Consider the following 55,697-nt stretch of genomic DNA (forward strand, 5'->3'; position numbering starts at 1 on the left):
ACAATTCAATGGCTGCCGATACAGCACCGCCAGAAGATACGCCAGTAAAAATACCTTCTATTGTTGCCAAGTCTCGTGTAGTTTGTTCTGCTGAAGTTTGTGAAATATCCATAACGGTATCCACCTTAGAACGGTCAAATATTTTTGGCAAGTATGCTTTTGGCCAACGGCGAATGCCAGCAATTTGCGCGCCATCTTCGGGTTGTACGCCAATAATTTGAATGGCTGGATCTTTTGCCTTCAAACTACCTGACACGCCCATAATCGTGCCAGTCGTTCCCATGGCAGAGACAAAATGGGTGATTGACCCTTGTGTATCTTGCCAAATTTCTTGTGCAGTTGTATTGATATGAGCATTTGGATTGTCTGGGTTAGAAAATTGGTCAAGCTGTTTACCCTTGCCTTGCTTTTCCATTTTATCAGCCAAATCTCTAGCGCCTTCCATGCCTTCATCTTTGGTTACTAAGATAAGTTGAGCGCCATAAGCACTCATGGCATCACGCCTTTCTTGTGAAAGATGATCAGGCATAATTAAGATTATTTTATAACCCTTGATGGCTGCTACCATAGCGAGCGCAATACCAGTATTGCCGCTAGTGGCTTCAATTAAAGTGTCACCAGGGGATATTTCATCTCGTTTTTCACTATTCAACACCATGTTAAGTGTAGCTCTATCTTTAACCGAGCCCCCAGGGTTATTGCCTTCTAGTTTGAGTAAGATGGTGTTTGATGAATTAGGGTCGAGCCGCTTAAGTTTAACTAAAGGTGTATTGCCAATGGTTTGCTCAATGGTTTTGAATGTCATCACTTTTTAGTTAAAACTACATGTTGTTTAAAATAACGTCTTTAACTTCACTCATTACTGGGTTAATGTTGATCATTTGATTGGTGTATTGTGAAATTGCTGTATCAGGATCTTTTAAGCCATGACCTGTTAAGGTGCAAACAATTTTAGAGCCTTCAAAAATTTTGCCACTCTTAATGTTATGCATTGCACCTGCTAATGAGGTTGCCGATGCAGGCTCACAAAAAATCCCTTCTTTTTCAGTGAGTAATTTTTGTGCACTTAGAATTTCTTTATCGGTTAATGAATCAAACCAGCCACCTGATTCTTTTTCAACTTTGTGTGCCAAGTCCCAACTTTGGGGATGGCCAATACGAATGGCAGTTGCAATGGTTTCGGGGTTGTCTATCATTACGCCTTTAATAAAAGGCGCGGAACCTGCTGCTTGATAGCCAACCATTTTAGGTGTATTGTTTACTTTACCTTCTTTGTGATATTCTGTATATCCCATCCAATGGGCTGAAATATTCCCTGCATTGCCCACAGGCAAGCAGTGATAATCTGGTGCGCAGCCAAGCTCTTCTATAATTTCAAAGGCAGCAGTTTTTTGACCTTGTAGGCGAAATGGGTTGATTGAATTAACAATGGATACCGGTGCATATTCAGCCACCTCTTTAACCAAACGCATACCATCGTCAAAGTTACCTTTGATTTGGATAATAACTGCGCCATGAATCATTGCTTGCGCTAATTTACCCAGTGCAATTTTTCCTTTAGGAACCAGCACAAACGTTTTAATGCCAGCACGAGCAGCGTAAGCTGCAGCAGATGCTGAGGTGTTGCCTGTAGAGGCGCAAATAATTGCTTTAGAGCCAGATTCTACCGCTTTGCTAACCGCCATGGTCATACCGCGATCTTTAAATGAACCTGTGGGGTTTAGGCCTTCGTATTTGATATAAATATCAACATCTTTGCCTAGCTCTTTAGGAATATTTTCTAGCCGAATGAGTGGCGTATTTCCTTCTCCTAAGCTAATAAGTCGGGTGCTGTCATCCACAGGGAGTCTGTCTTTATAGCGTTCAATTAAGCCTGTATATCTCATTTTTTTTCCTTAATTAAGTGTTTCAACAAAGATAATTTTAACATCTTCTTGAATGTAGTTATGGGTTTGAATTTCTGCCACTGCCTTATTCAGTTCACTAGTTTTGATAAGATTGGTAATGATGGCAATGTGTGCATTATTTTTCTGGTCAATTTGCTTTTGTATAACAGCCTCTACACTAATGTTATGATTGGCCAAGGTTGCTGTAATGTCTGCCAAAACCCCTGACTTGTCAGTGGCTAATAAACGCAAGTAGAAAATGCTTTCAATATCATCAGTTTTGCAATTTGGAATGTTTATTAATGATTGCCAGCCCAAAACATCATGATTTACAGTACCTTTAATAATATCAATCAAATCAGCAATAACACTACTTGCTGTTGCCTCAGCACCTGCACCCGCACCATAATAAAGCGTTTCACCAACTGCATTGCCTTTGACTAATACGCTATTCATAATACCATCAACATTGGATAGTAGATGAGTCTTAGGCACTAAAGTTGGGTGTACATGCATTTGTAATTTTCCATCTAGTTTTTTAGCAATACCTAGGTGTTTAATAACGTAACCCAATTCTGCTGCAAAAGCAATATCTTCACCACTGATTTTGCTAATACCTTGTGTTGAAACTTGATTAAATTGTAATTCACAGCCAAATGCCATTGAGGCAAGAATGGCTAATTTATGCGCCGCATCAATACCTTCGATATCAAAAGTAGGGTCAGCTTCAGCGTAGCCCAGTGCTTGCGCCTCTTTAAGAACATCTTCAAAATCTCTACCTTTGTTGCGCATTTCAGTTAGGATAAAGTTGCTTGTGCCATTAATAATGCCAACAACTAATTCAATTTGATTGGCACTTAAACCTTGCTCTAAAGATTTTAAAATAGGAATGCCACCCGCAACAGCTGCTTCAAACAAAAGATGTGTATTGTTATCTTTTGCCAATGCTAGCAGTTCGTTGCCATGTATGGCAATTAAAGCTTTGTTGGCAGTAACGACATGTTTGCCATTTTTAATGGCTTGTTCAACCAAATCTTTAGCCAAATCTGTGCCACCTATTAATTCTAAAACGACATCAATATCATCATCATTCACAATTTTAAATGGATCTTGAGTTAGTTTAAGATGTTTAGTAGGGCAAATGCGTGTTTGGGTTGTCTCTCTTACAGCTACGTGAGTGACGTTAATACTATCGCCAGATTGACGCGTAATTTGTGCTTGGTTTTTGTTTAACACATTCACCACGCCACCACCGACAGTACCCAGCCCTAAAATTCCAATATTCACAAGTATAATCCCTATTTCAATAAAACTAAAAAGGCATTATACCAATAGGATGTTTCTATATTATAGAGTTATTAAACGGAACGGTGGTTTATTTGTCTAAAACAATCTAAGAATTTTGTGTTGATTGTTAAAAAATACAGACGTTAGAGCTTTTAGCATATCTTCATAAATTGGTTTTTTAAAATCAATCATATTTTCAATAGGGCGCCAATAGTCTACCCATGCCCAATCATCAAATTCTATTTGTGTATGTATGTCTAGCTTAATATTGTTTTCATCTGAGATAAGACGCAACAAAAACCAAACTTGTTTTTGAGCAATACACACAGATTTTTGTTTATGTTTAATATGATAATCAGGCAAATCATAACGTAGCCATTTAAGTGTTTTAGCAAGAACATTTAAATGTTCAGAGGAGAAGTCAATCTCTTCATTAAGCTCTTGAAAAAGTGCATCAAACTCACTCTCACCAAAGTCAATACCACTTTGTGGTAATTGCCAAGAGTCTTGTTTAAAGCATTTGACTAGAAGTATTTGTTGTTTGTTATCAATAATAACAATGCCAGTATTAATCTGATAGCCTTCACTATCAATCATACTACTTTTTCGTCAGTGATTAACTTTCGCCAGAAAATATACCTAGTAACTGTAATAAACTTAAAAATAAGTTATAAATTGAAATAAACAGTGTTACTGTTGCCATGATGTAATTAGTCTCGCCACCATGGATAATATTTGAAGTCTCAAATAAAATCAAGCCACTCATTAATAAAATAAATGCTGCAGATACAGTTAATGATAATACTGGCATAGTAAAGAAATAAGCAGCAATTCCTATTAAAAATGCCACAATAATACCCGCTGTTAAGAAGCCAGATAAAAAACTAAAATCTTTACCCGAAGTGATGGTATAAAAAGACAGCGCTAAAAAGATAAGACCCGTACCTGTCATTGCCATAGCAATCAGTTCAGAGCCATTTGAAAAAGTAGTTGTATAAGCGCCAATAACAGGGCCTAATGTAAGTCCCATAAAGCCTGTTAATGCAAACACTGTTAAAATTCCGTAACTCGAATTCTTAAGTTTATTAGTTAAATATAGCAAGCCAAAATAACCACCAAAAGTGATTAAAAGGCCAAAATGTGGCAAATTTAAGGACATGGCAAGATAAGCCATTAGCCCGCTAAATAATAAGGTTGCAGAAAGTAATTGGTATGTATTTTTTAAAACGCTATTAATGCTAATGCTACGCGTTTGAGTGCTGACGTTTGTGTTCATGATCCATGCTCCGTATTTAAAAGTGTAAAATACAATCATTTTACAGTGAAAATAAACATATGAAACTGGTTTTAGGCTTAGGAAAAACAGGTTTTTCAATCGCTCGTTTTTTATCAGAACAAAGCATTGACTACAAAATTGCTGACAGTCGCACCAATCCACCTTTATTATCTAAATATTCCAGTGCGTTTTTAAAATCACTCCCTACTCTCGGGGCTTGGACATTAGATTTATTAAAAAAAGTTGATGAAATTTTTATCTCTCCTGGTATTGCCCAAAACGAATCCATTGTTATTTGGGCAAAAGAGCAAAACATTCCCATTGTTAGTGATATAGAATTATTCTCAAGATTTGCAAAAGCACCTATTATTGGAATTACTGGCTCTAATGGCAAGTCAACAGTCACACAACTATTGACACAAATGATTGCTAATGCAGGTATACAAGTTGCTATGGGCGGCAATATTGGTACGCCTGCACTGGATTGTTTAAGTGAAAAAACAGAATATTACGTATTAGAATTATCCAGTTATCAGTTAGATTACACCCATCATCTGAATTTAATAGTAGGCATTGTGCTTAACATCACCCCTGACCATCTTGATCGATACCAAAATTTTAAACATTATATCAATTCTAAATTAAGCTTATATCAATACTGTCAACACTTAGTGATTAATTTAGACGAACCACTCACACCCACAAAAGAAAATGCCAAGCGCTTTAGTATTAACATACCCAAGCAAGCAGATGATTTTGGCACAGTCACTTGTCACGACATCTGCTATCTACTTAAAGGCGATGATGTACTAATGAGTATTAACGAAGCGCAATTGATTGGCGAACACAATACAAGAAACATACTTGCAGCCCTTGCCCTAGGCGACCAAATCAAACTGCCAATAACCTCCATGATACAAAGCATTAAAAACTTTAAAGGACTAGAGCACCGACTTGAGTGGGTGGTAAAGAAACAAAACATTGATTATTACAACGATTCAAAAGCCACCAATGCCCTGGCTACCATTACAGCACTGAACGCACTAATCGATAAATATGAAAATATTGTACTTATTGCAGGTGGTATCAAAAAGCAAGAAGACTATACTGTTTTATTTGAATTGATTGATAATAATATACCCAATGTTGTTTTAATCGGACAAAGTGCTAAAGAGTTAGGTAGCAACATCCACACTGCAAAAGTCACCTATGCTAACTCTATAGAAGCGGCGGTCAATATCGCCAACACCTTAATTGACAGTGGTGCAATTTTACTATCTCCAGCTTGTACCAGTTTTGATATGTTTGATAATTTTGAACAGCGTGGGCAGATGTTTAAGAATGCTGTTCTGGTAATATCGTAAAGTTTATTAATACTTTCTAAAACTAGCCTACTTATCTTTTACAACTCCCCCCATTAATTAATAAAACCTTTTCTCTTTATAATAAATTAGTTTGTTTTGACTTTGCTTTGGTTTAGTTGTTTCAATAAATCATTGCTTTTACTTTATTTATTCTAACGTCTATAACGAGCTAAAGTATTTTTATCTTTAATTTTATTGATTGTTTTGATTTATGAGAAATTGGGCTGTAAGTCACTAAAACGCCATTAACAATAAAAAATAATCGGTTTTAAAATAAGTTATCCTCGTATAGTTATAATATAAAAACGATAAACCTCTTGCGCTTATTATCAGTACTTTGTTATTGTTGTCCTGTTCGGATGATAATCAAGAAAGTACTTTTCAGCAGTTGTGTCGTATTCCTGGCATACTCCAATCTGCTGAAAATGCAAAATTGAGTTTTGAAGTGAACGGTAAAGTTAAAAGCGTTTATGCTAACTTGGGTGATTAAGTTAAACGAGGTAATGCACTTGCAGAATTAGATGAGCAAAGCTGTGCTTTAACTAGCAAGGCATCTGCTGGTCAATTGAAGCAAAATCAAGCCGAACTTGGAGAGGCTCAAAATAGTTTTAATCAACAAGCTAAAAAAAGATAAAGAATACTCCATATTTTCCTCAGCTGAGCCAAAGTTATCACTACAGGGTTATGTGACAGAAATTAATACTCAAGCCTCTTCAGCTTTCGCTTTTCTAGTTACCAGAAAAATACACCTAAGTATTGTGTGCTGGTACGAGTGTTGAAGTGGATTTTACGCTCGAAAAGAACAGTCAGAACTTATCAAGGTAACGTTGTATGTGTCCCACCTAGTGCTATTATTGCTGGCGATGGATGGGACACAAGATACTTATGTTTTTATCTTTGATAAAAACAAGCGCATTGTCAAAGAAACGTACGACTAAAACTGCAAGTGCTATTAAGCATGAAATTATTATACCTTCTGGTTTAAAACCAGGGGAAATTATTGCCATTACTGGCAATGCTCATTTGCACGATAATCAAAAAGTTAGACTCAAAGAAGTAACCACAAAAGAATACAATTAATGAAAAATCTTACGCAAATTGTATTTGATTATCGGCGTATTTGTATTTATGATGTTGACCGTGTTATTAGTTTATGGTGCAATTAGTTACTTTTACTTTAGCAGCAAGAGAAGATCCAGAAATTACCATACGTGAAGCTTTGGTTATTACTCACTATTCAGGAATGAGTTCTGAAAGGGTTGAAAACTTGATCACCAAAAAGCTAGAAAAACACATTCGTAGTATTGCTGAAATTAAGGAGATCCGCTCCACTTCTTCTACTGGAAAATCTATTATTCATGTTGAAATACAAGATCGATACTTTGACTTAGCATCCATTTGGCAAACACTTCGTAATAAAGTGTTACAAGCTCAAGCTGAGCTGCTTCAAGGCACCCATCCTTCGCAAGTTAATAATCAGTTTGGGGCCCCCCGGGCCATCATCATGTAGCATTCATAGATAAAGAGTTTAATATGGTTGTTATGAATGATATGTCCAAGCATATTCGTAATGTCTTATACCAAGTTGAAGATATTAAAAAGTTTTCTCATTGAATCTACTGGCAACTTTCCCAGTCTTGAAGATATTGAAAGCACTTTAATATCCATTCCTAATTCAGAAGATGCTGCTCCATTGTCAGATTTGGTGAGCGTATACGGTGTTTCAGTAAGTGTATTACAAATGCTAATTATTGGCTAAGAATGTTGCGGGCGAATATACGCGTCCCATTTCATTAGTTATCTTAATCGCTTTATTACTTTCTTGGATTTTAGCGTTGTGCATTACTCCAAAAAAAGCAAACAATCGAATTCAGATAACAATGAGAGGTCTAATAGCACTCAAATGATGAAGAAAATCTATAACGGTTATGAGAGATTTTTTGCATTGAGTGTTACGCTACCGTGTTTTATTTCTTGGTATGATGCTGACTATGCTGGTTGATTCTGGTTATTTAATGTCTTTCATTTCTCAAGAGTTTTTCCAAAATCGGATAGATCTCAAGTATTGCTTTACGTTCAATTGCCTTTAGATAGTTCAGCACGAAAACCGCTAAACAAATGGAGGCAATTTTCCAGCATTTGGACAATAAGGTGTTATTTCCTCATGTCACTAGTTATATTGGCTATTCTGGCTAAGCGGGTCAAGGTTTGTATTATCGCTAGACCCTTCTGACAATAAAGGGTTTATTGTGCTGAATGTCGATGAGTTGAGTAACGTCAAAAGAATTATTGTAGAAATAAACCAACAAAATGTTCGTTGTGCAGGGTGTAGGTTCTCTTGATATTGCAGAACCATTAGAATCTTATTTTAATGGCTTGCCTATTACAGAGTTCCGTTAAGAAGACAATATCATCTCTATTTTATTTCGAGCTGAAGAGGCTGAACGTTTTAACCATGACCGCCGAAAGAATTAAAGAAGTGGTGGATCATAACCTTCAAAAGATAGCTAAAACGTTACTCATTAACTATTGGCTAGAATACGATGGTGTTATAACTAACTTAATTACAGCACAAAAGGCACTTTCTTCTAATCTTCCTATGGTGCTTGATCTAATTATTATTTTTCTGGTTGCACAGTTTAACTCGTATCTAAAACCACTTATTATTGTGTTGACGATTCCTTTAGCCTTGATTGGCGCTGTTATTGGCTTGTTAGTGAGTAGCTTCTTTTTTCGTATTAAATCTATTGGTAATTTATCATGAAAATCATACCTTTATTAGTTTTATTAATTTGTTCTTTCAGTTTAGCCATGGGCAATAAACTTTATTCTTTGAATGATGCGCTGTATGTAACTTATTCAAATAACCCAACCTCAGGCTGCACGTAGTCAACTTAGATTAACGTATGAAAAACTTAATCAAGCTTATGTGTCAGGAAGTTTGTCTTTAAATACTGCTAATATTAAGAGCTCTTCGGAAATTATTGTTAGAGAAACGCAAGTAGAAGCATCTAAGGTTGCTAAACAAGGTGTTTACATGGAGGCAAAGCAAGGTGAGCGAGCCCGTTCTTGACATGCTTGATGTAAATCAAGAATTATTAGATGCTCAAGTAGCATTAACTATAGCACAAAAAAATGAAGTGGTTATTGTTTATCAATTAGCCAGCATTCTAGGATCGTTAATACTCAAAGCATTGAAGTTTCCAAACAACTATTAATAAGTGCATTTTTTTTGAAGTGAAGTATTTAGGCTGTTGTGAGTCTAAACTTTATTTAGATTTATCTTGTGGATTGATAAATGTGGTCGCCTTTGCAAGGTCTGATTTTTTTAAAAATAGGGCATTTTCTTCACCATTTAGCCAAGTACTTTGGCGTTTGCACAGTTGGCGGGTAGCAATGATGGCTTTTTCTATCATTGCTGTTTTGCCTATTTCACCGTTTAAATATTGCCATGCTTGGCGGTAGCCGACACAGCGGATGACAGATAGATTTTCGTGGAAGTTTGGATTTTGTTTGAGGTGTTTGACTTCATCTAGAAAACCGTGTTTTATCATTGATAAAAAGCGTTGTTCAATTCTTGTGTGTAGCTCGTCTCGTTCGGGCATAAGGATAATTTTTTTAATAGAGTGGTTAATAATGGGTTTTTTGTTGCCTTGTAGTTCGCTGAGTGTTTTGCCACTTATATCAAATACTTCAAGTGCACGTGTGATTCTTTGTGCATCATTTGGGTGGATTCTGTTAGCGGCTTGAGGGTCGATTTTTTTAAGGTCTTGGTGTAGTGCAATTGTGCCTTTACTTTTAAGTAATTGGTTGAATTTTTCTTTGAATTTTGGGTTTGATTCTGGCAATTTAGATAAGCCATATTCTAATGCGTGGAAATAGAATGATGTGCCACCTACCAAAATGGGCAATTCGTTATTGGCAAAAGCGGTTTTGATTTGTCTATTAGCATCGAGAGTGAAGTCAAAGACCGAGTATGAATCTTCCGGGTTGCAAATATCAATTAGGTGGTGAGGGTATTTCTTTAAAGTTGCTTTGTCTGGTTTGGCAGTACCAATATCCATGCCTTTGTAAATAAGGGCGGAATCAACGCTAATGAGCCGAGTTTTGAATTGTTGGCTTAATTGAATGGCTAAATCAGTTTTGCCTGAGGTGGTAGGACCCATTAAGAATATCACGGTTTTGTTGATTTGAATTGGCATAAAAAGCTTTTAATTACTAGGTATTAATAGAACGCAACCTACATTATAATGTCAGCACAAAATTTATTAGACACAAACACATGTTTATAATTGAAAATCAAGTCAGCGGTAGAATCTTCCAAACTGAGGGTAGGGATAATATTCTAAATGATGCATTGACTCATGGGTTAAATTTTCCTTATGGTTGTCAAAAAGGTTTTTGTGGCAAATGCAAGGCGACTATTATTGAGGGTGAAGTTGGTTATAAAGGTGAAATACCTTCTGGCATTACTCCAGAAGAAGTGGAAAAAGGCATGGCTTTATTGTGCCAATGTAGGGCTAAATCTGATGTTGCTTTGGTGGTGGCCGAGTTGGACGGCGTTGCAGATATTGAAGTGAGAACTTTGCCTTGTAAAGTACAAAGCATCAAGCATCTTAATCATGATGTGGCACAAGTGTTTTTAAAAATTCCCGATTCTGAATCGTTACAATATTTGGCAGGGCAGTATATTGATTTAATCCACCCTGATTTTGAGCCCCGTGCTTTTTCCATTGCCAATGCGCCTAGTAATACTAGCTTGATTGAGCTTCACGTGCGTTTAATTGAAGATGGTAAATTTACCAATTTTGTTTTTAATGAGTTGCAAGAGAAGGCACTGCTTAAAATTGAGGGACCAAAGGGGGTTTTTTATTTTAGAGAGAAAAGTGAAAAACCCATTATTTTAGTGGCAGGTGGCACGGGCTTTGGCCCTGTGAAAGCCATGGTTGAACATGCAATTGAAACTAAATCTAAGCAAACTATCCATATTTATTGGGGCGCAAGAGATGAAAAGGATTTGTATACCGATTTGCCTAAGCAATGGGCTAAAAGCCATGAAAATATTAGTTTTATTCCTGTATTATCACAAGCAAATAGTGCCTGGAAAGGAAGAACAGGCTATGTACACGAAAGCGTATTGGTTGATTTTGAGTATTTAGTCGATTATGAAGTTTATGCTTGTGGTCCGCCAGCAATGGTTAAAGCCGTAGCAGATACGTTTGTAAAGCGAGGTATGTTTAAAGAAGACTTCTTTTCTGATGCTTTTGAATTTGCCTTTGAAGGTGGTGCGTTATGAATAATATGCAACAACATTTGACCGAACAGTTACAAACAGCATTAAGTCCAAGTCATCTTGAGGTTATTAATGAATCTCATAATCATTCTGGCCCTGCCAGTGAATCCCATTTTAAATTAATTGTCGTGAGTGATTATTTTAATGATTTAAAATTGATTGAAAGGCATCGCTTTATTAACCAGTTATTTAAAGAAGAGATGAACCACATTCATGCATTGGCAATGCACACTTATACGCCTGATGAGTGGCAGATGAAAAATAGCGCGCCAGATTCGCCTAAATGTGCAGGTGCTTCAAAATCTTAAAGTTTTTTAAACGGTTTTCATATCTTTCATTTTTGCTGTTTACTGCTTGTGAGGGTGCGATAGTTTCAACGATTGTTGTAAAAGTAACACCAAAACCAGTTCAAATTAGTACTAGCAATTTGTTGTTGAAAAAGACCTTTGGTGCTATATTGCTAATCGCTATACGTTAAGCGCATTTAGTCAAAAATAATTGTTTTGGCATATTGCCTGGTTTAAAAAAATCCTGATTACTTAACCCGTGTTACCAAACGTGCACAACCTTATTTGTATTTAATGAAAATAGAAGTAGAATGTGCTGGACTACCCATTAAAATCGCCTTGTTGCCCATTGTTGAATCGGCTTATTATCCATTTTCTTATTCGTATGGCGCAACTCATTAAGCATCCTGAAAGATACGGAGAAATAATCATAACAGTTAGTAATACATCTCAAGTGCAAACCATTAAGCTTGATTCGCAATTTGATTTGGCATTAATTTCTGAATGGACGCAGTTAGATTTAGAGCAATTGTATACTTTAAATCCAGAGCTTAAACGTTGATAATGTCAAGTAAGGGAGATTATAATTTATTATTGCCGATTGATAAAATTGCAACCTTTAAGAAGAATTTAGCCAAACATCCTAAAGAAGCTAAAGTGAAATGGGTGCGTCATCAAATTAATCAAGGCGATGGAGTTTAAGCAAGATCGCCCATCAATTTAACATCACAATAAGTCAGATTAAGAGTGTGAACAATTTGCATGGCAATGTGGTTAAAGTAGGGTAGGTACTTGATTGTGCCAATTTCACAAAAAATACCCAGTATTATTCATTGCCAGAAGCGCAAAGAATGAATGCAAAAAAATAGATATTAAAGTCATTCATACTATTGTTAGTGGCGATAGTTTATGGCCTATCGCTAGGCAGTATAATACTCATCTGGATAAAAACATCGTAAGGTGGAACCATATATTATTAAATCAAGCCACTTCAAGTGGGTAAAAAATTGGTATTATGGCAGTCTAATTCAACCAAACCCAAAGACCCTATCAAAGTTAATCAACGTGGGTATAAATATTGATAGAAAGATTTACCTACTTACGTTAAAAGTGGCGATAATTTGTCAATCATTGCACATAAATTTGGGGCGCATGTTAGTCAGGTTAGGAAATGGAAGCAATTGACAACTAAAAAACCACTACAGCCTAAACAAAAATTAACCATCGTTGTTAACTCTAATATGAAATAAAAATATGAACGCACTACCGATTTATAAAATAATGCTAGCAAGTGTTGCTTTTTCACTCACGAATTGGAAAAAAATACTAGAAGTTTCTATTCTGCCAGTACTAATTTCTATTCCTTTTTTAGCAATTTTGCCTGATATACTCAGCATAATGAACAGTGTTTTTAGCAATAAGGAAGTTGCTGATATTCAACTACCCGACAATATGATGATATATTTATTGTTGTTTTTTTATGGCTATCTAACGCTTTCAATCAATATGTATCGCTTGGTTATTTTGGGTCAGAATAGCGTTTCTGGGATTGTGCCAGTGCTTAATTTTAATAAAATTATTCGCTTTGTTGCTCTAACGCTGTTTATTGGCTTGGTAACCATGGCGCCAGTGATTATCAGCGGCATTGCTTTTTTGCAGTTAATTATGTATTTTTTGATAATTCCAATCACCTTGAATTTTATTAACATTGCTATTGATCAGCCTTCAAGATACAAACGGAATTTGAATTTCATCTCTCAAGCTAACTTGTTCTTTTTACAGATTGTTTTGCCAGCATTAGCGGATATGATTTTTTCATTCCTTGTATCACTAACTGGACTTCCTGATATACTGGGGTGGGTAGTTAAAGCCATTGTGTTTTATTGGACATTGATTAGCTTGGCATTGTGCTACCAACTTATTGTTAAACAAAATGCTAAAGCTTAAGGCTAAATCCTTTAGCGTAGCGCATATCAAATGTAGCGCGATTGAGCTTAGCGTGTGCAATTGATTGTCTTAATTTTTTATAAACTTTAACAAAGTTTTTGAGTCGTTTTTGCTGTTTTTGGTAGCCTAATACGACTTTAATATTAGGCTTAATAAAAAGAGTATCAATATTAGTTTTAAAGATGGATGTAATGACCATTGGCTTGATAATAGCTTGATAGATTTGGTAATCATCAAATAGGGTTTTTGCAATGTCTTTATTATGTGCTGAAGTGGCGATGATGGCGTCTGATTTGATGATTTTATCGGGTGTAAATAGTTCTCCTTTGGTGGAGATGTAACCTTGGCAGGTTTGTGTTTTGGCATCATTCGGGCAGTCTTTATTTTTCCAACGCATACTGATTTGTTGCGCACTGATTTTGATATTGATAAAATTCCAAAAAAGACGCTTTACTTCTGCCTCTGCTACCCACGGGTAGCGTTCTAATTCGTGTTTAATTTCGTGTAAATCCAGTTGATATGTCTCAGTAATTAAGGGGAGTATGTGTTGTTTTAATGTTTGCTGTGTGACTGGAGGGTCTTTATCAATGTCCCAATTAATATCAACTTTTAAGAACTCATTCGGATGGATGTTTTGTACACCCCATGTAATAAGCCCTAATAAAACAATAATAGATAATAATTTAAATACAGCTTGATAAATAGACTTTTTGCGTCTATTACTACGCTTATATTTCATTAATAATTGCTATGACTAGTTGATCAAAGCTTATGCCCATTGCTTTTGCTGCCATGGGTACTAATGAGCGTGACGTCATGCCTGGAACGGTATTAATTTCTAATAAATAAGGTTTGTTATGTTGATTAATAATGAAATCCACCCGCCCCCACCCTTTAGCATTAATAGCAAAAAATGCTTCAAATGCAATGGCTTGTAATGCTTGCTCTTGGGACGGACTCAAACCACAAGGACATAAGTATTGAGTTTTATTTAAGTGGTATTTTGATTCAAAATCGTAAAAACCTTGGTCAGCCATAATTTTCACAACAGGTAAGGCTTTATTGCCCAAAATTGCTACTGTGTATTCATCACCTTCAATCCATTGCTCAACTAAAGCATGTGGGTTGTATTGCCAAGCAAGCGTTAGTGCCTCATCTAATTGTGTCTGATTGTCAACTTTACTAATGCCAATACTAGAGCCTTCTAAAGTGGGCTTAACTGCCCAAGGCAGTGGAAAGTCAATAGGCTCAATGGATTGATTAATGCTTGCAACAATAGAGGGTGCAAGTGTGAGGTTATGCTGTTTCCAAATCATTTTAGTGCGTGCTTTATCCATGCCATTATGGCTGGCATTTGAGCCAGACCCTGTATAACGAATACCTCGGTTTTCTAGTTGTTTTTGAATATACCCGTCTTCACCACCACGACCATGCAAAACAATAAAGGCTTGATCAAACTCTTGTTGCCAAAGTTTTGATAAGTTATCCCCGTGCCAATCAAATTTAAAACAATCAATATTTTGGCTGATTAGCGCTTGGTAAACAGCCCCGCCACTTTTAAGAGAAACTACTCTCTCTGCTGAATTTCCACCCACTAGCACTGCAATCATTTAATCACCACCTCTAATTCTAAATCAATATTAAAGGTTGATTTTACGACTTGTTGAATGTGGGTAATCAAATTTATAATGTCAGCACTACTGGCTTTATTTTGGTTGATAATAAAATTAGCGTGTTTGTTTGACACGCAAGCACCACCTATACAAAAGCCTTTTAACTGGCTTTGCTCAATCAGTTTTGCTGCAAAATTATTTTTTGGATTTTTAAACACACTGCCGCAACTTGCCTTGCCAATTGGCTGATTTTGATTGCGCTTATCTAGTAATTGTTTGATATCTTGCTGAGGTTTTTTTTGGTTAAATTCCAATGTTGCATCAACAAAGTATTCATTAGCGTATTGAGCATGAAGGTATCGATACCCAATGTCAAAGTCATTTTTCGTGCGTTCAAATATAACACCCGATTGATTAATAGTAGTCACATTAATAACGTATTGCCAGAATTCAGACCCAAATGCACCTGCGTTCATCATTAGTGCACCACCAACAGTACCTGGAATGGCGGATAAAAATTCACCACCGTATAAATTATTTGTATGGCATAATCGAGATAGTTTTGCCAGTGTTGTACCTGCCTCAACCCAAAGCGTATTTTTTTCAATTTTTATTTGTTTTAGGTTGCTTAGTTTTATCACTACACCTTCAAATCCTTGATCACGTACAAGCAAATTGCTGCCTAATCCTAAAAATAACAATGGTTTGGTATTGGTTTTGAGAGAGGTAGATAAATCAGTTAAATCGTTTGGAATAAAAAAATCTTGCGCCAACCCGCCTGTTCTAAATGAACAATGTAAACTCATGGGCTCATTGCGTAATAGCAAATCAGTTATCCCTTAAGTGTAGTTGGATTTTAATAAATCAGGTAGAGTGTGGATATCGCCCGCACCCAAGGTGAGTAAAACATCGTTATGGTGAATAAGGTTGGGCAATACAGCTAAGATTTCTTCTGGCTCTTTTATCACCACTGGATCTAAGCTGGAGTGCTTTCTAATTGCATCAGCCAAGGTTGAAGAATTAATATGGGCAATGGGTTTTTCTTGGACTGGATATATGTCTAGCAATATGAGGGCGTCGGCGCTACTGAGCGTAAGAGCAAAATCATCAAACAAATCACATGTACGAGAATAGCGGTGTGGTTGAAAAATAACAACCAAACGTCTATCTGAATAAGTATCTTTAAGAGATTCAAACACGGCACTAATTTCTTTCGGATGATGAGCATAATCATCAAACAAAGACACTTGGGCATTGTTGATATTTAATTTTCCATGATGGTCAAGTCGCCTAGCAACACCAGAAAAATTAGCCAATGCTTTTTGAATAATGTTAATTTCAATATTAAGTTCACAGCAAATACCAATCGCTGCTAATGTGTTAAGAATATTATGCCGACCAATTAGGTTTAGTTTAATGGGGAATGGTTTTGTACATTGATCATAAATAACATCAAAATGCATTTTCATATCAACTTGTTCTACATTAATGGCTTGAATATCAGCACCGTTCTTAAAACCATAAGTGATAATTGGACGATGAATATCATTCAATATTTCATTTACACCTTCATCATCTATACACATAACACAAGTGCCATAAAATGGTAAATTAGCACTAAAACTGACAAAGGCATCCTTTAGGTTTTGGTAGTCATTGCCATAAGTTGCCATATGGTCATAATCAACGTTGGTGATAACGCTTAACATGGGTTGTAAGTGTAAGAATGAAGCATCAGATTCATCCGCCTCAGCAATTAAATAATCACTTTCACCTAGTTTGGCATTAATCCCGCTTGAATTTAATATCCCGCCAATAATATAGGTTGGGTCAAGTTCAGCCATGTTGAGCATGTGAATGATAATACTAGTAGTAGTAGTTTTGCCGTGAGTACCTGCAATTGCAATGCCAAATCTAAAGCGCATTAATTCTGCCAGCATCTCTGCGCGAGGTACAATTGGAATGTTAAGTTGATGCGCCTTGATTACTTCCGGATTGTTATCCTTAATCGCACTAGATACAACGATTACTTGTGCGTTTTTTATATTATTTTTATGATGTTTATGATAAATTTTACAACCCATTTCCTCCAATCTATCAGTGATTTTGTTAGGGTTGATGTCTGATCCAGACACGTTATAACCAAGATTATGAAGCACTTCAGCAATACCACTCATGCCTGAACCACCAATACCAACAAAATGAATATTATGCATTCTAGACTTAAACACCATACGCAAATCTTTCATTATTTTGTTACCGTAACAATACTAAAAACTTGAATACTGCTACCTTTACCAAACTCAGTCAGTCCTTCGCCAGTGGTGGCGGTAATACCTACATCTTCGGGTGCAATATCCAGTAATTTAGAAATACTAAATTTCATTTTTTCAATCATGGGTGAGATTTTAGGGTATAAACACTCAATTGCAATAGCAATATGTTGAATTTTCCAATGGTTTAAATCATGAAACGCTAACTTCAAATACTCAGCACTATCAACCACACCTTGTTTACATAAAGCATCTGCTTTAGTGCCCAATACGTTAACGCCAGTAATAGAAGAAATCGCATTCGTAATTGAATGAAAAACCACATCACCATCACTATTAGTATTAAGGCCTTTTGAATAATCAAATACAACACCCGATAAAACAAGTGGTTTGTTCGTATCACAAAATGCGTGGGAGTCTTGTCCTAGTCCAGTTTTAATTTTCATTGCTAGATGAATATTTTTTTGTCAAAACTTTATTTTAATGTTTTATGGTTAAGATTTAATCTTTTAATTTATATAATCTACATTATCATCATCAATAAAGTTCATATTTAACATTTTTTAAAAAAAATCACTATAACACATCTCTGAGCTAAACGACAACATCAAAGGCAATATTCTCGGTATAGAAGTTGAACTCACGCCTTCAATCAGTTTTGAAGATAGGATTATTCATCCTATTTAAATTAAAATTAACAAAAAAACGTGCGTGAGTTTTACTAGTGAATAGCGTGATGATTGAATTTTCTTTACGTTAGTTTTATGATTTTGATGTAATAAAAGCCATCAAAATTATCAGCAGGCAGTTGTTGCCTCCCTATTGTGGTGCTAACTCACATAGATGTATGGCTTTATCCAGCACTAAAGCTTGTGTGAACTGTTGAGATGAGATGTTTTATTTAATTGTTTGGAAACAATATCGTTCAGTTGATGATAAAAGCAAATTGTGCCAAAAACTAAAGATTTAATTAAGGACGGTTACTCTTCTGGATAGTTAAAAGCGCTGAGCGATTTTTTCTCAAGAACAACCGAACAAATCGCCTCTAGTGTTATTTCTCAATCGTTGCTTTGATTTTTTGTAATAAGATGGCAGGTGGCACATAACCAGGCAAATGAGTGCCATCACTCAAGAAGATGGCAGGCGTGCCATTCACACCGAGTTGCTTAGAAATTGCCAATTGATCAGCCACTGGGTTATGACAAGCTTTTGAGTTGGGCACAATGTTATTTTTCTTATAATCATCCATCGCTTTGAGTGGATCATCAGCGCACCAAATTTTTTCCATTTTTCCTTGCGCTGTTGGATGCAAGGATGCGAGTGGCGAAGCAAGGTGTTTAACGGTAATACCCAAATCATTCATCTGCTTCATGCCATAATGGAGTTTTTTACAAAATGGGCAGTCAACATCAGTAAATACATGAATGATGTATTTTTCATTTTTTGCTGGGTAAATAATTTTATCGTGATCATTAATTGTGTTAATTAAAGTTTGTTTAATCAATTTAACCTTGCCACTCATTGGCATTAATTGTTTAGTGGTTAGATCAACAACATCGCCTTGGATTAAATAACGGCCATCTTCAGATATTAAAAGAGAATCAATGGGGTCATGAACAATTACCTCAAAAATACCATCAAACGGTGTTTTGACAATATCTTGTTTGCCAATTGTGCCAAAGAATGGATACAGACTATTGATGATTGTATCTTTGTTTGCAAAAGCACTATTAACAAGTAAGATAATTGCGATAAATAGTAATTTAAACATAATGAATAATTGGTTGAATAAATCAATTAATTTTACCTTTTTGGGTAGAATATGGGCATTATATTTTTGATGAGGTAAATGAGATGGAATTTTCACTGATTAATGAAACAATTCAGAATTTTGAGGGCGATGGCGTGGTTGTATTTTCTAATGCTGATACGGTTTTTGATGATGAGAATGTTCAAAAATTAATTGAACTTAATCATTTTGAGTCTAAGTCTGGAAAGGTTTTATTATTAAGTTTGGTTGCTGGTTTTAAATCCAAACAGATAATTGTTGCTGGGCTTGGTGATGCAGTTGTAAACGCTAAAGATTATGTTAAAGCGCTGAGTGCTGTGAGTGTTGTACTTGCTGAGATGAAGGCTAAAAATTTAATGATTCAGAATGTTGAAATTAAAGGTTTTGATGAATCGTGGGTACATGAAACAACTGCTAAGGTAATGCGTAATGCAACTTATGAAATTCAAAAAATAGGTGATGATAGTAAGTCAAGTAGTAGTATTGAGCACATTGCTGTTCAATCTAGTATAGACAATACACAGGCCTTAATGCAAGGTCAGGCAATTGCTGATGGTATGTCTTTGACACGTCATCTAGGGGATTTACCATCCAATGTCTGTACACCTAGTTATTTGGCAGATGCAGCCATGTCTTTGGCTAAGGAATTTAATCTTGAGTATGAAGTCCTGGAAGAGTCGGACATGGATAAACTTGGTATGGAGTCTCTATTGTCAGTTTCTAAAGGCTCAATCGAGCCGCCAAAACTCATTAGTTTAAGTTATCAAGGTAATGGCAATGAAAAGCCGATTGTACTAGTGGGTAAAGGCGTTACTTTTGATAGTGGCGGTATCTCACTTAAACCTGGTGCAGGTATGGATGAGATGAAATATGATATGTGTGGCGCAGCTTGCGTATTAGGTGCAATGCGTGCTATTGCGCAAATTAAGCCAAACATTAATTTAGTTGTTGTGGTGCCAAGTGTTGAGAATATGCCAGCGCATAATGCCTCTAAACCTGGTGATGTTGTTAAGTCTATGTCAGGACAAACGATTGAAATTTTGAACACAGATGCAGAAGGGCGTTTGATTTTGTGTGATGCACTTACTTATGTTAAGAGGTTTGACCCAAAAGTGGTGATTGATGTTGCCACACTTACGGGTGCAGTGATTATTGCATTAGGTAAGCACAATTCAGGGCTTATGAGTAATGACCAAGATTTGGCTGATGATATTATCAACGCTTCTAAAACTGCGCTTGATGGCGTGTGGCAATTACCCATTGAAGATGAGTATGATGAATTGCTGAAATCAAATTTTGCTGATATGGCAAATATTGGCGGGCGTGAAGCAGCTTCTATTACTGCCGGGTGTTTTTTATCTAGATTTACCCAAGATTATCGCTGGGCGCATTTGGACATTGCAGGTACGGCGTGGTTAAGTGGTGATAAAAAAGGCGCAACAGGACGACCGGTATCACTATTAACGCAATTTATTATGGATAAAGTCGGTGTTTAGTACTTAAATTTTCACAAATGGTTGCTTATTGCAAGTGCTTTTTTAGTGTATTTGCGTAAATATTTCTGGTTTTTGTTCAGAAATTCTGAGTAAGGATTTTGCGACCCCTGTTGGGTTTCTTTTTCCTCGCTCCTAATCTTGTATGGTACGAGAACGCTAACGCCGATTAAATTAGCAAAGTTAAATTGAGATAGATTTAGCTTTTTTCGAATAATATGCACAGGTGGCACTTCCTTAAACTCTCTAGTTTTAAGAGTCTTTTCCCTTGGCTGAAATCTTTAATTTCTTTAATACCTTGTCTATTTTTACCTTTGTTACTCAACCACCACTGCCAACGATTATTTTTTCTAATTTAGTTTTGATGGTCAAGCCAAACATTAAGACCTTGGGCGCAAATTCCTAAATCACCCTTAAAGAGTTTGATTTGTTGTTGTTCATCAAGCGTTACACCTTGTTTACTAGCAAGTGTTAATAGATAATTAAGAAGAGCTTCTTTAATGGCTTTAACGCGATTAGGTTGTGTTTTTAAGGTGTTGGCAATATTAACAAATCCATTAATATGTTCAATGAGCATATTGGCTGAATCTTGGTCAAAATCAATGCGGTTAAAGTGTGTTAAATAAGCGTATTTTGGTTTAAGACTCATTAACTGATTGATGGTTTTTTTCCACACTCCTGGGTCAAACTGTATGGGAGTAGTGGGCGGGAAAATGAGCTTACCTTGACTAATGTTAAATTCTCGATAACTCACACCGAGTGTATCACCAGAAAAAATGCCACGTGATTTTTCATCCCAAATACACACGTGGTGGCGTGCATGTCCTGGTGTATCGATAAATCTTAATATTCGCTTGCCCAACGTTACTTCATCACTATCTTTGGCAATGATGATACGTTGTTTTGATATGGGGATTAAATCGCCTAAAAATTGCTTAAAAAACAACTCGCCATAAACTTGCACAACGCCTGCGCATAATTTTGAAGGGTCAATTAAATGCTTGTAGCCATATTCGTGCACATAAACCATGGCATTAGGTAGATGCTTGATAAGTTCACCTGCACCACCTGCATGGTCTATATGAATGTGGGTTAATAGAATATAGTCGACACTTTCACGGCTAATATTTTTTGCATTTAGTGTAGCCAGTAGGGTTGGCACTGAAAGATGGCAGCCTGTATCAATAAAAGCAGCTTGTCCATTGTCTTCAATTAAATAGCTAGCCACAAAGTCTTTGCGTATGTGTTGTGTGTCAATGCAAGTGACATTAAAACCTAATTCATGATAAATGGGCTTCATTTTTTATACCTTTAAGTAAATTTAAGTTTTTTTCTGATATAAAAAAACCGCCTAAAAGACGGTTCTTTGAATATAGTGAGAGGTTTTTCTAAAAATCTCCCTCTGCACCGCCATTTTGAATAGCATTCATGGTTTTTTGAACTGCCAGTGCTTTTTCAAGTAAGTAATCTGGTAGTGGGGCACCACCATAAATCATGGCATTCATGTCTAGTGTATAGAGCCATCTTTGTCCAGATTTGTCTTCAATAAGTGCGATACGACAAGGTAAATAAGCTGAAAATGCATCTGAGTGATCAACCATAATCATGGCTGTACGCGGTGAACAATATTGGTAAATTTTTAAGAAACGTTGTTTTTTAAAATCTGGATGACCTTTGGTGACGCCTTCTGAATTGGTTTGAATTTCAACCATTTCTGACAATGGCAACATGCCAACAGAGCGAATACTTTCAGCAGTTGCGATACTTTCCATCGCCTCTTCTACATCCTCATTTAAAACGTCATCAGCTACTTTAACGCGCACAACAGATGCCATGGTAATATCACCTGTATCCAATAAAGTATTTGCCATTGGCATATAGACTTTGGCCATAGACTCTGGGTGTAGTTTTGGTGAAATCATTTCACTAATGATCTTTCCAGTCACACCATCGTATTTGATTTGTAGTGATACGGCATAATAAGTTGTAATAGCGCCGATGACAATTAACAACCATTTGATTAGATTGACAATTCCACTCATTTCTCTTTCCTATTGTTAAGACTAAGATAATTCAGCATTCTAGCAGGTTGAAATAAAATAGTGAATATATCACTATATGTTAATTTGTTAATATTTTTTACTATACAACCCGTAAACCATTAAAAACAATGCTGGTTAAGCTAACCATGCCAATAATTTTTTCATTATCCAAAACTGGACAACGAGACAAACCAAAATTTGTTAATAGTCTTGCGCAATAGCGAATGTCCATATCAGGTCGAACTGAGATGACAGGTTTGTTCATAATTTCATATACATTGACTCGGTCAAGGGCTCGGTCTTTGGCAATGACTTTAGAGGCAATGTCAGCAATCAGCACTACGCCGTATTCGTCATACTCATGAGATTTATCAACTAAAAGCATTTTAGTTTTTTTATGTTGCATGTCATTAAGTGCATTTTGCACGGTACACTTTGAATCAACAATATCGACCTGTGTCCACATAACATCTTTTACTAGGGTTGGTGTTGTATTATTCGTCATTATATTTTCTCCTCTATGGTGTGTTCTAGTGCATGAATTTGATGCATGACGCCAACAGCATCCTCGACATCAATTTGAAAAGCAATCCCTTCTTGTGGATTGGATTCAAAGTGGCCTGTATCAGCAATTGTTTCTAGTATATCTCTAGAAAAATGTTGTTCTACAAGTAGTAATAAGACATCTCTAGGTGTTTCAATGTTGAGTCCTAAAAATGTTTTATTGTGCTTGAGACCCTCTCCTCGTGCTTGAGAGATAATGGTTGAACCTGTGGCGCCTTTTGCTCTAGCAGCCTCAAGTATTTTGTCAGTTTTGTCAGAATCAACAAAAGCGATAATTAGTTTAAAGTGCATAATCTCCCTTATTTTTTATCTTGTTTTAAAAATTTCATAATTTGTACGTAAGCCATCACGCTCATAATGGGAAATAGTGAGGCAAAGGCGATTAAACCAAAACCATCAATAAGTGCAGAGCGTCCATCAATTGTACTCGCAAGTCCAAGTCCAAGGGCTGCAACCAGTGGCACGGTTACGGTAGATGTGGTGACACCGCCAGAATCATAGGCAAGTGCAATAATATTTTTAGGTGCAAAATAGGTTTGTATCAGTACAACAGCGTAGCCAGTAATAATAAAGTAATGTAGTGGCAATCCAGCCACAATGCGAAAACTCCCTATGGCAATACCCACAGCCACACCAATGGCAACTGCAATTCGTAAAGGCCATACTTTGATAAAACCACCAGAGACTTGGTTGGCCTTAATGGCAACCGCTAATAAGGATGGCTCAGCAATGGTTGTGGCAAAACCAATGCTAGCTGCAAAAATATAAACCCAATAATAATCACCCCAGCCAAGTCTGTCACTGCCGATAAAATTACTTGATGTAAGCTGGTTTGCCATTAATTTTCCTAGAGGGAATAGTGCTTTTTCTAAGCCAACAATAAATAAAGTGAGTCCAACCCACACCAAAATAAACCCGATAATAATCTTCTTTAAATGTGGTATTTTTTGTCTAAGAATGATAATTTGAAAACCAAACAACACCACCGCAATAGGGGTTACATCCCAAAACATGCTAATAAGATTATCCACTAGGCTCATAGCAATATACCAAATAACATCACCGCAATAATGGGCAATAGTGAGGCAATGGCAATCATGCCAAAGCCATCGGTTAACGGGTTTCTGCCACTAATTGAACTTGCTAAGCCAACGCCAAGTGCAGTGAGTAGCGGTACAGTAATAGTACTGGTAGTCACACCACCCGAGTCATAAGCGATGCCAATGATAAAGTCTGGCGCAAAAAAAGTCGTAACAATTACTAGGAGGTAACCACCAATAATTAAGTATTGTATTGGCCAACCTTTTAAAATTCTGAGCACGCCAATCACCACAGCTAGACCCACAGAGATACCCACAGTAAAGCGTAATATTTGCGCATAACTATTGAGTTCTGTTTGTGTATTGATAATGCCACCCAGTTGAGCGACTTTAGCTGCTTCATTAACCACTGCTATAAGAGCAGGTTCTGCTACTGTGGTGCCAAATCCTAAGGCAAAGGCAAATAAAAGCAACCAAAAAATTGACCCTTTTTTGACAAAACTGTAAGCCAATATTTCACCAATAGGAAACAGCCCTAGTTTGAGTCCGTAGACGAATAAAGTTAAACCCAATAAAACAAACTCTGTTCCAATTATAATGTCCATTAAGTTGGGAATGCTTTGTTGAAGCACAACAATTTGGAAAAAAGCAATTACACCCATAATAGGGGCTAAACCTTTAGCACTATCAATTAGATTGTTAATAAACTGTCGAGCAGTTTTTTTCATGAATACCTTGAGCTTGCGTTATTTTTTTTTGATGAGAATTATTGAGCTAAATGATGAAAATTTATTTTTTTATAAGTGATTTCCATATCTCATATATTGAATTATAATGTTATCTTATGAATAGCGCCTTATTAATTAACGGGAAAAAACAAACCAAACTCAATGCGCTTAATCGTCTTGTTCAATTTGGTGATGGTTTGTTTGAAACTTGTTTAATTGAAGATACTAGATTGTTATTTTGGTCCAAGCATTTTTCAAGGCTACAAAAAGGCTGTGATAAGTTAAAAATTCATCAAGTGAGTGAAGCTATTTGGCTTAAAGAAATTGCTAAAGCATTTGCCATTTCCAAATTAGACCGGGCGGTGGTTAAAATCATACTTTCTCGTGGTGAGAGTACAAGAGGCTATGGCTATGAGAAAAACATCAAGCCAACTCGTATTGTGGTTGTTTCTCCTATGCCTGATTTACCTTGGCAATATGAGTTGGATGTGTGTTCTAGTGGCTACGTAAGTAATCAATTATTGTCTGAGATTAAGCATTGTAATCGCTTGGAGCAAATTCTTGCAAGGTCAGAATTGCAAGCGCAAGAGTGTATTATGTTGGATGAAAATGCTCAGGTCATTTCAGTGACTCAAGGTAATATTTTTGCCATTCGCAAGCAAGTGATTCTCACGCCTAGTCTGACCAATTGTGGTATTGAAGGCACCCGAAGATTCGTGGTTTTTGATTTGGCACAAGCATTAGGTCTGCAACTTGAAACTTGTTCTTTGTCATTGACTGAACTACTTGAGGCAGATGAAGTATTTATTACCAATAGTGTGATGGGTATCAAGCCTGTGGCTAAAATTAATCAGCAACTATTTAGCCATCATCAAGTCACAAATCGATTAATTAGCGCCTTTGTGTGCTCTAAAAATAACCACTCATCTATCAGTCTTGCTTAAATCAAACCTCTTTTATTTTAAATTTATTTTTGTGTTTGTGGCGATTTTTTTGCTATTTTGGATATATTGGGCAAATGATATCAAGGTAAATAACTCAAGTGTGTACCAAATACCTCAAGGGGCTAGCCTTTATTCAACTGCAAATAATCTAGAGTATCTGGGTTATATTAACTCTAGTATTTTTATGCGGCTACTCGCCAAATCGCTCAATCTTGAGTCAAAAATTAAATCAGGTTATTATGATATTAATGCGGATATGAGCGTGATTAATTTGTTGAATCATTTTACATCTGCAAAAGTGGCGACCAGAAGTATCACCTTAATTGAGGGTAATACTATTGATGACTATTATCAAAAGTTGGTTAATATGAAAGCGTTAAAATCTAGTAAAACTTTAACAGAAATCATGATTGAAATTAAGCAAAACCATCCGTATGATGGCTATTTTTGGCCAGATACTTATCAAATTAATTATGGTAGTAGTGTGCTTAGTGTATTTAAAAGAGCTCATCAGATGATGCGTCAAAAACTTGAACTTGCTTGGCGTAATAGGGCTCACACTCTACCCTTGAAAAACGCTGAACAAGCGTTAGTGCTTGCCTCTTTAATTGAGAAAGAAACAGCTAATGCACAAGAAAAATCCAAAATTGCAGGCGTGTTCATTCGTCGCTTGCAAAAAGGTATGCGCTTGCAAACTGATCCAAGTGTGGTTTATGCGCTGGGTGAACATTATCAAGCACCACTCAAAAAACGAGATTTAGAATTTGACACTCCTTACAATACCTATAGAAATAAAGGCTTACCACCAGGGCCAATCTCCTCAGTAGGTGCAGATTCGTTATATGCAGCTATGCATCCACACATGGGTAGTGCACTTTATTTTGTTGCTAAAAAGGACGGTACTCATGCTTTTGCAAATACCTATCAGCAGCATAAAGACAATATCAACAAGTACCTAAAAAATCAATAAATATCTATATAAAATATCTGACATGCAAAGAGGAAAATTTATCACCATTGATGGCGTTGAGGGTGCTGGGAAAAGTACACAAATTGATTTTATTTGTGACTATTTAGCCAAAAAAAACATCAATGTTATTTTAACGCGTGAACCGGGTGGTACTGAGTTGGGTGAAAAAATTAGGACATTATTACTAAGCACTGACACCCAATCAATGCATGGTGATACTGAGTTATTATTAATGTTTGCTGCTAGGAATGAGCATATTAGGACTAAAATTATGCCAACACTTGAGAAAGGTGATTGGGTATTAAGCGATCGTTTTACGGATGCTTCATACGCCTACCAAGGCGGCGGCAGGGGTTTGAGTATTGAACGTATTACTCAGTTGGAAAAATGGGTGTTGCAAGATTTTACCCCTGACGTGACTTTACTATTAGATGTGCCAGTTGCACTAGGCATGTCACGGGTTGAATCTAGAAGTTGTAAGGACAGAATTGAACTTGAAACAAATGACTTTTTTAATCGTGTGAGAGATGGTTATATTGAAAGGTCTAAGCAATTTCCTGAACGAATTAAGCTCATTGACGCTTCAAAAACACTTAAGCAGACAACCCAACAAATCAAAACCATTTTACAAACATTAGTGAATCTTCCTTGGCACGAAAATGCGTGGTCTAAACTACAAAAAATGATTGATCAAGATCGTCTGCCTCATGCATTATTGATTACGGGTGCTGAAAAAATTGGCAAATTTGAACTCATGCAACAATTAGTGGGCGTGTTGTTAAAAGATGACGTTATTATTAGAAAAGACAATATTAGAGAGGATTTGGATTACCCTGTATTAATCAGGCGTTCAAATTATCCTAATATGATTTATTGTCGCGCAGGAGAGATGGTTGAAAAAAGCAAAAACAGGTCTAAGGATATCCGTATTGACCAAGTACGTGTTTTTTGTGATGCTTTGAATAAAACTGCTGATCAATTACAAATTGGGGTTGTTTTTTATGGCGACCAAATGAACATGAACGCCGCCAATGGTTTGTTAAAAACCCTTGAAGAGCCTAAAAAGAATACGCTCATTATTATTTTAGCACACCATATTGAAAATTTGCCAGCCACGATTGTATCAAGATGTCAAAATATACACATTGCACCGGCGTATGGTCGGCAAACTTGCCAGTGGCTAATTGAGCATATTGGTAAAACTCAAAATGCAGATTTTGATATTCCGCAGTTATTAGAAAATACACATGGTGTTCCATTTAAGGTGTTGTCTGAGCTGTCTGATGGCAGTTTTATCTATTATCAAAATTATCAAAACCAGTTGCTTAATATTGCCATTAATCCATTAATGGTGACACAGATTAAAAATTTTGAAGATGATGAGTTGGTGGTTTTAAATTGTTTACAAAATATTATTATTGAAGGAATTAGGTTAAAAACCATTCATCAAGAAGGTGCGCTGATTGAGCTTAATCAAGTCATCAAGGCAGTAAAATTTGAGTTTTTATTTAAACTACTTGATGATATTTATCATGCTATTGAATTGTCAAAAACCACCGTTAATATTAAGTTATTATTGGATAATATTTTAATTGTATGGTCGCATATTATTCATTTAAAGCAATATCCACAAATTACCCAAAACGCATAAGGCTCGTTTATTAACAAACAGGAGAAGACATGAACCAATCAGAAACTTTATTTGCACAAGCAAAAACTGTCATTTCTGGTGGGGTGAACTCACCAGTTAGAGCATTTAATGGTGTAGGTGGCAGCCCTATTTTTTTTACCCGTGGCGAGGGTGCTTATCTTTTTGATGTAGATGGTAAAAAGTATATTGACTATGTTGCCTCTTGGGGTCCAATGATTTTAGGTCATGCCAATCAAGCGGTTATTGACGCTGTTAAAACCGCCTTGGGAAACGGCCTTGGTTTTGGTGCGCCTACTCAAATTGAAACAATATTGGCAGAAAAAGTATGCGAGTTAATGCCTTCAATTGAGCTACTTCGTATGGTCAGTTCAGGCACAGAAGCAACCATGAGTGCCATTCGTTTGGCGCGCGGTCATACGAGCAGAGACAAAATTATCAAATTTGAAGGCTGTTATCATGGCCATTCTGACTCATTACTGGTTAAAGCAGGTTCTGGTGCTTTAACATTGGGCGTGCCCACCTCACCTGGCGTGCCTGAAGATTTTGCAAAGTACACACTGACTTTAGAATACAACAACATTGACCAAATACGCGAAGTGCTAAGTGAAGTGGGCGCTGAAGTAGCTTGTGTTATTGTTGAACCTGTGGCAGGCAATATGAACTGCATTCCACCCATTGATGGTTTTTTGCAAGGATTGCGCGAATTGTGTGATGATCATGGGATTATTTTAATTTTTGATGAAGTAATGACAGGCTTTCGTGCCGCACTTGGTGGTGCACAAGCACTTTACAATGTAAGACCTGATTTAACAACATTGGGCAAGGTGATTGGTGGTGGCTTACCAGTGGGCGCATTTGGTGGCAAGCGTGACATTATGCAATCGATTGCACCACTAGGATCTGTTTATCAAGCAGGAACGCTTTCGGGCAATCCAATATCAATGTCAGCAGGCTTGGCAATGTTAAATACATTATCAAAAGATGAGGGTTTTTATACCACCTTAAATGCCAAAGTTCAGAAGCTAACAAAGGGTATTTTAGCCAAGGCCAAGGAAAACAATATCGGTATGATTACTACCGTTGTGGGCGGTATGTTTGGTCTGTTTTTTACCGACTCTCAATCAGTGACTAACTTTAAAGGGGCTTCACAATGTAATGTTGAATTGTTTAAAAAATTCTACCACCTAATGTTGGCAGAGGGCGTGTATATGGCGCCTTCTGCTTATGAAGCAGATTTTGTTTCCAGTGCTCATAGCGATATAGATATTCAAAATACCATTGATGCGGCTGGACGTGCATTTGCAAAGTTGGCATAAATTCTTATGAAGATTGATGTGGTTGAATCAGAGTTGACTAATGCCGCTAAGTTGCTGGATAATTTTAGCAACAATATCACTATTTTTGGCGTTGAAAGAATTAACCAAGAGCGTGATTCGGGCAAAAAAGCTTATCAGTTGAGTAAATTATTATCTGATAATAGGTTTAACATATTAACGGGCGCTGGTTCTGGCATTATGCAAGTTACAAATCAAGGCGCATTTTTTTTGCTGGACGTATCATTTTGCTTACCCATCATTACTTACTTTAAAACGCTTGCACAGCAAAGCTATATTAGTTAGTAAGATTTAAATTTATTTTGTCTTGTTGATGAGATAGAGCAAATACTAGCTAGTATTAAGGAGGTTATAATGGCGCTTGCAATTTTTGACTTAGACAAAACACTGATTAAAGGAGACAGTGATTTTCTTTGGGGGGTTTTTTTAAGTGAAATTGGCGCTGTTGATGCAGATATTTATCAAAGCAAAAATCAGTATTTTTTTGATCAATACGCACTTGGAAAATTAGACATTAATGAGTATTTAGAATTCTGCCTAATGCCTTTGTCTCAATACTCTATGCAGACATTAAATCAATGGCATCAGCAGTTTATGAGCCAGAAGATTGAGCAAATCTTATTGCCCAAAGCTCAAGCAGTGGTTGATATGCATAAAGAAAAAGGTGATACTGTAATGGTGATTACTGCCACCAATCGCTTTGTTACTATGCCCATTGTGGCTAGATATGGGATTGAACATTTATTAGCCACTAATCCTGAAATTAAAGAAGGCCAATATACAGGTAAAGTTGAGGGCGAACCGTGCTTTCAATCTGGAAAAATTAATCATCTTAATAAATGGCTGAAAGAGACTGGCGAAAACATCAAAGACGCAAGTTTTTATTCAGATTCGTATAATGATTTACCCATGTTGGAATTGGTAGATTATCCAATTGTTGTTCATGGTGATGATAAACTAAATGCCCTTGCAATTGAGCGAGGCTGGAAGCGCTTGGACTGGGTATAATGTTATTTTTTTGAAAGTGGTATAAAAAACTTCCAAAGGGAGGTTTTTTATTGAATAGGTAATAATAGATTATTACATATAAAGGTTATGGTTTGAGCCATCACATTCATTGAAATAAGTGGCTGCGCCTGCAAATTCAACGCCATCAATGAAGTCCTCTTTAGTATAGCCAAATAAATCAACGGTCATTTCACAAGCGATAAATTTAACATCAAATTCCTGACACATAGAGCGTAACTCATCAAGCGTTGCAACACCATTTTTCTTCATGGTTTTTTTCATTAAATAAGTAGCTAAGTATTCTGTGAATGGCAAAGACCAAAATATATTTGGAATTTTTGGACCAAAATCAATTTTTTGTAGCCATTCAGGACCAAAAGGCAATTTCATTGGCATGCCAGGATTTCCGAGAGGAGAAACACGTAATTTAGAGGTATCTTTTAATAAAAGATTAAGCCCGTAAAAGGTAAAGAAGATGGTAACTTCTTTATCCATTGCGACACCAGTAGAGGCGATAATGAAAGGCGGAAAGGCCCAATCAAAAGTTCCTTTGGTGGCAATGATGGTCATTTTTTTACTGTCTGACATAATGATTTTCCTATAAAATAATTAATACTTAACTTAAACCTTTTCAATGGTGAAGATGTACTTGCCACTTTCTTCAACAGTGGATATAAGTTTGTTACCTGTTTGATTACAAAAAGCCTCAATGTCTTTTACTGAACCAGTATCAGTTGATATTACGTCTAAGATTTTACCAGTATCCATTTTAGATAATGCTTTCTTAGTTTTTAAAATTGGTAATGGGCAGTTTAAGCCTGATGCATCTAAAGTTTCGTCAGCCATTTTTGTGGACTCCTTATATTTTTTTAAAGTTTAAATAATAAACATATTAGAGATAACTAATAAGTTCGGCTATTTTAGTCGCCCATCGGTAAAGAGTCAAATATAATAAGTGCATGATTAAACTTTTAGTAATGTGGATATTGATAGTTTTGCCTACGTTTGCATTAGAGGCGCCTGAGTTGACCCTATTCGAGTCGTTACAGGAGCAAAAATAAGGTAATAAATTTTTACAAATTATTTTGGGATAGCAGATTCTGTGGTGGCTGATATTGAAACCCAAGTTTATTTAAAAAAATTAGGTTATGAATTGTCTGCTCATAGTGAAAACCCATCTGAGTATCTTGATTTTTTTATGCTGAATGATGATGATATTAATGCTTTTGCAGGTCCATATGGTTATATTGGTATGTTGCTCAGTTCTGATTCTGGATCTGAGCTTGTAGGTGTTCTTTCTCATGAAATATCGCACGTTACTCAAAATCATCTAACTCGTTTTAGTGAGAAGACAGGAAAATTCTGGCTATACTATGCAGCTAATAATAAAATCACTAAGGGTATTAGTATATTAAAGCGTTATTTAAAACTTACAATATAGGTACTTATCATTCTCATAAGTTACTTTCATATTTATTATGTAAATGCTGATAAGTTAGATTGCGTACATATTCACAACGCCAAAGTATTGGTATTGCAAGGTAGGTTAAGCGAAGGTGTTACTTGTTATCAGTGAGCAGAATCTGTCACTCAGTCGCGAGACTTGTTTGATGTTTTAACAGTCAGAATTAATCGCTTAAAGTGGTTGACAGATTTGTACCAGAATTTACCTAATTAGATAGTTACGACTTTTACGCCATTAGACGTGCCTAATAATAAAACATCTGCGCCACGATTAGCAAAAAGCCCATTAGTCACTACCCCAGTAATGCTGTTTAATTCTACCTCCATTGCTTTGGGGTTGGTAATTTTCAAATCTTTAATATCAAGGATTAAGTTACCATTATCAGTGATAAAGTTTTCTCTAACTTTAGGCGCTCCACCAATTCTTTGGGTGATTTGATGTTTGACATAGTTAGATGCCATTGGAATAACTTCAACAGGTAGTGGAAAGCTGCCCAACATTGCCACTAACTTTGATTCATCAGCAATACAAATAAATTGATCAGCCACCACTGCTACAATTTTTTCGCGTGTGAGCGCACCGCCACCACCTTTGATAAGATTTAGATCGCCGTCTGATTCATCTGCACCATCAATATAAACTGAAATAGCTTCTACCTCATTAAGGTCAAATACTTTAATACCATGGCCTTCTAATCGCTGTGCAGTTGCTTTAGAACTTACAACAGTCCCTTTGATGTCGTTTTTCATTGTTGCCAATGCATCAATGAAAAAATTAGCAGTAGAGCCAGTACCCACGCCTATAATGGTATTTTTTACTACGTACTTGAGTGCGGCTTGCGCAACAGCGAATTTCATCTCGTCTTGAGTCATAATGAGTTCCATGTAATCTAAATATTAGATTAAATTATACACGATGAAAGAAATCATTCTTGCCAGCAATAATCAAGGTAAATTCAGAGAATTTAACGTCATGTTAAGCGGTATTTACCAAGTTGTATCTATGTAAGATATGCAGGTTGAAGAAGTGCCAGAAACAGGGCTAACCTTTGTTGAAAATGCACTGATTAAAGCACGAAATACCAGTGAATAATCTGGATTACCAGTACTGGCTGATGACTCAGGTATTGTGATAGATGTACTGGGCGAGTCCTGGTATTTATTCTGCACGTTATGTGAATTGTCATGGGGATGATGAGGCGAATACTCAAAAAGTATTAACCGATATGAAGGACGTGCCAGAGGGTGAGAGAACTGAACGATTTTGGTGCGCGATTGTTCTTGTTGAGTGTAAAAATGATCCAACACCCATTATTATTCAACGTGGTTGGGAAGGTGAAAAAATGGGTGATAATGGCTTTGATTATGACCCAATTTTTATTGGTATTTCTGGCAAATGCTCAGTCTAGTATTAGCGATGAGCCATCGCATTGCACATCTTATGATGCTGATGTTATGCAGACTATGCAACAGATAGCGTACACGCTCAGTGTGATTCAGTTTGTAGTGCTTGTGTGGCAATTCAAAACACTAGCTTAGTTCTACAACGCTTAACGTTTGTACTCACGCCTTATGTTTTTGTCAATATCAATTGTCACTCTTTGAGTAAGCCTATTATTAACCCTCCTCCCATTGCTTAATTCTTTTTTGGATGCACCACTCAGTGGTAATAAACTTATAATACCTATATTTTAATTTTAGAAAAGAAAAGAGAAAAAGATGAAAATATTAATAATGTTATCAAGCGTGTTGTTTTTAAGCAGTTGTTTTGATAGTGGTGATGTGCAGGCAAAAACAACTTTTAATAAAAATTGTCTAGTGCGCCACGGGAAAGCAGGTGGTGGTCTTGTTAAAGATTGGAAAAAGAGGCAAGCTGATGGCAATTTTCCAGCACCACCTGTGAATGGTACGGTGCATACTTGGCATCACCCCCACCCGTACAATTATTACGTACTATTAATAACGGTGGCGTATAATTTGGTGGGTAAATGTTAGGGCTTAAAAACAAGCCCTACTTGATCATATTCATAGTCTGTGGTCTAAAGATATACAGCAAAATATGACGCAAGGTTTTCAAAATGATTAGAAAAAGGCGATTTCTTCAAGCTGGTTTGGCTTTGATGGCCTTGCCTAAGCAAATAGTTTTACCAAGTAGGCGGTTGTTTAAAAATCGTTTTCAAGTACCCATACTAGAAACAGGTAAAAGGATTGGCAAAGATGTGTGTTTTAATTTAAAGATCCAATCTGGATAAAGTGCTATTTTGCCCAATCAATTAATCCCAACATTAGGCATTAATCAGTCTTTTTTAGGCGTGACTTTGAGAGGCAATAGAGGTGACCGAGTACACATTAAGGTTAAAAATAGCCTTGATAAAACCACCATGCTACACTGGCATGGGATGAAGCTACCTGCCAAAGCAGATGGTGGGCCTCATCAGCCAATTCAACTGAGTGGTACTTGGCTAAGTGAGTTTAATATTATTCAAGATGCAGCAACATTATGGTATCACTCTCATCAAATTCATCAAACAGGTAGGCAGGTTTGCCAAGGATTGGCAGGGATGTTTATTATTGATGATGAATCCGCTAAAAACTTAAGTCCACCTATGGAATATGGTGGGGATGATTTTCCAGTCATTATTCAGAACAAGGACTTTAAGAAAAATGGTGTATTTGCCTATATTCGCTCCATGCCAGATAGAATGATGAGTAAGAAGGGATAAACTGTTTTGGTTAATGGTGTTATTAACTCTGTTTTAGAAGCAAAGAAATCATTATTGCGCTTGCGCCTATTGAATGGCTCTAATGCTAGAACCTATCATTTGAGTTTTGATGATCATCGGACTTTTTATATCATTGGTAGTGATGGTGGTTTGTTAGAGCGCTCTAACAAAGTTAATTCACTTAGAATTAGTACCAGCAGAAAGAGTAGAAATTTTGCTTGATGTGGCAGATGGGAAAACGCCTACTTTGAAACATAATGTCAATCAAACATCATCAGGTATGGGAATAGGCATGATGAGTAGAATGATGAATCGCGATAAAGACTTGACTATTTTCCAAATTGATGCTTTAAGTGCACAAACAAGTAACCGAAGCATTCCTAATCAACTAATAACGCATCAACTGATGCCCCCCAATGTTAATGAGCGTTTAATGACATTGCAAATGCGTATATGGGACCAATGATGATGTTTGGTGGTGATGTCTTTAGTATTAATGGCAAAACCATGGTTATGAATCGCATTGATTCATAACTTTTAAACTTTTACAAATCATCTCACTATGCAAATGAGGTATTTTACCGTGCAGTCATGAATGGCGTTACAGCACATCATTAGCGGTTTGGGAATATGCCGCCTGTTGAAAGTATTAAACGCAAGGATGTTCTAAAATTATTAGTTATATTCGTTGTTTGCAAAGAGTGAACAAACTTTATTAATGTGTAAGGAGTAGATAAAAAGTTATGTTTAATTTATAGTATGGGGCTTGTATGAGCGATAACAGCATTCATTTATCAATTTTAGGCATGCCTTGTGCTTGTGGATGTGTTGCCAGTGTTGAAAATGCCTTGAATAAGCTTGATGGCGTTGATAAGGCCAGTGTTAATTTTTCTGACCATACTGCTAATACTGGTGGTTTTGGTTGTCAAAGAAATAATCAGATTTATTGTATAAGCATTAAGTAAAATAGTGCTTTAATAAATTTATATGTTAAACGAGATCTTTGCATAAATATGAATAATCATCAAAACACCATGTCTAATAACACACACAATATTGCAAGCGTCTTAACAGAAAGCTTGCCTTATATTCAAAAGTTCCAAGGAAAAACCATCGTCATTAAATATGGCGGTAATGCCATGGTTGATGAGGCCTTAAAATCCAGTTTTGCACGCGATATTGTGCTGATGAAGTTAGTGGGTATGAATCCAATTGTGGTGCATGGTGGTGGTCCACAGATTGCCAAGATATTAGAGAAAATTGGTAAACAAAGTCAATTCATTGATGGTATGCGCGTCACCGATGCAGAAACCATGGACGTGGTTGAAATGGTACTAGGTGGCTTGGTTAATAAAGAAATTGTCAATCTCATTCACCAACATGGCGGTCATTCAATTGGCTTGACTGGCAAAGATGGCAGTTTAATTTCTGCTAAAAAATTAAAGCATTATATTGAACCGACCTCTGAAATTATTGATCTTGGCCATGTGGGTGAGGTGGATAAAATTGATACTTCGGTGATTAACTTATTATTAAAAGGGGACTTTATTCCAGTTATCGCGCCTATTGGTGTAGGCAAAGATAGTTTTTCTTATAATATAAACGCAGATTTGGTTGCAGGTGCAATTGCACAAGCACTGAATGCTGAAAAATTAATATTATTAACCAATACGTCTGGTTTATTAGATGCCAATGGTGAATTATTAACTGGGCTTGATACCAATATTATTGATGAATTGATTGAGGACGGTACGATTCATAGTGGCATGTTGCCAAAAATTAATTGCGCTCTATCAGCCGTTAAAAATGGCGTTAAATCTACGCATATTATTGATGGACGGGCTGCACACGCAGTATTGTTAGAAGTCTTTACAGATAGTGGTGTAGGCACATTGATTACTTGCAATGAGTAAGTCTAATCAAGATAGTATTAAGGTTTGTGATTGTCAAATTTTGGCACATTATCAGTTTGAAGGCGAGCAACATATTTTAACTCTGGCATCAGACATTATTGCCAAACAAACCAAACCAGGACAGTTTGTACACCTTACTGTCTCTAGTGCTTTAGCTATGAGACGACCCATCTCAATTATGTCAGTTGATCTTGAAAATGGCACTTTTGATTTGCTTTATAAGGTTGTGGGTGAAGGCACTCGCCAATTATCACAGCGTAAAGTGGGCGATGTGCTATCAATTATTGGTCCTATCGGTAACGGCTTTAAACTCACTGATAAAAAACGACCACTATTGATTGGTGGCGGTGTGGGTATGCCACCGATGATTGCCATTGCACAGCAAGTAAAAGACTTTGACTATGAATCTTTTGCAATCCTAGGCGCTGAAGTGCCATTTCCCTTTGCTGATAAGTTGGCCGATAATAACAAGAATTATCAAGGCGCAACATACACCATGCCTGAATTAGAAGATTGGGGTATTGAATGCCGTTTAGCCAGCCTGCAAGGTTTTGATGGTATATTTAAGGGTTTTGTAACTGATTTAGCCAAAGTATATTTAGATGGTCTAACAGCTGATGAAAGAATGCAAGTTGAAGTATATGCTTGTGGCCCAAACTCAATGTTAATGGCAGTGGCTAGTTTGGCTAAAGAATACGACTTACCTTGTCAAATTTCATTGGAGGAAAATATGGCTTGTGCTGTGGGCGGTTGTGCAGGGTGTGTGGTTGAAGTGCAAACTGATCAGGGCATTGCTATGAAGCGTGTTTGTGTTGATGGTCCAGTGTTTGACGCCTACCAAGTATTTTGATTAAAGATAACTTAGTAAAAGTTCAAGCAAGGATTAACAGCGTCAATCACACTCAATCCGTTACTTTAATTGCAGTGAGTAAAACTAGATCGACAGATGAGTTACAACAAGCCATTGATGCGGGTCAGCAACATTGTGCTGAAAACTATTTACAAGAAGCGTTGATAAAAATTAATCACTTAAAGGGTCAAAACTTAATTTGGCATTTTATTGGCCCTATTCAGTCAAATAAAACCTTAAAAATTGCCCAAAATTTTGACTGGGTACACAGTATAGAGCGATTTAAAATTGCCCAAAGACTCAACGATCAACGCCCAAAAAACTTACCTAAATTAAAGGTACTTCTTCAGATTAATATTGATAATGAGCCTAGCAAATCAGGCGTATTGGTTGAAGGAATTAATGAACTAATGACTCATTTTGAAAGCCTAAAAAATCTCACTTTAAGGGGCTTTATGTGTATACCTAATCCTTCTAACTCAACACAAAGTTTTGTAAGAATGGCAAACGTTATCAAGCAACATCCCAACTTGGATGTTTTATCGATGGGCATGAGTCATGATTTAGAATTAGCCATTGCTAGTGGTGCTACTTTTGTACGTATTGGTACAGATATTTTTGGCAAGAGGATTTAAATACAACCACTTTTACTTTTTTAGCTTGAATTTAAAAATTAAAGCAGCCTAAATAGAAAGCAAGGTAATAAACATTCAGTATAAAATTTATTTTATTTTTAATTATTTAAAGGAGGTCATGTTTATATTGAACAAGAGATTTTTATTAAGAGGGAGGGGAGGGTATTGGTAGCGATTATTCTCACAACAGGTTGTACTAACAGAGCAGAAAGTATTGTCGCATCTTTATATGTTCCATGAAAGATATACTGATGGTGGTTGTGCAGTTCTGACCACACAAATGTCAGATGCTAGAACTAATCTTGCTAAATATAAAGGTATGGTAGAAGCAATAGAAACAGCACAAATAAAAAATGAATGTAAAGGTGCTTAATGCATCTGGTGATAATAAATGCTGATTAGTGGCATTAAATTATTATTTATTCTATTCAGAGCAACCGCCTTTCTTGGCGATTGCTCTATTTCTCATATACCTGAATTTAATACTTGGGAAACTAAGGATCAACTTTACAAGGTTAGTAAAAATTGGGGATGTTATTATTACCAGCAAAGATTGGAAAAAACCAATGTCATGGTTTGGGCATTCTGCAATTATGGTTAGTAAGTATAAAGTTGGAGAATACCTAGAGTTGTGTTATGGATATTACGAAACGGATGTGATACTTTACCTTAGCAAGAAAAAAGAATTTACGGTGCTAAGATATAAAGCATTTAATGAGAAGTTTAAAACAGCTTTTTTAAAAAATTTACCCAATACTAAACACAAGCAATATAAGATAGTTGAAAAAACTGATGGCAGTGTATTTTATTGCTCACAGTATATTATTTGGTACTTATATTGGAAACTGTTAAAGATTTAGGCTATGATTTAGATGTTGATAAGGATGGTGGTTACTTTTTTTACACCGTATGATTTATTAAATTCTAAATATTTTGATAAGGTATTGTTCACACCATGACAATTAAATTATTAATCACTGGCGGCACAATTGATAAGGTTTATAAGGAACTGACTGGTCAGTTAGTATTTAAACAAACTCATCTTGTTGATATGCTTAATCAATCTAGGTCAATGGTTGATACTTTGTCTGAAGTACTGTTCTTAAAAGACAGCTTGGATATGAGTGATGCTAATCGAGCATTGATTTTGCAAAAGTGTCAGGCAAGTGAGACAAACCGTATTTTAATTACTCATGGTACTGATACCATGGTTAAAACTGCAAAACTATTGGGTAAAGAAATTAATAACAAAACCATTGTTTTATTTGGTGCTATGATGCCTTATTCTATCAAAAGCTCTGATGCCTTGTTTAATTTAGGCATGGCTTTAAGTGCGGTACAAACCAAAAAGTGCGGTGTTTATATTGCTATGAATGGGCAAGTGTTTGATTTTGACAAAGTAGAGAAAAACAAAGGACAGGGTATTTTTATATCCTCCTAGCCCTTTGAATGGGATCGACAGATTTTATTTTGTCATATGTTCAATGGCTGCTTTTAGTTCGTCATCTGAACAAGTTATACAGGTGCCTTTCGGTGGCATTGCACCTACTCCGAGATTGCCACTTTGACTAAATCTTGCTATACCGCGTTTAATCCTTGGTGTCCAGTCAGTCTTAACACCAAACTTAGGTGCACCGGCAATACCAATACTATGGCAACTAGCGTATACAGAAGTACAAACCTCTTTGCCACTGCGAGGTTTTGTAGCAACTGCTACGGGTGCTTTGATGATGTTAACGTCAAATATCATTTTCTAAATATACTTGACCTAGTGGTCTAATTCTGCCTTCAAGTATTGAAGTGTCAACAGAGTTAACTTTAATTAAATGACTAAAAAAACGCATCAACGCCAATAATAGCCGCTACTAAATTCTTAAAGTGCATAGTATTTTTTCTTGTTTTTAATATAGCTTTGTGTCAATATCGATAGATGACTCGTTCGTAGAAATAAGTTATAATTCCCAGAGGACAATATTATACTGCCAAGTCAGCAACAAGTATCAAAAATGATTAAAAACACACGCTTAAGTGGTATTAAAGTATCAAAAATAAACACTTGGGTTAGTGTTATTTTTGCGTTCATTATTGTATTAGTAGTGTTATTTTTTTTGACTTTTCTAATGTTACTAAAAGCACCGATTGAGACTCAATTATCAAGCTTAACTGGGCTTGATGTTCAGTTGTCTAAAATCACCTTCGATTTTGAAAATAAAGGTATTACTTTAAAAGTGCATGATATTTCCATTGCGTCTAGTGAGGCTCAGAAAATGGCCATGATTAAAAACTTATCTTGGCATATTAATCTGTTAAGTCTGTTTGATGATATTTATCATCCTAGCCAAATTTATATTGACACCTTGGTGCTTTACTCTAATCCTGATGACCTTAGTATAGATGATATTAAAAATATGGCCTCACTTGACACGTTAGAGGCGTTATATTTTTTTGAATCCTTGCATATTAATAAAACAATTATTGAAGATACAGTTATTAAAGATACAGTTGAAATTGCACCATTGACGCTTAAAAGAAATGGGATGCAATTTTTATTAACAATATCTAATCAGAATATTGGCATTAAACACCTTAACATTATGATTGCCTTCTCTGGCGCCAAGACTAATCAGAATGGTTTTTTAACGCTACCAATTATTTTGAGTGATGATGATTTTGAATTGTTATCAAGCCTTAAATTGTATAACCAGCAAGGTGATGATTTCATCCAATTTAGTGGCCTTGTTCAACGTATGAATGTGATCAATATTAGTGATTATTTACCTATAGCATTGACAGGTGATGCAACTCATCAATGGATTAAACATGCATTTCAATCAGGTGAATTGGATGATATCAATATCAATATCAAGAAAAATCTTTCAAAGCAACTGCCAGCAAAGATAAAATTTGATGCACACTTAAGTAATACTGAATTATTGTTTAATACTGATTGGCAAAGTCTTAAGAAATTAGATGCAAATATTGCTATTGATGGTAAAAAAATCACAGTTATGGTTAATCATGCTACGTTAAATGACATGCCTCTACAAGGTGTGAAAGTTCAAATGTTGGACATGGGCAAAGACAAGTTAGAGATTAACATCGTTAGTAAAATTAACACCCAAAGTGAAATATTAACTCAGTTTTTAAAAGATGCGCCATTGAATGATAATGTGAATGATGTGCTTGGGCAATTTAGTTTATCTGGCAAGGTTTCAGGCAATGTAGATTTGATTATACCACTGGATGAAACAGAGCCGGTATCGTATATTGATTTGAGCATCCAAGGCAACCGTTTGACAACATTGGATAGTGCAATTGTGGTTAAGAACTATAGTGCACAATTAGTATTGCATAATAATCAAATTACCTCAAAGGGTGTAGGCAATATTCGAGGCGAATCATTTAATATTCGTATCAATTCTAATCATCAAGATAACACCTTAGATGCATTATTTGAAGTAGGACTGACCAACAGTAGTGATAATTTTGAGTTTTACTTGGCTAAATATTCGGATCAATCATGGCGGGCAAATCTTAAGTCCGATGCGTTAAAAACTGATGTAAAAATTATACTAAATGAAGGTGCTTTACCCGAGGTGAGACTAATAAATCTTCAAATAACAGCATTAGACAAGATAAAAGGTAATTGGGGTATTCAGGCAAAGGATTTCCCCAGTATGTATTTAAGTGTACAAGGCATGCAAGTGGGTGAAAGCAAGCTGCCTGATTTTAATACCACGCTTGAATCACAAGACAAGGTGCTTAAGATCATTAATTTAGAATTTTTAGGCATAGGTGTGGATGGTCAAAATCTTAGTTTTGATGGTGCTTGGGTTGATGGTAGAACCATACTCACTGCCAAAGCAAAAGGTAGTAAGTTGAGTGAATTTCTTGACAAATTAAACATCAAAGAGAAAGTTCGTGGTGGTCAATTTGAGTTTGACGTGCGTCTATTTTGCAATTGTGCGCCATGGAACATGAATTTTAAAGACACCAGTGGCTTGATTAAAATGAAAGTTAAAGAAGGTGTATTTACTGACAAAGACCCTAATATTGGTCGGATTCTATCATTGCTTAATATTAAATCTATTGCCAAGCGTTTAGAATTGAATGTCACTGATTTGATTAGCAAAGGGTTTGTTTATGATGCGATTGATGCACAAGTTTCTATTCATAATTCTATGGCAATCATCAGCCATTTTAAACTTGACTCAAGCTCAAGCACGATTAGCTTAACAGGCTCAACTAATATCGTTAAACAAGAGTATCATTTAGAAGCAAAAGTATTACCCGCCATTAGTGATGCCGTGCCGATTGCTACCTATTTAGCTGGTGGCGGCTTGACAGGTTTAGGGGTTTGGCTGGCGGATAAAATGCTATTTAAAGGCAAGTTGATTAATGAGATTGTTGATGAAGTTGTTGGATTTAGATATAAAATAACAGGTTCATGGAATGAGCCCATTATTGAGAATATATCAACCGTATTATGATTGAGCAACTACTAGATGATCATCATCTAAACCAAGAAAAAATAACCGCTTTATTGTCTTCTTTGGCAATTAAGGGTGCTGATTATGCAGATTTGTATTTTCAACATTCGGTAATCGAATCCTGGTTTTTAGAAGAAAATATTGTTAAATCTGGCACTTATCACATTAGTCATGGCGTGGGTGCTAGAGCTGTGAGTTCTGACCAAACTAGCTTTGCTTATTCAGATGATTTAAACCTCAAAGCGATTGAAAAAGCTATTGGTTTTGCCAAGGGAATATCGACTCAAACTGGTATGGGAAAAATTCAGGCTTTTCAATCCATTCCACAAGTTGCTAGATATGGCGATTCAAATCCACTCAATAGTTTTTCTTCGCAAAAAAAAGTTGATTTTCTAAACAGAATTGATAAGCTTGCTAGAAAGGAGCCTAAAGTGAAGCAAGTCAGTGCTTCGATTTCTGGTGGGTTTAGCGAAGTGTTAATCGCTTCAACTGATGGCGTATTTGCAAAAGATTATCGTCCGATGGTACGTGTTAGTGTGAGTGTTATTGTTGAGCACAATGGTAGAACTGAATCCGCTTCAAGTGGTGGCGGTGGTCGGTATGATTATCGATATTTTATTGACCATGCTTTGGATGAAACTTATGTTAATGAAGCTATTAGACAGGCGTTAGTAGCGCTGGAGTCAAAAAACGCACCTGCTGGAAACATGCCAGTCATACTGGGTTCTGGCTGGCCAGGGGTATTACTACACGAGGCCATTGGCCATGGTTTGGAGGGTGATTTTAATCGTAAAAAATCATCCATATTCACCAATAGAATTGGTGAGCAAGTGGCCAGTGATAAATGCATCATTGTTGATAATGGTACCTTGGAAAATAGGCGTGGCAGTTTGACAATTGATGATGAGGGCACGCCAACACAAAATACTTTGTTGATTGAAAATGGCATCTTAAAAGGCTATCTATTTGACAAAATGAATGCCAAGTTAATGGATACGGTGTCAACAGGTAATGGCAGGCGCGAGTCTTATGCTCATATTCCCATGCCCAGAATGACTAACACTTATATGCTAAACGGGCAGGATTCTTTAGAGGATATGATTGCTTCTGTTGATGATGGTATTTATGCGCTTAATTTTGATGGCGGCCAAGTTGACATTACTTCAGGTAAATTTGTTTTTAGTGCTAACGAGGCCTATCTTATTAAGAATGGAAAAATTATGCACCCCGTTAAAGGTGTAACACTAATAGGCTCTGGTGATGAGGTGTTAAAGAAAATATCCATGGTAGCCAATGATTTAAAACTTGATAATGGCGTTGGCGTGTGTGGTAAAGATGGTCAAAGTGTGCCCGTAGGTGTTGGTCAACCCAGTTTAAAAATAGACCAGTTAACCGTGGGCGGTACTGAGGTTAATGCGTAATTGAACTTCTAAAAATGTATTTGTTGGTTATAGGTAAACTGATTGATTAAATTAGATATAATGTTTAGAATTCTATTTTTTTGATTGGGAGGAATTAGGTGTTAGAAAACTATCTGCCTATCATTGTTTTTATTTTCTTGGGGCTTGCGTTTGGTGTTGGGCCGATGTTAATTGGTTATTTACTAGGGCCAAGCAAACCATATGAAGAAAAAAATACTCAATTTGAGTGCGGCTTTCCTGCCTTTGATGATTCGCGTATGTATTTCAATGTACGTTACTATCTAGTGGCTATTTTATTTATCTTGTTTGATTTAGAGGTTGCCTTTGTTTTTCCGTGGGCGGTAGTTCAGTCCCAACTTGGTTGGTTTGGCTTTATCGCGATCAGTATTTTCTTATTTTTATTGGTCGTGGGCTTTATTTTTGAGTGGAAAAACGGTGCACTTGAATGGGAATAGCTAATGGCAATTGAAGGCTTAATGAAACAAGGTTTTGTAACCACATCACTTGACAGTGTTATTAACTGGGCAAGAACAGGCTCACTTTGGCCGATGACTTTTGGCTTAGCATGTTGTGCGGTAGAGATGATGGAAGCAGGTTCTTCTCGTTATGATTTAGACCGTTTTGGTATTGTTTTTAGACCCACACCACGCCAGTCAGATTTAATGATTGTTGCAGGCACACTCACCAACAAAATGGCACCAGCTTTACGCAAAGTTTATGACCAAATGCCTGAGCCAAGATGGGTTATTTCTATGGGTTCGTGTGCGAATGGTGGCGGTTATTATCATTATTCTTATGCAGTCGTTAGGGGTTGTGATCGTATTGTTCCCGTTGATGTTTATGTGCCAGGTTGTCCACCAACGGCAGAGGCATTGCTATACGGCATTATGCAACTGCAAGATAAAATTCGTCGTACTAACACCATTGCGAGAACTTAATGCAAGATTTAAAAGCATCATTAATTGAGATTTTCGGCGAGTACCATTTGGTTGAAGCTTTTGGCGAGTTAACTTTAACAGTTGATTCTCAGGATATTATTAAAACCTGTCTAAAATTAAGAGATTTTTTCTCTTTTGACACGTTAATAGATTTATGTGGCGTTGATTATTTAACTTATGGGCAATCAGATTGGAATGGCAATGCCAGCGCTTCTGGCTTTTCCAGAGGACGCAATCATCAAGGCTCAAAAGACAGACATGAGCAGCGTTTTGCTGTGGTGTATCACCTGTTATCCGTGAGTAAAAACAAACGTATTAGAGTAAAATCATTTGTTGACGAGGCTGAACCTATTATCAAGTCAGTCACCGATATTTGGGTATCTGCTGATTGGTATGAGCGCGAGGCTTTTGATTTGATGGGTATTTTGTTTGAAAATCATACAGACTTACGCCGGATTTTGACTGATTATGGCTTTAAAGGTCACCCATTACGTAAAGATTTCCCAATGATTGGTGAAGTTGAAATGCGTTATGATGAAGACTTAGGTCGAGTGGTTTATGAAAAGGTGAGTATTGAGTCAAATATTAACGTACCGAGGGTAATCAGGAAATAAAATGGCTGAAATTCGTAACTATACCCTTAATTTTGGTCCTCAACACCCTGCAGCGCATGGCGTGTTGCGCCTTATTTTAGAAATTGATGGCGAGGTGATTGAGCGCGCTGACCCGCATATTGGCTTATTACATCGTGGTACAGAAAAATTAGTAGAATCAAAGCCATATAATCAATCAATTGGTTATATGGATAGGCTTGATTATGTTTCAATGATGTGCAACGAACACGCTTATGTCATGGCAATTGAAACCATGTTAGGAATCAAAGTGCCTGAACGTGCTCAGTACATCCGAGTAATGTTTGACGAAATTACCCGAATTCTTAATCATTTAATGTGGTTAGGTACGCACGGGCTTGATGTGGGTGCGATGAGTATTTTCTTATACGCATTTCGTGAACGTGAAAAATTGATTGATTGTTATGAGGCGGTATCAGGCTCACGCATGCATGCGACCTATTATCGCCCAGGCGGTGTTTATCGAGATTTACCAGATAAAATGCCACAATATTTAGCATCAGGTTTTCGTACGGATAAAGAATTGAAAGTCATGAATAAAAATCGTCAAGGCTCATTGTTAGATTTTATTGCTGATTTTGTTAAAGAATTCCCTAAAAGTATTCAGCAATATGATGACTTATTAACGGACAATCGTATTTGGAAACAGCGTTTGGTAAACATTGGAATTGTTTCTGCTAGTCGCGCCAAGCAACTAGGGTTTACAGGTCCTATGCTTAGAGGCTCTGGTGTGGCGTGGGATTTGAGAAAAAACCAACCTTATGCAGTTTATGACCAATTAGAGTTTGATATTCCAGTGGGCGTGACAGGTGATAGCTATGATCGTTACTTAGTACATATGGAAGAAATGCGTCAATCAAACCATATTATTAAACAATGTGTTAAGTGGCTACAAAAAAATCCAGGTACAGTTATGAGTGATGATCACAAAGTATCACCCCCAAAACGCACTGATATGAAAGATGACATGGAGTCTTTAATTCATCACTTTAAATTATTTACCGAAGGCTATTGTTTGCCAGAAGGTGAAATTTATCGTGCTGTTGAACATCCTAAGGGCGAGTTTGGTGTGTATTTGATTTCTGATGGTGCCAATAAGCCTTACAGAGTTAAAATTAGAGCACCTGGTTTTGCGCATTTAGCTGCTATGGATGAAATGGTAAGAGGGCATATGTTGTCAGATGTTGTGACCATTATTGGCACGCAAGATGTTGTATTTGGTGAGATAGACAGATGATTTCAATTGATGCAAAAAAACAAATTGATGTCTGGATTGCAAAATATCCAAAAGACAGGCAAAGTTCCGCCGTTATGCAAGCCTTAAAAATTGTTCAAGCAGAAAATGAAAATAGATTGAGTTCTGATACCATTCAAGCAGTGGCTGATTATTTAGATATGCCAGGCATTGCCGCTCAAGAAGTGGCAACTTTTTATGAAAATTACAATCATAAAAAAGTCGGTAAACATGTGATTCGTTTTTGCCATAATATCTCATGTATGTTGAATGGTGCTGATGATTTAATTAAACATCTGGAAAATAAATTAGGCGTTAAAACGGGTGAAATAACTGCAGATGGTCTGATTAGTGTTAAGAAAGTTGAGTGCTTGGGTGCTTGTGTGGGTGCGCCAATGTTTCAGATCAATGATGAATATTCTGAAAATCTTACCAGTGATAAGATTGATCAAATTGTGGACAACCTCAAATGAACGAAGTTTGCTTTAAAAATTTGACCAAAGACCAATGTTACTCGCTCAAGACTTATGAAGCTAGTGGTGGTTATTCAGTCTGGCGTAAAATCCTAAAAGGCGATCTAACACCTAAACACATTATTGATGAGCTTAAAGTCTCAGGTTTGCGTGGTCGTGGCGGTGCTGGGTTTCCCACTGGGCTTAAATGGAGTTTTATGCCACGTTATTCTGATGGACAAAAATACGTGGTTTGTAATTCAGACGAAGGCGAACCCGGCACTTGTAAAGATAGAGATATTTTAAGGTTTAACCCACATGCCGTGATTGAAGGCATGGCAATTGGTGGCTTTGTCATGAATGCCAGTGTTGGGTATAATTATATCCGCGGTGAATTTATGGAACCATTTTATCGCTTTGAAGATGCATTAAAGGAGGCTTATGAGGCAGGATTACTAGGTCAAAATATTAACAACAGTTCAGTTAATTTTGATTTATACACACATCTAGGCGCAGGCGCTTATATTTGTGGCGAAGAAACCGCTTTGTTAGAATCTATTGAAGGTAAGAAAGGTCAGCCTAGATTTAAGCCGCCATTTCCTGCTAATGTAGGGTTGTTTGGCAAACCTACCACGATTAACAATACCGAGAGTTTTGCAAGTGTGCCTGAAATTCTAAGCCGTGGCGGGCAATGGTTTGCAGATATCGGCGTTGAAAATTCTGGCGGTTGTAAGTTATTTTCAGTCTCAGGTCATGTTAAAAGCCCAGCAAATTTTGAAGTGCCTATGGGCACACCTTTTAAAGATTTACTCAAGATGGCAGGTGGTATGCGTGACGGTGCTAAATTAAAAGCCGTGATTCCAGGCGGTTCATCAACCCCAATACTCACCGCAGAAGTTGCCATGAGCATGACCATGGATTATGACGGTATTGAAAAAGTAGGCTCAATGCTTGGAGCAGGCTCAGTGATTATTATGGATGAGTCAACTTGCATGGTAGAAGTGCTAACAAGGTTGGCACATTTTTATTATGATGAGTCTTGTGGACAATGCACCCCTTGTCGTGAGGGTACAGGTTGGCTATATCGCGTATTAGAACGCATTATTGATAGCAATGGCAAACAGGGCGATATTGACTTGTTGTTAGGTGTGCAAGATAAAATTATGGGCAACACCATTTGCGCACTGGGCGATGCTGCAGCAATGCCAGTGGAGAGTTTTTTACGCAATTTTAGACCAGAATTCGAATATTATATTAAGCATGGCAAATCAATGGTGAAGGGGTAATTTGATGGCTGATATTGAAATTGAAATTGACGGCAAAGTAGTGAACGCCAAAGCAGGTGAAATGTTAATCACAGTCAGTGATAGAGAAGGCATTAGTGTGCCAAGATTTTGCTATCATAAAAAGTTGTCAGTAGCTGCTTCTTGTCGGATGTGTTTGGTGGATGTGGAAGGTGTACCCAAACCTCAACCTGCGTGTTCTACGCCTGTGAATGAGGGTATGAAAGTCCATACACAAAACGACAAAGCCAAAGCCAGCCAGAAAGCAGTGATGGAATTTTTACTCATTAACCACCCACTTGATTGCCCGATTTGCGACCAAGGTGGCGAGTGTGAGTTGCAAGATTTGGCTGTTGAATACGGCTCAGATGTTTCTCGTTTTTCAGAAGGCAAACGCATTGTGCCAGATAGTGATATTGGTGCACTGATTCAAACGGATATGACACGTTGTATTCATTGCACACGTTGCGTACGTTTTGGTTTAGAAATTGCTGGCATGATGGAGATGGGTGGCACTGGACGAGGCGAGAATTTAAAGATTGAGCCATTTTTGAGAGAAGGTATTCAGTCTGAATTGTCAGGCAATATGATTGATGTTTGTCCAGTTGGCGCACTCACCTCTAAGCCATTTAGATATGAACTAAGGTCATGGCAAATGAATTCAATGCCTAGTATTGCAAGGCATGATTTGGTGGGTTCAAATCTGTTTGTACAAACTTACAAAGGTAAGGTTAAGCGGGTTGTGTCTGCTGATAATGATTGGGTTAATGAAACTTGGATTTCTGATCGTGATCGCTTCTCGTATGAAGGTTTAACACATAAAAATAGATTGTTAGAACCTCAAATTAAAGTCCAAGGACAATGGAAGCAAGTGAGCTGGAAAGTGGCATTGGATTATGCTGTAAAAGGGCTTAATAGTCATGTTTTAAAGCATCAAAAAGCCAATCAATTAGGTGGTCTAGTATCAAGCACAGCGACCATGGAAGAGCTTTATTTATTGAAAAAAATCCTAACAGAAGTCGGTTGTGACAATATCGATCATCGTTTAAATGTTAAAAACTTAGACAACACCATTACACTTGATTCAAACATCAAATTGGATGCATTGGAAATGATAGATTACGCACTCATTGTCGGTGCTAATATTCAATTAGAACAACCCATGATTAATCATCGTTTGCGCAAAGCCACAAAAAAAGGTGCTGATATTGATGTATTGAATATAATGGCGTTTGATTTTAACTACCTGCTTAATACTGAAAATATTACCGCACCAAACAAAATAGTGCCTACGTTGGCAGGTGTGCTTAAGTCAATCATAACTAACAATGCCCAAGAATTGCCTGGCTATTTGGCAGCTGTTAAGGTTGATGAAGTGGCTAACAATATAGCCTTTAAGTTGTTAAATTCTAGCAGTTCAGTTATTATTTTAGGCGAGCATATTATTAATAATGAAGATGCTTCAGTCATTGCTAATTTAGTTACCCAAATTGCTCGAAATGTCAATAGTAAAACGCTTAATTTGAGTATAACAGCAAACACTATAGCGGCTAATTTGGTTGGGTTTGTACCGCAAAATTCTGGCATGGATGTTAATACAATGCTTGTATCTGATATGCGCGGTTTTATTTTATTAGATATTTATCCGCAGTATGATTTTCATGATTTAGAAATAGCCGTTAAAGCCTTCACAAAAGATGATACTTTTGTCATTTCTTTAAATGGTTTTAAAGACGATATCGTCTCTGACTATTCAGATGTTATTTTGCCAATTGCCAGTGTTTATGAAACCTCAGGAACGCAACTTAATATTAATAATGATATGCAATCTTATACAGCAGCAGTTAAAGCACCAAATGAAGTTAAACCTGCTTGGAAAGTCTTAAAAGTTATGGCTGATTTACTAGAACTGCCAGGTTTTCATTATGCAGATTCTACTCAGATTTTGGCTGAAATATCTCATCAACCATATGCAAAACATACTCATGATGAGCATATCAATCTCACCAGTAAATATAATAGCATTAGCACAATTTGGCAAAGTTCACCTTACAGTATTGATGCTGTATTAAGACACAGTAGCGCATTGCAAAAAACTAAAATCGGGCAAATGAACAGTGCTTATATGAACCAAGCGAGTGCTGAAACATTAGGCTTATCAGCCGATGATAAATATTTAGGGGTGCCTGTGGTTATTACTAGTGCAGTGGCAGATGATTGTGTATTTATCAATGCCAATCAGGCAACCAACACTCAGGAACAAGCGTAATGGAGCTTTGGCAAGCTTTTGTGCAAATGCTGTATACGCTTATTCCTTGGCTTGATGGCACAGTGGTTAATATTTTGATTATTTTGATTAAGGCAATTGCTTTGGTGATGCCACTAATGTTAGTGGTGGCTTATTTTACTTACGCTGAACGCAAAGTGATTGGCTATATGCAACTACGTATCGGTCCTAATCGTGTTGGTCCAAAAGGTTGGTTGCAACCCATTGCCGATGCTTTAAAGCTAATGACCAAGGAAATTATTTTTCCTACTAAGGCAAATATCTATCTATTTTTATTGGCACCTGTATTAGCAATCGCACCTGCCATTGCAGTATGGGCAGTTATCCCATTTGATGAAGGTATTTATGTCACCAATCTAGATATTAGTTTGTTGTATGTTTTAGCGATTGGCTCTATTGGGGTTTACGGTATTATTTTGGCAGGCTGGGCCTCCAATTCCAAATATCCACTATTGGGCGCACTTAGAAGTGCATCTTTGTTGGTCTCGTACGAAATTGTTATTGGTTTTGCACTGGCAACAGTTGTGATGATTGCTGGCAGTGTTAACTTAAACACCATTGTTCAAGCGCAACAAGGCGGTATTGTTCATTGGTATTTTATTCCTTTGTTTCCCATGATGGTTATCTTTTTTATCTCAGCCCTTGTGGAAACCAACCGTGCGCCTTTTGATGTTGTGGAAGGCGAGTCAGAAATTGTGGGCGGCACACATGTTGAATATTCAGGTATGACGTTTGCAGTATTTTTCTTAGCAGAATATGCCAATATGATTTTAATGGCGGTACTTGCTGTAGTGATGTTCTTTGGTGGCTGGCATTCTCCTTTTGAGGCTATCCCTTATCTTGAAAGCGCATTTGCTTGGGTGCCAGGTATTATTTGGCTATTGGCAAAAACTACTTTCTTTATGTTTTTATATTTATGGGTGCGTGCTACTTTTCCACGCTTTAGATATGATCAAATTATGCACTTGTCTTGGAAAGTGTTTTTACCAATCACCATTATTTGGATATTTGTTGTGGCGTTAATGACCCAATTACAATTAGGTCCGTGGTTTTAAGTGAGTATATCTTATGATTAAAAAATTAAGTAAATTGGTTAAAGATTTCACCCTGAATGAATTACGCACTGGATTGAAAATTACGGCAAAAGAGTTGGTTAACAAAAAAATTACCGTTCAATTCCCAGAAGAAAGAACCCCGATATCACCACGTTTTAGAGGCTTACATGCATTACGTCGCTACCCCAATGGTGAAGAACGCTGCATTGCTTGCAAATTGTGCGAGGCTGTTTGTCCTGCCAATGCTATTACCATTGAATCTGAAATGCGTGATGATGGCACGCGTCGCACTATTCAATATGACATTGATTTATTTAAGTGTATTTTTTGCGGATTTTGCGAAGAGGCCTGTCCCGTTGATGCGATTGTTGAGACACAAATTTTTGATTATGTCTTTGAGTCAAGGCAGGGCAGTATTATGACCAAGGAGTGCCTATTAGAAGTAGGCAGTCAAAATGAACAAGCCATTAACCAAGCTAGGTTTGAAGATGCTAAGTATAAATAAAGGTAAATCATGGAATCTGAACAAATAATATTCTACATTCTCTCATTTTGGTTTGTCGCTAGCTCTTTTTTGATGATTTTTTCACGCAATGCAGCAAAGGCGGTTTTATTTTTAGTACTGGCATTTTTTAGTGCTGCCAGTATTTGGATTTTACTTGAGGCTGAATTTTTAGCCATTACTTTGATTTTGGTTTATGTTGGCGCGGTCATGGTGTTATTTTTATTCGTGATTAAAATGCTTAATATCGACAAATCAACACTCAGGGCAAAATTTACAGGCTATTTGCCGTTAGGGCTTATTGTTGCTGCTATTATTGTTGCTGAGATGAGTTTGGTACTAGGTGCCAATCAATTTGGGTTAGACGTGTTCAGTAGTCCAACTCGTCACGATGCAGATTATAGCAACATTACGGTATTGGCAATGCAACTTTACACCACCTATGTTTATCCATTTGAACTTGCCGCAGTGTTGTTATTAATTGCAATTATTGCCGCTATTACCTTGGTGTACAGAAACGACACAAGCCATAAAAAACAATCTATTTCTGAACAAGTAAATGTTCAAGCCAAAGACAGGGTAAGGCTTGTTTCAATTACCTCGCCAAGTAAGGAGGATAAATAAATGGTCAGTTTGAGTGATTATTTAATGCTAAGCAATGTTATTTTTTGCATTGGCTTGGTGGGTATTTTTGTTAATCGTACTAATATTATTACATTGTTGATGTGTGTAGAGTTGATTTTAGTTGCTGTTAATACTAATTTTGTCGCCTTTTCACATTTTTTAGGCAATGAAGCAGGGCAAATTTTTGTTTTCTTTATTTTGACAGTAGCGGCAGCTGAGGTTGCCATTGGTTTGGCGATCTTGACCTTATTATTTAGAAAGCGTGGCTCTATTAGTGTTGATGTTACTAATAGTTTAAAGGGATAGGTATGCTAGTAGTATCGATGTTTTATGAAATTATCATTCGCCTTTATTTTTACGATAAAGGTAAACATAGTGTTGCTCATATTGACACAGAATATGGCAAATTTGAGGCCAGTTTTGAGATTGAAACTAGGGAGGCTTTATAAGCGGTTCAATTCCCAATAAAAAGATAGAATTGGTTCAGATTTGGATGGAAATTTATCAAGAAGAATTAATAGCAGATTGGAATTTAGCATTCAAAGATGACGACGTCTTAAAATTAAACCACTTAGATAAAAAATGGAACAAGTATTAAACATAAAATCATTAGACAACTATTGTATTGAGATGCAAATGCGAACCGTCAATGGTATTTTTGATGTAAAACCCTATTTGAATGGGTATACATTTAAAGAGCTTAAAAATAAAGGCTATTTTAGTACTGTGTACGCCACTAAGTATGACATAGAATGGAAAAATGGACAAGACTTTAGCTCTGATACGATTATTTACGATATTAACAGTCAATAAAGCATGGAAAATATTTACTTAACAATTGTACTTTCACCTTTAGTAGGCGCAATCCTTGCAGGGTTTTTTGGCACTATGCTTGGCAAAACAGCCACACACATGCTGACTATTTTAGGTGTGTTGATTTCAACTGTATTGTCTTTGTATGTATTTAATTATCACGTTTTAGAGCAGGGCGAGATTTTTAATCAAAATCTCTACACTTGGATGCAAATTAATAATCTAAACGTCAGTGTTGGCTTTTTAATTGATAATTTAACGTCCGTGATGTTGGTGGTGGTCTCCTTTGTCTCGCTCATGGTGCATATTTATACCATTGGCTATATGCATGACGATGCGAGTTATACGAAATTTTTTAGTTATATTTCGCTGTTCACGTTCTCAATGTTTATGTTGGTGATGAGCAATAACTTTATGCAACTTTTCTTTGGTTGGGAAGCGGTTGGATTGGTTTCATACTTATTGATTGGTTTTTGGCACCACAAGGAAAGCGCAGTACAAGCAAACCTAAAAGCCTTTTTGGTTAATCGTGTGGGTGATTTTGGCTTTTTACTAGGTATTGGCTTGGTACTGGCGTTTAGTGGCTCATTAGATTACATGGAAGTATTTTTAAGTCTTGATAAGACGATGAAGCAACAACTTTGGGGTTTAGATCTTATTACTATTATTTGTTTATTACTATTTGTCGGCGCAATGGGTAAATCTGCACAAGTGCCACTGCATGTTTGGCTGCCAGGCTCAATGGAAGGCCCAACACCGATTTCAGCTTTAATTCATGCTGCTACTATGGTAACCGCAGGTATTTTCATGGTATCACGCATGTCACCCATGTTTGAGCTAAGTGACGTTGCACTAACAGTGGTGATGATAGTCGGTGCAATCACTGCTCTGTTTATGGGGCTGCTTGGCATTGTACAAAACGACATTAAAAAAGTGGTGGCTTACTCAACCTTGTCACAATTGGGTTATATGACGGTTGCGCTAGGTGTGAGTGCTTATTCGGTTGCCATTTTTCATCTGATGACACATGCATTTTTTAAAGCATTATTATTTTTAGGCGCAGGTTCAGTCATTGTTGCTATGCACCATCAGCAAGACATTCGCAAGATGGGCGGATTGCGTAAAAAAATGCCAATTACTTATTGGACTGCACTAATTGGCACATTAGCCCTGATTGGCTTTCCAGGTTTTGCAGGTTTCTACTCAAAAGACATGATTATTGAGGCGGTGCACTTTTCATTATTACCATATGCAAGTTGGGTTTATATTGCGGTGGTAGTGGGCGTATTTATTACTGCCTTTTATTCATTAAGAATGTTTTTCTTGGTCTTTCATGGCGAGTCTAGGGTGGATGAACATACCGCTAAACACCTACATGAATCTGCATCTTCAATGACATTTCCGCTCATTGCTTTGGCCATTCCGTCCCTAGTGATTGGATATTTAACGATTGAGCCTATGTTGTTTAATGGCTGGTTAGATAACGCAATTACCATTGCCTCAAGCCACGCTTCTATGGCTGAGTTAAATCGCGAATTCCATGGCGCAGCCTCAATGATTCCCCATGCAATACAGACCTTGCCATTTTGGAT

72 protein-coding genes and 1 pseudogene (2 of these 73 cut by a window edge) are annotated in these 55,697 nt (G+C 36.8%); 51 read left to right on the forward strand and 22 right to left on the reverse strand.

What is annotated here, in order from left to right; translation table 11 throughout:
* The 5 genes from cysM to HUE58_RS00295 all read right to left on the reverse strand — a co-directional run.
* Nucleotides 1-805, reverse strand: partial view of a cysteine synthase CysM gene (gene cysM, locus HUE58_RS00275; RefSeq protein ID WP_174605110.1) — the 5' portion only. The gene continues 83 nt to the left of window position 1, outside the view; the window shows 805 of its 888 coding nt (coding positions 1-805); its start codon is at nt 803-805; its stop codon lies beyond the left edge, outside the window.
* 16 nt (nt 806-821) lie between these two features.
* The gene (gene thrC, locus HUE58_RS00280) at nt 822-1,886 is read right to left on the reverse strand and encodes a threonine synthase (protein WP_174605111.1); all 1,065 of its coding nucleotides are present in this window, start codon (nt 1,884-1,886) and stop codon (nt 822-824) included.
* 9 nt (nt 1,887-1,895) lie between these two features.
* Nucleotides 1,896-3,182, reverse strand: coding sequence for a homoserine dehydrogenase (locus tag HUE58_RS00285; protein WP_218944387.1), 1,287 nt, complete (start codon nt 3,180-3,182; stop codon nt 1,896-1,898).
* 87 nt (nt 3,183-3,269) lie between these two features.
* Nucleotides 3,270-3,770 (reverse strand): RNA pyrophosphohydrolase, encoded by a 501-nt coding sequence (locus HUE58_RS00290; RefSeq protein ID WP_174605113.1) that lies wholly within the window; start codon nt 3,768-3,770, stop codon nt 3,270-3,272.
* A gap of 19 nt (nt 3,771-3,789) precedes the next feature.
* A complete protein-coding gene (locus tag HUE58_RS00295) occupies nt 3,790-4,449 on the reverse strand; it encodes a Bax inhibitor-1/YccA family protein (protein ID WP_174605114.1) in 660 nt (219 codons plus the stop codon).
* Nucleotides 4,450-4,508: 59 nt separating this feature from the next.
* Here HUE58_RS00295 and murD point away from each other — a divergent pair, with 59 nt between their 5' ends.
* The 8 genes from murD to HUE58_RS00330 all read left to right on the forward strand — a co-directional run bounded on the left by murD (nt 4,509) and on the right by HUE58_RS00330 (nt 9,031).
* Nucleotides 4,509-5,813 carry a UDP-N-acetylmuramoyl-L-alanine--D-glutamate ligase gene (murD, locus tag HUE58_RS00300; RefSeq protein WP_174605115.1) on the forward strand — a complete coding sequence of 435 codons (1,305 nt, stop codon included), beginning with the start codon at nt 4,509-4,511 and terminating at the stop codon, nt 5,811-5,813.
* A gap of 337 nt (nt 5,814-6,150) precedes the next feature.
* A complete protein-coding gene (locus HUE58_RS00305; protein ID WP_174605116.1) occupies nt 6,151-6,303 on the forward strand; it encodes a hypothetical protein in 153 nt (50 codons plus the stop codon).
* 425 nt (nt 6,304-6,728) lie between these two features.
* The gene (locus HUE58_RS00310) at nt 6,729-6,893 is read left to right on the forward strand and encodes a hypothetical protein (RefSeq protein ID WP_174605117.1); all 165 of its coding nucleotides are present in this window, start codon (nt 6,729-6,731) and stop codon (nt 6,891-6,893) included.
* A gap of 73 nt (nt 6,894-6,966) precedes the next feature.
* The gene (locus HUE58_RS00315; protein WP_246260811.1) at nt 6,967-7,323 is read left to right on the forward strand and encodes an efflux RND transporter permease subunit; all 357 of its coding nucleotides are present in this window, start codon (nt 6,967-6,969) and stop codon (nt 7,321-7,323) included.
* Between the two features lie 60 nt (nt 7,324-7,383).
* On the forward strand, nt 7,384-7,572 hold the full coding sequence (locus HUE58_RS00320) for a hypothetical protein (protein WP_174605118.1): 189 nt from the start codon (nt 7,384-7,386) through the stop codon (nt 7,570-7,572).
* Nucleotides 7,573-8,268: 696 nt separating this feature from the next.
* Entirely contained in the window at nt 8,269-8,577 is a 309-nt protein-coding gene (locus HUE58_RS00325) for an efflux RND transporter permease subunit (protein ID WP_174605119.1), read from the forward strand.
* 177 nt (nt 8,578-8,754) lie between these two features.
* Nucleotides 8,755-8,886 carry a hypothetical protein gene (locus HUE58_RS07045; RefSeq protein ID WP_277998006.1) on the forward strand — a complete coding sequence of 44 codons (132 nt, stop codon included), beginning with the start codon at nt 8,755-8,757 and terminating at the stop codon, nt 8,884-8,886.
* Nucleotides 8,867-9,031, forward strand: a complete 165-nt coding sequence (locus HUE58_RS00330; RefSeq protein ID WP_174605120.1) for a hypothetical protein — start codon at nt 8,867-8,869, stop codon at nt 9,029-9,031. Before HUE58_RS07045 ends, HUE58_RS00330 begins: the two co-directional genes overlap by 20 nt.
* A gap of 51 nt (nt 9,032-9,082) precedes the next feature.
* Here the strand turns inward: HUE58_RS00330 and miaA are convergent, their stop codons facing one another.
* On the reverse strand, nt 9,083-10,015 hold the full coding sequence (gene miaA, locus HUE58_RS00335; RefSeq protein WP_174605121.1) for a tRNA (adenosine(37)-N6)-dimethylallyltransferase MiaA: 933 nt from the start codon (nt 10,013-10,015) through the stop codon (nt 9,083-9,085).
* Nucleotides 10,016-10,095: 80 nt separating this feature from the next.
* Here miaA and HUE58_RS00340 point away from each other — a divergent pair, with 80 nt between their 5' ends.
* The 5 genes from HUE58_RS00340 to HUE58_RS00375 all read left to right on the forward strand — a co-directional run bounded on the left by HUE58_RS00340 (nt 10,096) and on the right by HUE58_RS00375 (nt 13,340).
* On the forward strand, nt 10,096-11,109 hold the full coding sequence (locus HUE58_RS00340; protein WP_174605122.1) for a CDP-6-deoxy-delta-3,4-glucoseen reductase: 1,014 nt from the start codon (nt 10,096-10,098) through the stop codon (nt 11,107-11,109).
* Nucleotides 11,106-11,414 (forward strand): BolA family protein, encoded by a 309-nt coding sequence (locus HUE58_RS00345; protein ID WP_174605123.1) that lies wholly within the window; start codon nt 11,106-11,108, stop codon nt 11,412-11,414. The genes HUE58_RS00340 and HUE58_RS00345 overlap by 4 nt, the downstream gene beginning before the upstream one ends.
* Before the next feature lie 364 nt (nt 11,415-11,778).
* Complete coding sequence (locus HUE58_RS00350) at nt 11,779-11,955, forward strand: hypothetical protein (RefSeq protein WP_174605124.1); 177 nt, start codon at nt 11,779-11,781, stop codon at nt 11,953-11,955.
* Between the two features lie 2 nt (nt 11,956-11,957).
* Nucleotides 11,958-12,095 (forward strand): hypothetical protein, encoded by a 138-nt coding sequence (locus HUE58_RS00355; RefSeq protein ID WP_174605125.1) that lies wholly within the window; start codon nt 11,958-11,960, stop codon nt 12,093-12,095.
* Between the two features lie 552 nt (nt 12,096-12,647).
* A complete protein-coding gene (locus HUE58_RS00375) occupies nt 12,648-13,340 on the forward strand; it encodes a hypothetical protein (protein ID WP_174605128.1) in 693 nt (230 codons plus the stop codon).
* Here HUE58_RS00375 and HUE58_RS00380 read toward each other — a convergent pair.
* From HUE58_RS00380 to HUE58_RS00405, 6 genes are all read right to left on the reverse strand, one after another.
* Nucleotides 13,330-14,079 carry a cell division protein FtsQ/DivIB gene (locus HUE58_RS00380; protein WP_174605129.1) on the reverse strand — a complete coding sequence of 250 codons (750 nt, stop codon included), beginning with the start codon at nt 14,077-14,079 and terminating at the stop codon, nt 13,330-13,332. The genes HUE58_RS00375 and HUE58_RS00380 overlap by 11 nt on opposite strands.
* A complete protein-coding gene (locus tag HUE58_RS00385) occupies nt 14,069-14,950 on the reverse strand; it encodes a D-alanine--D-alanine ligase (protein WP_174605130.1) in 882 nt (293 codons plus the stop codon). Before HUE58_RS00385 ends, HUE58_RS00380 begins: the two co-directional genes overlap by 11 nt.
* Entirely contained in the window at nt 14,947-15,759 is an 813-nt protein-coding gene (gene murB / locus HUE58_RS00390; RefSeq protein ID WP_246260812.1) for a UDP-N-acetylmuramate dehydrogenase, read from the reverse strand. The genes HUE58_RS00385 and murB overlap by 4 nt, the downstream gene beginning before the upstream one ends.
* Before the next feature lie 33 nt (nt 15,760-15,792).
* The gene (murC, locus tag HUE58_RS00395) at nt 15,793-17,202 is read right to left on the reverse strand and encodes a UDP-N-acetylmuramate--L-alanine ligase (RefSeq protein WP_174605132.1); all 1,410 of its coding nucleotides are present in this window, start codon (nt 17,200-17,202) and stop codon (nt 15,793-15,795) included.
* Nucleotides 17,202-17,672, reverse strand: coding sequence for a 2-C-methyl-D-erythritol 2,4-cyclodiphosphate synthase (gene ispF / locus HUE58_RS00400; protein WP_174605133.1), 471 nt, complete (start codon nt 17,670-17,672; stop codon nt 17,202-17,204). The genes murC and ispF overlap by 1 nt, the downstream gene beginning before the upstream one ends.
* A gap of 605 nt (nt 17,673-18,277) precedes the next feature.
* Nucleotides 18,278-18,997 carry a DsbC family protein gene (locus HUE58_RS00405; RefSeq protein ID WP_174605134.1) on the reverse strand — a complete coding sequence of 240 codons (720 nt, stop codon included), beginning with the start codon at nt 18,995-18,997 and terminating at the stop codon, nt 18,278-18,280.
* An 83-nt stretch (nt 18,998-19,080) separates the two neighbouring features.
* On the opposite strand from HUE58_RS00405, the gene HUE58_RS00410 reads away from it, so the two are divergent.
* Nucleotides 19,081-20,511 (forward strand): leucyl aminopeptidase, encoded by a 1,431-nt coding sequence (locus tag HUE58_RS00410; RefSeq protein ID WP_174605135.1) that lies wholly within the window; start codon nt 19,081-19,083, stop codon nt 20,509-20,511.
* 352 nt (nt 20,512-20,863) lie between these two features.
* On the opposite strand, the gene HUE58_RS00415 is transcribed toward HUE58_RS00410, so the two are convergent.
* The 6 genes from HUE58_RS00415 to HUE58_RS00440 all read right to left on the reverse strand — a co-directional run bounded on the left by HUE58_RS00415 (nt 20,864) and on the right by HUE58_RS00440 (nt 24,882).
* A complete protein-coding gene (locus HUE58_RS00415) occupies nt 20,864-21,808 on the reverse strand; it encodes an MBL fold metallo-hydrolase (protein WP_174605136.1) in 945 nt (314 codons plus the stop codon).
* 88 nt (nt 21,809-21,896) lie between these two features.
* Nucleotides 21,897-22,550, reverse strand: a complete 654-nt coding sequence (locus tag HUE58_RS00420; RefSeq protein WP_174605137.1) for a DUF302 domain-containing protein — start codon at nt 22,548-22,550, stop codon at nt 21,897-21,899.
* A gap of 100 nt (nt 22,551-22,650) precedes the next feature.
* Nucleotides 22,651-23,055 (reverse strand): CBS domain-containing protein, encoded by a 405-nt coding sequence (locus tag HUE58_RS00425; protein ID WP_174605138.1) that lies wholly within the window; start codon nt 23,053-23,055, stop codon nt 22,651-22,653.
* Nucleotides 23,055-23,405, reverse strand: coding sequence for a P-II family nitrogen regulator (locus tag HUE58_RS00430; RefSeq protein WP_174605139.1), 351 nt, complete (start codon nt 23,403-23,405; stop codon nt 23,055-23,057). Before HUE58_RS00430 ends, HUE58_RS00425 begins: the two co-directional genes overlap by 1 nt.
* 8 nt (nt 23,406-23,413) lie before the next feature.
* A complete protein-coding gene (locus HUE58_RS00435; RefSeq protein WP_174605140.1) occupies nt 23,414-24,154 on the reverse strand; it encodes a DUF1538 domain-containing protein in 741 nt (246 codons plus the stop codon).
* Nucleotides 24,151-24,882: a DUF1538 domain-containing protein gene (locus HUE58_RS00440; protein WP_174605141.1), complete on the reverse strand. Its 732-nt coding sequence runs from the start codon at nt 24,880-24,882 to the stop codon at nt 24,151-24,153. Before HUE58_RS00440 ends, HUE58_RS00435 begins: the two co-directional genes overlap by 4 nt.
* Nucleotides 24,883-24,998: 116 nt before the next feature.
* On the opposite strand from HUE58_RS00440, the gene pabC reads away from it, so the two are divergent.
* The 7 genes and pseudogenes from pabC to HUE58_RS00475 all read left to right on the forward strand — a co-directional run bounded on the left by pabC (nt 24,999) and on the right by HUE58_RS00475 (nt 30,789).
* A complete protein-coding gene (gene pabC, locus HUE58_RS00445) occupies nt 24,999-25,826 on the forward strand; it encodes an aminodeoxychorismate lyase (protein WP_174605142.1) in 828 nt (275 codons plus the stop codon).
* 37 nt (nt 25,827-25,863) lie between these two features.
* Nucleotides 25,864-26,796 carry an endolytic transglycosylase MltG gene (mltG, locus tag HUE58_RS00450; protein ID WP_246260813.1) on the forward strand — a complete coding sequence of 311 codons (933 nt, stop codon included), beginning with the start codon at nt 25,864-25,866 and terminating at the stop codon, nt 26,794-26,796.
* A gap of 22 nt (nt 26,797-26,818) precedes the next feature.
* Nucleotides 26,819-27,433: pseudogene (tmk, locus tag HUE58_RS00455) on the forward strand (dTMP kinase); the annotation flags it as partial.
* A 45-nt stretch (nt 27,434-27,478) separates the two neighbouring features.
* Nucleotides 27,479-28,447 carry a DNA polymerase III delta subunit-related protein gene (locus tag HUE58_RS00460; RefSeq protein ID WP_246260852.1) on the forward strand — a complete coding sequence of 323 codons (969 nt, stop codon included), beginning with the start codon at nt 27,479-27,481 and terminating at the stop codon, nt 28,445-28,447.
* Between the two features lie 29 nt (nt 28,448-28,476).
* On the forward strand, nt 28,477-29,763 hold the full coding sequence (hemL, locus tag HUE58_RS00465) for a glutamate-1-semialdehyde 2,1-aminomutase (RefSeq protein WP_174605144.1): 1,287 nt from the start codon (nt 28,477-28,479) through the stop codon (nt 29,761-29,763).
* 6 nt (nt 29,764-29,769) lie between these two features.
* Entirely contained in the window at nt 29,770-30,066 is a 297-nt protein-coding gene (locus HUE58_RS00470) for an SLOG cluster 4 domain-containing protein (protein WP_174605145.1), read from the forward strand.
* Nucleotides 30,067-30,135: 69 nt separating this feature from the next.
* Entirely contained in the window at nt 30,136-30,789 is a 654-nt protein-coding gene (locus HUE58_RS00475) for a histidinol-phosphatase (protein WP_174605146.1), read from the forward strand.
* Nucleotides 30,790-30,861: 72 nt separating this feature from the next.
* Here HUE58_RS00475 and HUE58_RS00480 read toward each other — a convergent pair whose 3' ends face one another.
* Together HUE58_RS00480 and HUE58_RS00485 are read right to left on the reverse strand one after the other, a co-directional pair.
* The gene (locus HUE58_RS00480) at nt 30,862-31,377 is read right to left on the reverse strand and encodes a DsrE/DsrF/DrsH-like family protein (RefSeq protein WP_174605147.1); all 516 of its coding nucleotides are present in this window, start codon (nt 31,375-31,377) and stop codon (nt 30,862-30,864) included.
* A gap of 33 nt (nt 31,378-31,410) precedes the next feature.
* Complete coding sequence (locus tag HUE58_RS00485) at nt 31,411-31,635, reverse strand: sulfurtransferase TusA family protein (RefSeq protein WP_174605148.1); 225 nt, start codon at nt 31,633-31,635, stop codon at nt 31,411-31,413.
* A gap of 259 nt (nt 31,636-31,894) precedes the next feature.
* Here HUE58_RS00485 and HUE58_RS00490 point away from each other — a divergent pair, with 259 nt between their 5' ends.
* Nucleotides 31,895-32,230, forward strand: coding sequence for a M48 family metallopeptidase (locus tag HUE58_RS00490; protein ID WP_174605149.1), 336 nt, complete (start codon nt 31,895-31,897; stop codon nt 32,228-32,230).
* Nucleotides 32,231-32,463: 233 nt separating this feature from the next.
* Here the strand turns inward: HUE58_RS00490 and rpiA are convergent, their stop codons facing one another.
* On the reverse strand, nt 32,464-33,126 hold the full coding sequence (rpiA, locus tag HUE58_RS00495) for a ribose-5-phosphate isomerase RpiA (RefSeq protein WP_174606196.1): 663 nt from the start codon (nt 33,124-33,126) through the stop codon (nt 32,464-32,466).
* 263 nt (nt 33,127-33,389) lie between these two features.
* On the opposite strand from rpiA, the gene HUE58_RS06720 reads away from it, so the two are divergent.
* From HUE58_RS06720 to HUE58_RS00555, 12 genes are all read left to right on the forward strand, one after another.
* Nucleotides 33,390-33,662 carry a non-canonical purine NTP pyrophosphatase gene (locus HUE58_RS06720; protein WP_246260814.1) on the forward strand — a complete coding sequence of 91 codons (273 nt, stop codon included), beginning with the start codon at nt 33,390-33,392 and terminating at the stop codon, nt 33,660-33,662.
* A 310-nt stretch (nt 33,663-33,972) separates the two neighbouring features.
* Nucleotides 33,973-34,248, forward strand: a complete 276-nt coding sequence (locus HUE58_RS00505; RefSeq protein ID WP_174605150.1) for a hypothetical protein — start codon at nt 33,973-33,975, stop codon at nt 34,246-34,248.
* Nucleotides 34,249-34,514: 266 nt separating this feature from the next.
* The gene (locus HUE58_RS00510) at nt 34,515-34,976 is read left to right on the forward strand and encodes a multicopper oxidase domain-containing protein (RefSeq protein WP_174605151.1); all 462 of its coding nucleotides are present in this window, start codon (nt 34,515-34,517) and stop codon (nt 34,974-34,976) included.
* 6 nt (nt 34,977-34,982) lie between these two features.
* Nucleotides 34,983-35,198, forward strand: a complete 216-nt coding sequence (locus HUE58_RS00515; RefSeq protein ID WP_174605152.1) for a cupredoxin domain-containing protein — start codon at nt 34,983-34,985, stop codon at nt 35,196-35,198.
* On the forward strand, nt 35,191-35,442 hold the full coding sequence (locus HUE58_RS00520) for a hypothetical protein (protein ID WP_174605153.1): 252 nt from the start codon (nt 35,191-35,193) through the stop codon (nt 35,440-35,442). Before HUE58_RS00515 ends, HUE58_RS00520 begins: the two co-directional genes overlap by 8 nt.
* A 304-nt stretch (nt 35,443-35,746) precedes the next feature.
* Nucleotides 35,747-35,941: a heavy-metal-associated domain-containing protein gene (locus HUE58_RS00525; RefSeq protein ID WP_174605154.1), complete on the forward strand. Its 195-nt coding sequence runs from the start codon at nt 35,747-35,749 to the stop codon at nt 35,939-35,941.
* A 48-nt stretch (nt 35,942-35,989) separates the two neighbouring features.
* Entirely contained in the window at nt 35,990-36,889 is a 900-nt protein-coding gene (gene argB / locus HUE58_RS00530; protein WP_422851475.1) for an acetylglutamate kinase, read from the forward strand.
* Complete coding sequence (locus HUE58_RS00535) at nt 36,882-37,739, forward strand: dihydroorotate dehydrogenase electron transfer subunit (protein ID WP_174605155.1); 858 nt, start codon at nt 36,882-36,884, stop codon at nt 37,737-37,739. The genes argB and HUE58_RS00535 overlap by 8 nt, the downstream gene beginning before the upstream one ends.
* Entirely contained in the window at nt 37,736-38,374 is a 639-nt protein-coding gene (locus HUE58_RS00540) for a YggS family pyridoxal phosphate-dependent enzyme (RefSeq protein ID WP_174605156.1), read from the forward strand. The genes HUE58_RS00535 and HUE58_RS00540 overlap by 4 nt, the downstream gene beginning before the upstream one ends.
* A gap of 229 nt (nt 38,375-38,603) precedes the next feature.
* The gene (locus HUE58_RS00545) at nt 38,604-38,747 is read left to right on the forward strand and encodes a hypothetical protein (RefSeq protein ID WP_174605157.1); all 144 of its coding nucleotides are present in this window, start codon (nt 38,604-38,606) and stop codon (nt 38,745-38,747) included.
* 28 nt (nt 38,748-38,775) lie between these two features.
* On the forward strand, nt 38,776-39,234 hold the full coding sequence (locus HUE58_RS00550; protein WP_174605158.1) for a hypothetical protein: 459 nt from the start codon (nt 38,776-38,778) through the stop codon (nt 39,232-39,234).
* A 95-nt stretch (nt 39,235-39,329) separates the two neighbouring features.
* Nucleotides 39,330-39,815: an asparaginase domain-containing protein gene (locus tag HUE58_RS00555; RefSeq protein ID WP_174605159.1), complete on the forward strand. Its 486-nt coding sequence runs from the start codon at nt 39,330-39,332 to the stop codon at nt 39,813-39,815.
* Between the two features lie 24 nt (nt 39,816-39,839).
* On the opposite strand, the gene HUE58_RS00560 is transcribed toward HUE58_RS00555, so the two are convergent.
* A complete protein-coding gene (locus HUE58_RS00560; protein ID WP_174605160.1) occupies nt 39,840-40,124 on the reverse strand; it encodes a c-type cytochrome in 285 nt (94 codons plus the stop codon).
* A 256-nt stretch (nt 40,125-40,380) separates the two neighbouring features.
* Between HUE58_RS00560 and HUE58_RS00565 the strand changes: the two genes are divergently transcribed.
* The 17 genes from HUE58_RS00565 to nuoL all read left to right on the forward strand — a co-directional run.
* The gene (locus tag HUE58_RS00565; protein WP_174605161.1) at nt 40,381-42,864 is read left to right on the forward strand and encodes a YhdP family protein; all 2,484 of its coding nucleotides are present in this window, start codon (nt 40,381-40,383) and stop codon (nt 42,862-42,864) included.
* Complete coding sequence (gene tldD, locus HUE58_RS00570; protein WP_174605162.1) at nt 42,861-44,285, forward strand: metalloprotease TldD; 1,425 nt, start codon at nt 42,861-42,863, stop codon at nt 44,283-44,285. The genes HUE58_RS00565 and tldD overlap by 4 nt, the downstream gene beginning before the upstream one ends.
* Before the next feature lie 98 nt (nt 44,286-44,383).
* Entirely contained in the window at nt 44,384-44,740 is a 357-nt protein-coding gene (locus HUE58_RS00575; protein ID WP_174605163.1) for an NADH-quinone oxidoreductase subunit A, read from the forward strand.
* 3 nt (nt 44,741-44,743) lie between these two features.
* Entirely contained in the window at nt 44,744-45,223 is a 480-nt protein-coding gene (locus tag HUE58_RS00580; RefSeq protein ID WP_174605164.1) for a NuoB/complex I 20 kDa subunit family protein, read from the forward strand.
* The gene (locus tag HUE58_RS00585) at nt 45,223-45,837 is read left to right on the forward strand and encodes an NADH-quinone oxidoreductase subunit C (RefSeq protein WP_174605165.1); all 615 of its coding nucleotides are present in this window, start codon (nt 45,223-45,225) and stop codon (nt 45,835-45,837) included. Before HUE58_RS00580 ends, HUE58_RS00585 begins: the two co-directional genes overlap by 1 nt.
* Before the next feature lies 1 nt (nt 45,838).
* Nucleotides 45,839-47,092: an NADH-quinone oxidoreductase subunit D gene (locus HUE58_RS00590; RefSeq protein ID WP_174605166.1), complete on the forward strand. Its 1,254-nt coding sequence runs from the start codon at nt 45,839-45,841 to the stop codon at nt 47,090-47,092.
* A complete protein-coding gene (gene nuoE / locus HUE58_RS00595; RefSeq protein WP_174605167.1) occupies nt 47,089-47,562 on the forward strand; it encodes an NADH-quinone oxidoreductase subunit NuoE in 474 nt (157 codons plus the stop codon). The genes HUE58_RS00590 and nuoE overlap by 4 nt, the downstream gene beginning before the upstream one ends.
* Nucleotides 47,559-48,827 carry an NADH-quinone oxidoreductase subunit NuoF gene (nuoF, locus tag HUE58_RS00600; protein ID WP_174605168.1) on the forward strand — a complete coding sequence of 423 codons (1,269 nt, stop codon included), beginning with the start codon at nt 47,559-47,561 and terminating at the stop codon, nt 48,825-48,827. The genes nuoE and nuoF overlap by 4 nt, the downstream gene beginning before the upstream one ends.
* Nucleotides 48,828-48,831: 4 nt before the next feature.
* Nucleotides 48,832-51,093, forward strand: a complete 2,262-nt coding sequence (gene nuoG / locus HUE58_RS00605; protein WP_174605169.1) for an NADH-quinone oxidoreductase subunit NuoG — start codon at nt 48,832-48,834, stop codon at nt 51,091-51,093.
* Nucleotides 51,093-52,166, forward strand: coding sequence for an NADH-quinone oxidoreductase subunit NuoH (gene nuoH, locus HUE58_RS00610; RefSeq protein WP_174605170.1), 1,074 nt, complete (start codon nt 51,093-51,095; stop codon nt 52,164-52,166). The genes nuoG and nuoH overlap by 1 nt, the downstream gene beginning before the upstream one ends.
* 13 nt (nt 52,167-52,179) lie before the next feature.
* On the forward strand, nt 52,180-52,671 hold the full coding sequence (gene nuoI / locus HUE58_RS00615) for an NADH-quinone oxidoreductase subunit NuoI (RefSeq protein WP_174605171.1): 492 nt from the start codon (nt 52,180-52,182) through the stop codon (nt 52,669-52,671).
* 9 nt (nt 52,672-52,680) lie between these two features.
* Nucleotides 52,681-53,292, forward strand: coding sequence for an NADH-quinone oxidoreductase subunit J (locus HUE58_RS00620; protein WP_174605172.1), 612 nt, complete (start codon nt 52,681-52,683; stop codon nt 53,290-53,292).
* Nucleotides 53,293-53,598 carry an NADH-quinone oxidoreductase subunit NuoK gene (gene nuoK, locus HUE58_RS00625; RefSeq protein WP_174605173.1) on the forward strand — a complete coding sequence of 102 codons (306 nt, stop codon included), beginning with the start codon at nt 53,293-53,295 and terminating at the stop codon, nt 53,596-53,598. It abuts the gene before it with no gap.
* 2 nt (nt 53,599-53,600) lie between these two features.
* Complete coding sequence (locus HUE58_RS07050; RefSeq protein ID WP_174605174.1) at nt 53,601-53,741, forward strand: DUF4160 domain-containing protein; 141 nt, start codon at nt 53,601-53,603, stop codon at nt 53,739-53,741.
* 29 nt (nt 53,742-53,770) lie between these two features.
* Nucleotides 53,771-53,890 carry a hypothetical protein gene (locus HUE58_RS07055; RefSeq protein WP_277998007.1) on the forward strand — a complete coding sequence of 40 codons (120 nt, stop codon included), beginning with the start codon at nt 53,771-53,773 and terminating at the stop codon, nt 53,888-53,890.
* Nucleotides 53,875-54,105, forward strand: coding sequence for a DUF2442 domain-containing protein (locus tag HUE58_RS00640; protein ID WP_174605175.1), 231 nt, complete (start codon nt 53,875-53,877; stop codon nt 54,103-54,105). Before HUE58_RS07055 ends, HUE58_RS00640 begins: the two co-directional genes overlap by 16 nt.
* 3 nt (nt 54,106-54,108) lie before the next feature.
* On the forward strand, nt 54,109-55,697 hold the 5' portion of the coding sequence (nuoL, locus tag HUE58_RS00645; RefSeq protein ID WP_174605176.1) for an NADH-quinone oxidoreductase subunit L. Its footprint extends 373 nt past the window's final position; the window shows 1,589 of its 1,962 coding nt (coding positions 1-1,589); the start codon lies at nt 54,109-54,111; its stop codon lies beyond the right edge, outside the window.

Source organism: Candidatus Ruthia endofausta, from assembly GCF_013342985.1.
GTDB lineage: Bacteria > Pseudomonadota > Gammaproteobacteria > PS1 > Pseudothioglobaceae > Ruthia > Ruthia endofausta.

Bases quoted from the DNA above. Each gene is read 5' to 3' on its own strand.
- murB (WP_246260812.1), bottom strand. From the start codon at position 15,759: ATGAGTTTACATTGTTCATTTAGAACAGGCGGGTTGGCGCAAGATTTT.
- thrC (WP_174605111.1), bottom strand. From the start codon at position 1,886: ATGAGATATACAGGCTTAATTGAACGCTATAAAGACAGACTCCCTGTG.
- HUE58_RS00420 (WP_174605137.1), bottom strand. From the start codon at position 22,550: ATGAGTGGAATTGTCAATCTAATCAAATGGTTGTTAATTGTCATCGGC.
- HUE58_RS00470 (WP_174605145.1), top strand. From the start codon at position 29,770: ATGAAGATTGATGTGGTTGAATCAGAGTTGACTAATGCCGCTAAGTTG.
- pabC (WP_174605142.1), top strand. From the start codon at position 24,999: ATGAATAGCGCCTTATTAATTAACGGGAAAAAACAAACCAAACTCAAT.
- HUE58_RS00545 (WP_174605157.1), top strand. From the start codon at position 38,604: ATGTTCCATGAAAGATATACTGATGGTGGTTGTGCAGTTCTGACCACA.
- HUE58_RS00410 (WP_174605135.1), top strand. From the start codon at position 19,081: ATGGAATTTTCACTGATTAATGAAACAATTCAGAATTTTGAGGGCGAT.
- HUE58_RS00375 (WP_174605128.1), top strand. From the start codon at position 12,648: ATGAACGCACTACCGATTTATAAAATAATGCTAGCAAGTGTTGCTTTT.
- HUE58_RS00425 (WP_174605138.1), bottom strand. From the start codon at position 23,055: ATGACGAATAATACAACACCAACCCTAGTAAAAGATGTTATGTGGACA.
- HUE58_RS00535 (WP_174605155.1), top strand. From the start codon at position 36,882: ATGAGTAAGTCTAATCAAGATAGTATTAAGGTTTGTGATTGTCAAATT.
- HUE58_RS00525 (WP_174605154.1), top strand. From the start codon at position 35,747: ATGAGCGATAACAGCATTCATTTATCAATTTTAGGCATGCCTTGTGCT.
- HUE58_RS06720 (WP_246260814.1), top strand. From the start codon at position 33,390: ATGTACTGGGCGAGTCCTGGTATTTATTCTGCACGTTATGTGAATTGT.
- argB (WP_422851475.1), top strand. From the start codon at position 35,990: ATGAATAATCATCAAAACACCATGTCTAATAACACACACAATATTGCA.
- HUE58_RS00460 (WP_246260852.1), top strand. From the start codon at position 27,479: ATGATTGATCAAGATCGTCTGCCTCATGCATTATTGATTACGGGTGCT.
- nuoF (WP_174605168.1), top strand. From the start codon at position 47,559: ATGAACGAAGTTTGCTTTAAAAATTTGACCAAAGACCAATGTTACTCG.
- HUE58_RS00430 (WP_174605139.1), bottom strand. From the start codon at position 23,405: ATGCACTTTAAACTAATTATCGCTTTTGTTGATTCTGACAAAACTGAC.
- HUE58_RS00590 (WP_174605166.1), top strand. From the start codon at position 45,839: ATGGCTGAAATTCGTAACTATACCCTTAATTTTGGTCCTCAACACCCT.
- nuoG (WP_174605169.1), top strand. From the start codon at position 48,832: ATGGCTGATATTGAAATTGAAATTGACGGCAAAGTAGTGAACGCCAAA.
- HUE58_RS00640 (WP_174605175.1), top strand. From the start codon at position 53,875: ATGGAACAAGTATTAAACATAAAATCATTAGACAACTATTGTATTGAG.
- HUE58_RS00440 (WP_174605141.1), bottom strand. From the start codon at position 24,882: ATGAAAAAAACTGCTCGACAGTTTATTAACAATCTAATTGATAGTGCT.
- HUE58_RS00435 (WP_174605140.1), bottom strand. From the start codon at position 24,154: ATGAGCCTAGTGGATAATCTTATTAGCATGTTTTGGGATGTAACCCCT.
- nuoH (WP_174605170.1), top strand. From the start codon at position 51,093: ATGGAGCTTTGGCAAGCTTTTGTGCAAATGCTGTATACGCTTATTCCT.
- HUE58_RS00385 (WP_174605130.1), bottom strand. From the start codon at position 14,950: ATGATTGCAGTGCTAGTGGGTGGAAATTCAGCAGAGAGAGTAGTTTCT.
- murC (WP_174605132.1), bottom strand. From the start codon at position 17,202: ATGAAAGATTTGCGTATGGTGTTTAAGTCTAGAATGCATAATATTCAT.
- HUE58_RS00325 (WP_174605119.1), top strand. From the start codon at position 8,269: ATGACCGCCGAAAGAATTAAAGAAGTGGTGGATCATAACCTTCAAAAG.
- HUE58_RS00415 (WP_174605136.1), bottom strand. From the start codon at position 21,808: ATGAAGCCCATTTATCATGAATTAGGTTTTAATGTCACTTGCATTGAC.
- HUE58_RS00505 (WP_174605150.1), top strand. From the start codon at position 33,973: ATGAAAATATTAATAATGTTATCAAGCGTGTTGTTTTTAAGCAGTTGT.
- HUE58_RS00355 (WP_174605125.1), top strand. From the start codon at position 11,958: ATGTCAAGTAAGGGAGATTATAATTTATTATTGCCGATTGATAAAATT.
- tldD (WP_174605162.1), top strand. From the start codon at position 42,861: ATGATTGAGCAACTACTAGATGATCATCATCTAAACCAAGAAAAAATA.
- ispF (WP_174605133.1), bottom strand. From the start codon at position 17,672: ATGAAAATTAAAACTGGACTAGGACAAGACTCCCACGCATTTTGTGAT.
- miaA (WP_174605121.1), bottom strand. From the start codon at position 10,015: ATGCCAATTCAAATCAACAAAACCGTGATATTCTTAATGGGTCCTACC.
- HUE58_RS00565 (WP_174605161.1), top strand. From the start codon at position 40,381: ATGATTAAAAACACACGCTTAAGTGGTATTAAAGTATCAAAAATAAAC.
- HUE58_RS00345 (WP_174605123.1), top strand. From the start codon at position 11,106: ATGAATAATATGCAACAACATTTGACCGAACAGTTACAAACAGCATTA.
- HUE58_RS00585 (WP_174605165.1), top strand. From the start codon at position 45,223: ATGCAAGATTTAAAAGCATCATTAATTGAGATTTTCGGCGAGTACCAT.
- HUE58_RS00350 (WP_174605124.1), top strand. From the start codon at position 11,779: ATGGCGCAACTCATTAAGCATCCTGAAAGATACGGAGAAATAATCATA.
- HUE58_RS00475 (WP_174605146.1), top strand. From the start codon at position 30,136: ATGGCGCTTGCAATTTTTGACTTAGACAAAACACTGATTAAAGGAGAC.
- HUE58_RS00380 (WP_174605129.1), bottom strand. From the start codon at position 14,079: ATGAAATATAAGCGTAGTAATAGACGCAAAAAGTCTATTTATCAAGCT.
- HUE58_RS00580 (WP_174605164.1), top strand. From the start codon at position 44,744: ATGGCAATTGAAGGCTTAATGAAACAAGGTTTTGTAACCACATCACTT.
- nuoE (WP_174605167.1), top strand. From the start codon at position 47,089: ATGATTTCAATTGATGCAAAAAAACAAATTGATGTCTGGATTGCAAAA.
- hemL (WP_174605144.1), top strand. From the start codon at position 28,477: ATGAACCAATCAGAAACTTTATTTGCACAAGCAAAAACTGTCATTTCT.
- HUE58_RS00620 (WP_174605172.1), top strand. From the start codon at position 52,681: ATGGAATCTGAACAAATAATATTCTACATTCTCTCATTTTGGTTTGTC.
- HUE58_RS07050 (WP_174605174.1), top strand. From the start codon at position 53,601: ATGCTAGTAGTATCGATGTTTTATGAAATTATCATTCGCCTTTATTTT.
- HUE58_RS00340 (WP_174605122.1), top strand. From the start codon at position 10,096: ATGTTTATAATTGAAAATCAAGTCAGCGGTAGAATCTTCCAAACTGAG.
- HUE58_RS00290 (WP_174605113.1), bottom strand. From the start codon at position 3,770: ATGATTGATAGTGAAGGCTATCAGATTAATACTGGCATTGTTATTATT.
- murD (WP_174605115.1), top strand. From the start codon at position 4,509: ATGAAACTGGTTTTAGGCTTAGGAAAAACAGGTTTTTCAATCGCTCGT.
- rpiA (WP_174606196.1), bottom strand. From the start codon at position 33,126: ATGACTCAAGACGAGATGAAATTCGCTGTTGCGCAAGCCGCACTCAAG.
- HUE58_RS00405 (WP_174605134.1), bottom strand. From the start codon at position 18,997: ATGTTTAAATTACTATTTATCGCAATTATCTTACTTGTTAATAGTGCT.
- HUE58_RS00295 (WP_174605114.1), bottom strand. From the start codon at position 4,449: ATGAACACAAACGTCAGCACTCAAACGCGTAGCATTAGCATTAATAGC.
- HUE58_RS00555 (WP_174605159.1), top strand. From the start codon at position 39,330: ATGACAATTAAATTATTAATCACTGGCGGCACAATTGATAAGGTTTAT.
- HUE58_RS00320 (WP_174605118.1), top strand. From the start codon at position 7,384: ATGTCTTATACCAAGTTGAAGATATTAAAAAGTTTTCTCATTGAATCT.
- HUE58_RS00480 (WP_174605147.1), bottom strand. From the start codon at position 31,377: ATGTCAGACAGTAAAAAAATGACCATCATTGCCACCAAAGGAACTTTT.
- nuoK (WP_174605173.1), top strand. From the start codon at position 53,293: ATGGTCAGTTTGAGTGATTATTTAATGCTAAGCAATGTTATTTTTTGC.
- HUE58_RS00315 (WP_246260811.1), top strand. From the start codon at position 6,967: ATGGTGCAATTAGTTACTTTTACTTTAGCAGCAAGAGAAGATCCAGAA.
- HUE58_RS00560 (WP_174605160.1), bottom strand. From the start codon at position 40,124: ATGATATTTGACGTTAACATCATCAAAGCACCCGTAGCAGTTGCTACA.
- HUE58_RS00485 (WP_174605148.1), bottom strand. From the start codon at position 31,635: ATGGCTGACGAAACTTTAGATGCATCAGGCTTAAACTGCCCATTACCA.
- nuoI (WP_174605171.1), top strand. From the start codon at position 52,180: ATGATTAAAAAATTAAGTAAATTGGTTAAAGATTTCACCCTGAATGAA.